Source organism: Amycolatopsis sp. VC5-11, assembly GCF_037034185.1.
Taxonomy (GTDB): Bacteria; Actinomycetota; Actinomycetes; order Mycobacteriales; family Pseudonocardiaceae; genus Amycolatopsis; species Amycolatopsis nivea.
In genome coordinates this window covers 1-56,065 of record NZ_JBAGKF010000021.1, presented here as the reverse complement: position 1 = coordinate 56,065, position 56,065 = coordinate 1, and the positions used below count along the sequence as shown (strand labels likewise).

At 71.3% G+C, this 56,065-nt stretch carries 59 protein-coding genes (1 of these 59 cut by a window edge); 23 read left to right on the top strand and 36 right to left on the bottom strand.

Annotation, left to right across the window (positions count from 1 at the left end):
• The 5 genes from dapA to thyX all read right to left on the bottom strand — a co-directional run.
• Positions 1-593, bottom strand: partial view of a 4-hydroxy-tetrahydrodipicolinate synthase gene (dapA, locus tag WA670_RS38735; RefSeq protein WP_051728913.1) — the 5' portion only. It extends 421 nt beyond the left edge of the window; the window shows 593 of its 1,014 coding nt (coding positions 1-593); it begins with the start codon at positions 591-593; the stop codon falls past the left edge of the window.
• Positions 594-705: 112 nt separating this feature from the next.
• Entirely contained in the window at positions 706-2,208 is a 1,503-nt protein-coding gene (locus WA670_RS38730) for a serine/threonine-protein kinase (RefSeq protein WP_134728551.1), read from the bottom strand.
• A gap of 84 nt (positions 2,209-2,292) precedes the next feature.
• Positions 2,293-3,534, bottom strand: a complete 1,242-nt coding sequence (locus WA670_RS38725; protein ID WP_051728914.1) for an Nramp family divalent metal transporter — start codon at positions 3,532-3,534, stop codon at positions 2,293-2,295.
• Positions 3,535-3,728: 194 nt separating this feature from the next.
• Positions 3,729-4,127: an ACT domain-containing protein gene (locus WA670_RS38720; RefSeq protein WP_336161104.1), complete on the bottom strand. Its 399-nt coding sequence runs from the start codon at positions 4,125-4,127 to the stop codon at positions 3,729-3,731.
• Positions 4,128-4,137: 10 nt separating this feature from the next.
• Positions 4,138-4,896, bottom strand: a complete 759-nt coding sequence (gene thyX, locus WA670_RS38715) for an FAD-dependent thymidylate synthase (protein ID WP_037812497.1) — start codon at positions 4,894-4,896, stop codon at positions 4,138-4,140.
• Positions 4,897-4,980: 84 nt separating this feature from the next.
• Here thyX and WA670_RS38710 point away from each other — a divergent pair, with 84 nt between their 5' ends.
• Complete coding sequence (locus tag WA670_RS38710; RefSeq protein ID WP_043827030.1) at positions 4,981-5,508, top strand: toxin-antitoxin system HicB family antitoxin; 528 nt, start codon at positions 4,981-4,983, stop codon at positions 5,506-5,508.
• 377 nt (positions 5,509-5,885) lie between these two features.
• Positions 5,886-6,761 carry a DUF4097 family beta strand repeat-containing protein gene (locus WA670_RS38705; protein ID WP_238608298.1) on the top strand — a complete coding sequence of 292 codons (876 nt, stop codon included), beginning with the start codon at positions 5,886-5,888 and terminating at the stop codon, positions 6,759-6,761.
• Between the two features lie 488 nt (positions 6,762-7,249).
• Here the strand turns inward: WA670_RS38705 and WA670_RS38700 are convergent, their stop codons facing one another.
• Positions 7,250-8,464, bottom strand: coding sequence for a winged helix-turn-helix domain-containing protein (locus tag WA670_RS38700; RefSeq protein ID WP_336161103.1), 1,215 nt, complete (start codon positions 8,462-8,464; stop codon positions 7,250-7,252).
• Positions 8,465-8,514: 50 nt separating this feature from the next.
• Here WA670_RS38700 and WA670_RS38695 point away from each other — a divergent pair, with 50 nt between their 5' ends.
• Positions 8,515-9,069 (top strand): GNAT family N-acetyltransferase, encoded by a 555-nt coding sequence (locus WA670_RS38695; protein ID WP_043827028.1) that lies wholly within the window; start codon positions 8,515-8,517, stop codon positions 9,067-9,069.
• Here WA670_RS38695 and WA670_RS38690 read toward each other — a convergent pair.
• Positions 9,059-9,535, bottom strand: coding sequence for a GtrA family protein (locus WA670_RS38690; protein ID WP_078870439.1), 477 nt, complete (start codon positions 9,533-9,535; stop codon positions 9,059-9,061). The genes WA670_RS38695 and WA670_RS38690 overlap by 11 nt on opposite strands.
• Positions 9,536-9,687: 152 nt before the next feature.
• Between WA670_RS38690 and WA670_RS38685 the strand changes: the two genes are divergently transcribed.
• The gene (locus WA670_RS38685; protein ID WP_037812507.1) at positions 9,688-10,203 is read left to right on the top strand and encodes a membrane protein; all 516 of its coding nucleotides are present in this window, start codon (positions 9,688-9,690) and stop codon (positions 10,201-10,203) included.
• 89 nt (positions 10,204-10,292) lie between these two features.
• Here the strand turns inward: WA670_RS38685 and WA670_RS38680 are convergent, their stop codons facing one another.
• From WA670_RS38680 to WA670_RS38625, 12 genes are all read right to left on the bottom strand, one after another.
• Positions 10,293-10,742 (bottom strand): tetratricopeptide repeat protein, encoded by a 450-nt coding sequence (locus tag WA670_RS38680; protein ID WP_167756728.1) that lies wholly within the window; start codon positions 10,740-10,742, stop codon positions 10,293-10,295.
• Positions 10,739-11,488: a 4-hydroxy-tetrahydrodipicolinate reductase gene (gene dapB / locus WA670_RS38675; protein WP_037812509.1), complete on the bottom strand. Its 750-nt coding sequence runs from the start codon at positions 11,486-11,488 to the stop codon at positions 10,739-10,741. The genes WA670_RS38680 and dapB overlap by 4 nt, the downstream gene beginning before the upstream one ends.
• Positions 11,485-12,849 (bottom strand): M16 family metallopeptidase, encoded by a 1,365-nt coding sequence (locus WA670_RS38670; RefSeq protein ID WP_134734476.1) that lies wholly within the window; start codon positions 12,847-12,849, stop codon positions 11,485-11,487. The genes dapB and WA670_RS38670 overlap by 4 nt, the downstream gene beginning before the upstream one ends.
• An 86-nt stretch (positions 12,850-12,935) precedes the next feature.
• Positions 12,936-15,182, bottom strand: a complete 2,247-nt coding sequence (locus WA670_RS38665) for a polyribonucleotide nucleotidyltransferase (RefSeq protein WP_134734477.1) — start codon at positions 15,180-15,182, stop codon at positions 12,936-12,938.
• 238 nt (positions 15,183-15,420) lie between these two features.
• Positions 15,421-15,690: a 30S ribosomal protein S15 gene (gene rpsO / locus WA670_RS38660; RefSeq protein WP_037812514.1), complete on the bottom strand. Its 270-nt coding sequence runs from the start codon at positions 15,688-15,690 to the stop codon at positions 15,421-15,423.
• Positions 15,691-15,834: 144 nt separating this feature from the next.
• Positions 15,835-16,347: an RNA 2',3'-cyclic phosphodiesterase gene (gene thpR / locus WA670_RS38655; protein WP_238605434.1), complete on the bottom strand. Its 513-nt coding sequence runs from the start codon at positions 16,345-16,347 to the stop codon at positions 15,835-15,837.
• 3 nt (positions 16,348-16,350) lie between these two features.
• Positions 16,351-16,827 carry a helix-turn-helix domain-containing protein gene (locus WA670_RS38650; RefSeq protein ID WP_037812516.1) on the bottom strand — a complete coding sequence of 159 codons (477 nt, stop codon included), beginning with the start codon at positions 16,825-16,827 and terminating at the stop codon, positions 16,351-16,353.
• Between the two features lie 164 nt (positions 16,828-16,991).
• On the bottom strand, positions 16,992-17,957 hold the full coding sequence (locus WA670_RS38645; protein WP_078870440.1) for a bifunctional riboflavin kinase/FAD synthetase: 966 nt from the start codon (positions 17,955-17,957) through the stop codon (positions 16,992-16,994).
• A 42-nt stretch (positions 17,958-17,999) separates the two neighbouring features.
• Positions 18,000-18,917: a tRNA pseudouridine(55) synthase TruB gene (truB, locus tag WA670_RS38640; protein ID WP_336161102.1), complete on the bottom strand. Its 918-nt coding sequence runs from the start codon at positions 18,915-18,917 to the stop codon at positions 18,000-18,002.
• Between the two features lie 601 nt (positions 18,918-19,518).
• Positions 19,519-20,838 (bottom strand): MFS transporter, encoded by a 1,320-nt coding sequence (locus WA670_RS38635; RefSeq protein ID WP_134670175.1) that lies wholly within the window; start codon positions 20,836-20,838, stop codon positions 19,519-19,521.
• 111 nt (positions 20,839-20,949) lie between these two features.
• A complete protein-coding gene (locus WA670_RS38630; RefSeq protein WP_134670173.1) occupies positions 20,950-21,771 on the bottom strand; it encodes a PhzF family phenazine biosynthesis protein in 822 nt (273 codons plus the stop codon).
• Positions 21,772-21,828: 57 nt separating this feature from the next.
• Complete coding sequence (locus WA670_RS38625; RefSeq protein WP_037812524.1) at positions 21,829-23,166, bottom strand: MATE family efflux transporter; 1,338 nt, start codon at positions 23,164-23,166, stop codon at positions 21,829-21,831.
• A gap of 251 nt (positions 23,167-23,417) precedes the next feature.
• On the opposite strand from WA670_RS38625, the gene WA670_RS38620 reads away from it, so the two are divergent.
• Complete coding sequence (locus WA670_RS38620) at positions 23,418-23,987, top strand: TetR/AcrR family transcriptional regulator (RefSeq protein WP_336161101.1); 570 nt, start codon at positions 23,418-23,420, stop codon at positions 23,985-23,987.
• 112 nt (positions 23,988-24,099) lie between these two features.
• Here the strand turns inward: WA670_RS38620 and WA670_RS38615 are convergent, their stop codons facing one another.
• A complete protein-coding gene (locus WA670_RS38615) occupies positions 24,100-25,110 on the bottom strand; it encodes a DHH family phosphoesterase (protein ID WP_275294334.1) in 1,011 nt (336 codons plus the stop codon).
• Positions 25,111-25,135: 25 nt separating this feature from the next.
• Between WA670_RS38615 and WA670_RS38610 the strand changes: the two genes are divergently transcribed.
• Positions 25,136-26,170, top strand: a complete 1,035-nt coding sequence (locus tag WA670_RS38610) for a TRM11 family SAM-dependent methyltransferase (RefSeq protein ID WP_336161100.1) — start codon at positions 25,136-25,138, stop codon at positions 26,168-26,170.
• A gap of 26 nt (positions 26,171-26,196) precedes the next feature.
• On the opposite strand, the gene WA670_RS38605 is transcribed toward WA670_RS38610, so the two are convergent.
• The 7 genes from WA670_RS38605 to rimP all read right to left on the bottom strand — a co-directional run bounded on the left by WA670_RS38605 (position 26,197) and on the right by rimP (position 33,011).
• Complete coding sequence (locus WA670_RS38605; RefSeq protein ID WP_336161099.1) at positions 26,197-27,030, bottom strand: alpha/beta hydrolase; 834 nt, start codon at positions 27,028-27,030, stop codon at positions 26,197-26,199.
• A 4-nt stretch (positions 27,031-27,034) separates the two neighbouring features.
• The gene (rbfA, locus tag WA670_RS38600; protein WP_037812532.1) at positions 27,035-27,508 is read right to left on the bottom strand and encodes a 30S ribosome-binding factor RbfA; all 474 of its coding nucleotides are present in this window, start codon (positions 27,506-27,508) and stop codon (positions 27,035-27,037) included.
• Between the two features lie 34 nt (positions 27,509-27,542).
• Positions 27,543-27,836, bottom strand: a complete 294-nt coding sequence (locus WA670_RS38595) for a DUF503 domain-containing protein (RefSeq protein ID WP_037812533.1) — start codon at positions 27,834-27,836, stop codon at positions 27,543-27,545.
• Between the two features lie 166 nt (positions 27,837-28,002).
• Positions 28,003-30,957 carry a translation initiation factor IF-2 gene (infB, locus tag WA670_RS38590; RefSeq protein WP_238608297.1) on the bottom strand — a complete coding sequence of 985 codons (2,955 nt, stop codon included), beginning with the start codon at positions 30,955-30,957 and terminating at the stop codon, positions 28,003-28,005.
• Positions 30,958-31,045: 88 nt separating this feature from the next.
• Positions 31,046-31,348 carry a YlxR family protein gene (locus WA670_RS38585; protein ID WP_238605427.1) on the bottom strand — a complete coding sequence of 101 codons (303 nt, stop codon included), beginning with the start codon at positions 31,346-31,348 and terminating at the stop codon, positions 31,046-31,048.
• Between the two features lie 89 nt (positions 31,349-31,437).
• Complete coding sequence (gene nusA, locus WA670_RS38580; RefSeq protein WP_037812537.1) at positions 31,438-32,496, bottom strand: transcription termination factor NusA; 1,059 nt, start codon at positions 32,494-32,496, stop codon at positions 31,438-31,440.
• The gene (gene rimP, locus WA670_RS38575; protein ID WP_037812539.1) at positions 32,493-33,011 is read right to left on the bottom strand and encodes a ribosome maturation factor RimP; all 519 of its coding nucleotides are present in this window, start codon (positions 33,009-33,011) and stop codon (positions 32,493-32,495) included. The genes nusA and rimP overlap by 4 nt, the downstream gene beginning before the upstream one ends.
• A gap of 111 nt (positions 33,012-33,122) precedes the next feature.
• Between rimP and WA670_RS38570 the strand changes: the two genes are divergently transcribed.
• Complete coding sequence (locus WA670_RS38570) at positions 33,123-34,043, top strand: ferritin-like domain-containing protein (RefSeq protein WP_043830290.1); 921 nt, start codon at positions 33,123-33,125, stop codon at positions 34,041-34,043.
• A gap of 51 nt (positions 34,044-34,094) precedes the next feature.
• Here the strand turns inward: WA670_RS38570 and WA670_RS38565 are convergent, their stop codons facing one another.
• The 5 genes from WA670_RS38565 to WA670_RS38545 are packed head-to-tail and all read right to left on the bottom strand — an operon-like array spanning position 34,095 to position 38,704.
• Entirely contained in the window at positions 34,095-34,760 is a 666-nt protein-coding gene (locus WA670_RS38565) for a hypothetical protein (RefSeq protein ID WP_107051038.1), read from the bottom strand.
• 32 nt (positions 34,761-34,792) lie between these two features.
• The gene (locus tag WA670_RS38560) at positions 34,793-35,815 is read right to left on the bottom strand and encodes an aminotransferase class V-fold PLP-dependent enzyme (RefSeq protein WP_275294337.1); all 1,023 of its coding nucleotides are present in this window, start codon (positions 35,813-35,815) and stop codon (positions 34,793-34,795) included.
• Positions 35,816-35,825: 10 nt separating this feature from the next.
• Positions 35,826-36,590, bottom strand: a complete 765-nt coding sequence (locus tag WA670_RS38555) for an isocitrate lyase/PEP mutase family protein (protein WP_336161098.1) — start codon at positions 36,588-36,590, stop codon at positions 35,826-35,828.
• 48 nt (positions 36,591-36,638) lie between these two features.
• On the bottom strand, positions 36,639-37,268 hold the full coding sequence (locus WA670_RS38550; RefSeq protein ID WP_336161097.1) for a GPP34 family phosphoprotein: 630 nt from the start codon (positions 37,266-37,268) through the stop codon (positions 36,639-36,641).
• The gene (locus WA670_RS38545; RefSeq protein WP_336161096.1) at positions 37,265-38,704 is read right to left on the bottom strand and encodes an ArnT family glycosyltransferase; all 1,440 of its coding nucleotides are present in this window, start codon (positions 38,702-38,704) and stop codon (positions 37,265-37,267) included. The genes WA670_RS38550 and WA670_RS38545 overlap by 4 nt, the downstream gene beginning before the upstream one ends.
• A 168-nt stretch (positions 38,705-38,872) precedes the next feature.
• On the opposite strand from WA670_RS38545, the gene WA670_RS38540 reads away from it, so the two are divergent.
• Together WA670_RS38540 and WA670_RS38535 are read left to right on the top strand one after the other, a co-directional pair.
• Positions 38,873-40,084, top strand: a complete 1,212-nt coding sequence (locus WA670_RS38540; protein ID WP_134666705.1) for a sensor histidine kinase — start codon at positions 38,873-38,875, stop codon at positions 40,082-40,084.
• Positions 40,081-40,731 carry a response regulator gene (locus WA670_RS38535; protein WP_134666707.1) on the top strand — a complete coding sequence of 217 codons (651 nt, stop codon included), beginning with the start codon at positions 40,081-40,083 and terminating at the stop codon, positions 40,729-40,731. The genes WA670_RS38540 and WA670_RS38535 overlap by 4 nt, the downstream gene beginning before the upstream one ends.
• Here WA670_RS38535 and WA670_RS38530 read toward each other — a convergent pair whose 3' ends face one another.
• Positions 40,732-41,409, bottom strand: coding sequence for an IclR family transcriptional regulator (locus WA670_RS38530; protein WP_037812547.1), 678 nt, complete (start codon positions 41,407-41,409; stop codon positions 40,732-40,734).
• Between the two features lie 117 nt (positions 41,410-41,526).
• Here WA670_RS38530 and WA670_RS38525 point away from each other — a divergent pair, with 117 nt between their 5' ends.
• From WA670_RS38525 to fahA, 9 genes are all read left to right on the top strand, one after another.
• Positions 41,527-41,946: a nuclear transport factor 2 family protein gene (locus WA670_RS38525; protein WP_336161095.1), complete on the top strand. Its 420-nt coding sequence runs from the start codon at positions 41,527-41,529 to the stop codon at positions 41,944-41,946.
• A gap of 23 nt (positions 41,947-41,969) precedes the next feature.
• Positions 41,970-42,803 carry an SDR family NAD(P)-dependent oxidoreductase gene (locus WA670_RS38520; protein ID WP_037812551.1) on the top strand — a complete coding sequence of 278 codons (834 nt, stop codon included), beginning with the start codon at positions 41,970-41,972 and terminating at the stop codon, positions 42,801-42,803.
• Entirely contained in the window at positions 42,796-43,590 is a 795-nt protein-coding gene (locus WA670_RS38515; protein WP_336161094.1) for an SDR family NAD(P)-dependent oxidoreductase, read from the top strand. Before WA670_RS38520 ends, WA670_RS38515 begins: the two co-directional genes overlap by 8 nt.
• Positions 43,587-44,990 (top strand): FAD-dependent oxidoreductase, encoded by a 1,404-nt coding sequence (locus WA670_RS38510; protein WP_336161093.1) that lies wholly within the window; start codon positions 43,587-43,589, stop codon positions 44,988-44,990. The genes WA670_RS38515 and WA670_RS38510 overlap by 4 nt, the downstream gene beginning before the upstream one ends.
• 37 nt (positions 44,991-45,027) lie before the next feature.
• Positions 45,028-46,362, top strand: coding sequence for an MFS transporter (locus WA670_RS38505; protein WP_037812558.1), 1,335 nt, complete (start codon positions 45,028-45,030; stop codon positions 46,360-46,362).
• Positions 46,363-46,405: 43 nt separating this feature from the next.
• On the top strand, positions 46,406-46,945 hold the full coding sequence (locus WA670_RS38500; protein WP_037812827.1) for a MarR family winged helix-turn-helix transcriptional regulator: 540 nt from the start codon (positions 46,406-46,408) through the stop codon (positions 46,943-46,945).
• 82 nt (positions 46,946-47,027) lie between these two features.
• The gene (locus WA670_RS38495; RefSeq protein WP_043830279.1) at positions 47,028-48,227 is read left to right on the top strand and encodes a homogentisate 1,2-dioxygenase; all 1,200 of its coding nucleotides are present in this window, start codon (positions 47,028-47,030) and stop codon (positions 48,225-48,227) included.
• Entirely contained in the window at positions 48,194-49,051 is an 858-nt protein-coding gene (locus WA670_RS38490; RefSeq protein WP_336161129.1) for a hypothetical protein, read from the top strand. The genes WA670_RS38495 and WA670_RS38490 overlap by 34 nt, the downstream gene beginning before the upstream one ends.
• Positions 49,048-50,217, top strand: a complete 1,170-nt coding sequence (gene fahA, locus WA670_RS38485; RefSeq protein ID WP_336161092.1) for a fumarylacetoacetase — start codon at positions 49,048-49,050, stop codon at positions 50,215-50,217. Before WA670_RS38490 ends, fahA begins: the two co-directional genes overlap by 4 nt.
• A gap of 323 nt (positions 50,218-50,540) precedes the next feature.
• Here fahA and WA670_RS38480 read toward each other — a convergent pair whose 3' ends face one another.
• Together WA670_RS38480 and WA670_RS38475 are read right to left on the bottom strand one after the other, a co-directional pair.
• Complete coding sequence (locus WA670_RS38480; protein WP_134730614.1) at positions 50,541-51,170, bottom strand: CoA transferase subunit B; 630 nt, start codon at positions 51,168-51,170, stop codon at positions 50,541-50,543.
• Positions 51,167-51,877, bottom strand: coding sequence for a CoA transferase subunit A (locus WA670_RS38475; protein WP_037812574.1), 711 nt, complete (start codon positions 51,875-51,877; stop codon positions 51,167-51,169). The genes WA670_RS38480 and WA670_RS38475 overlap by 4 nt, the downstream gene beginning before the upstream one ends.
• A 157-nt stretch (positions 51,878-52,034) precedes the next feature.
• Here WA670_RS38475 and WA670_RS38470 point away from each other — a divergent pair, with 157 nt between their 5' ends.
• A complete protein-coding gene (locus tag WA670_RS38470; RefSeq protein WP_336161091.1) occupies positions 52,035-52,802 on the top strand; it encodes an IclR family transcriptional regulator in 768 nt (255 codons plus the stop codon).
• Positions 52,803-52,814: 12 nt separating this feature from the next.
• Here the strand turns inward: WA670_RS38470 and WA670_RS38465 are convergent, their stop codons facing one another.
• Positions 52,815-53,186 (bottom strand): winged helix-turn-helix transcriptional regulator, encoded by a 372-nt coding sequence (locus WA670_RS38465; RefSeq protein WP_037812581.1) that lies wholly within the window; start codon positions 53,184-53,186, stop codon positions 52,815-52,817.
• Between the two features lie 141 nt (positions 53,187-53,327).
• Between WA670_RS38465 and WA670_RS38460 the strand changes: the two genes are divergently transcribed.
• Genes WA670_RS38460 through WA670_RS38445 form a run of 4 tightly spaced genes read left to right on the top strand, consistent with a single transcriptional unit; the run spans position 53,328 to position 55,973 of the window.
• Entirely contained in the window at positions 53,328-53,723 is a 396-nt protein-coding gene (locus WA670_RS38460; protein ID WP_037812583.1) for a hypothetical protein, read from the top strand.
• Positions 53,720-53,893, top strand: coding sequence for a hypothetical protein (locus WA670_RS38455; protein ID WP_167754226.1), 174 nt, complete (start codon positions 53,720-53,722; stop codon positions 53,891-53,893). Before WA670_RS38460 ends, WA670_RS38455 begins: the two co-directional genes overlap by 4 nt.
• A gap of 50 nt (positions 53,894-53,943) precedes the next feature.
• The gene (locus tag WA670_RS38450; RefSeq protein WP_037812584.1) at positions 53,944-54,624 is read left to right on the top strand and encodes a response regulator transcription factor; all 681 of its coding nucleotides are present in this window, start codon (positions 53,944-53,946) and stop codon (positions 54,622-54,624) included.
• Positions 54,621-55,973, top strand: coding sequence for a sensor histidine kinase (locus WA670_RS38445; RefSeq protein ID WP_037812586.1), 1,353 nt, complete (start codon positions 54,621-54,623; stop codon positions 55,971-55,973). Before WA670_RS38450 ends, WA670_RS38445 begins: the two co-directional genes overlap by 4 nt.
• The last annotated feature ends 92 nt before the right edge of the window (positions 55,974-56,065 follow it).

The window sequence follows — 56,065 nt, the reverse complement described above, 5'->3', positions numbered from 1 at the left end:
CCGTCGTCGCCGGAGTAGTAGGCGAGGTGGGTGTTCGCGATGACCTCGGAGCCGGCGATCAGGTCGCCCTTGGCGTCCTTGACCGCGACGATCCGCGGGTGCTCGGCCAGCCGCTGCAGCGTGTCGACCTCGATCGGCACGATCGAGCGCGGCGGGATGTCGTAGAGCATGACCGGCAGCTCGGTCGAGTCGGCGACCGTCGTGAAGTGCGCGTACAGCCCGGCCTGGCTCGGCCGCGAGTAGTAGGGCGTGACGACGAGCAGGCCGTGCGCGCCCGCCTCGGCGGCGGCTTGCGCCTGCTCGATGCTGTGCGCGGTGTTGTTGGTGCCCGCCCCCGCGACGACGGTCGCGCGGTCGCCGACCGCCTCGACGACGGCGCGGACCAGGGCGGCCTTCTCCTCGTCGGAGGTGGTCGGGCTCTCGCCGGTGGTGCCGTTGACGACGAGGCCGTCGTTGCCGAGGTCCACGAGGTACTCGGCCAGTTCCTGGGCCCGCTTCACGTCCAGCGCCCCGGCTCGGTCGAAGGGGGTCGCCATCGCGGTGAGCACGCGGCCGAACGGACGTCCGGGCGCGGCGGCAGGTGAGGTGGACATGGCCACGACGGTACCTCGTCGGAGCGCCGAACCCGGCCTCGACCTGGTGTGCCACCGGCAACTTCGGAGATTTTCCGCCGCCGCGCCGCTCCCGGCGGAACTTCTCGCGCGGCTACTTGACCTTGGCGGTGATCTGCGCCGGGATCTGGTCGTTGTTGGCCCGCGAGAGGACGCAGTAGATCTTGCGATTGGGGCCGCTGCTGCTGTCGCTGTCCGGCTGCACCTGCCACCCCTGCTGGGTCGGCACGATCGCTCGGTACGACAGCCCGGCGCGCTGCTGCTGCGGCACCACCGAGGAGTGGAACGTCGCCGCGCAGCGGGCCTCGGCGGCCCGGCTGATGTCCTCCAGGCCGGGATACGGGGCGACCGCCGCGTCGTCGTTGCTCCAGTTCTCCAGCGGCAGCGGGTCGGCCGCGTCGTAGACCTCGAGCGTGTGGTTCTTCTTGCAGTCGACGTTGTTGTCCGAGCTGATCACCACGCCCGGCTGGACGACCGCGTTGTAGCAGATCTCGTACGAGGAGAACTTGGCTTTGAGGTAGCCGTCCGGACCGTAGGTGACCGTCTCGGCCTGCTGCTCGTCCTTCTTCGGCGACCACACCGGTTTGCCGAGGAAGAACCCGCCGACCAGCGCGGCGATCACCAGCACCGCAACAGCGCCCGCCCACAGGCCGCGCCTGCTCTTGCCGTCCGGCTTCGCCGCCAGCCGGGTCGGCTGCCCGCCGACGCGGGTCTCCTGCTGCGGCATCACCGCGGTGGCCGGACGCTGCTGCGGACCGGTGGCGTGGGCGAGCTGCGCCCGCGCCTGCGCCGCGGTGAGCCGGGCTTCCGGGTTCGCCACCAGCAGGCCGAGGATGACCGCGCCGAGCGGCCCCTGCACACGGGTCAGGTACGGCACCTCGGTCATGATCGCGTGCAGCGTGGCGGCCGTGGTGGGCCGTTCGAACGCGACGATCCCCTCGACCGCGAAGTACAGCGTCGCGCCGAGCGACCACAGGTCCGATTCCGGCATCGCTTCGCGGCCCTCGACCCGCTCCGGGGCCATGAACGCGGGCGAGCCGACGATCATCCCGCTCGTGGTGAGCCGCGGGTCGTCGATGGCGTGCGCGATGCCGAAGTCGGTGAGCTTCACCCGGCCGTCCGGCGCGACCATGATGTTGGCCGGTTTGACGTCGCGGTGCACGATCCCGGCGGCGTGCGCGGCCTGCAGCGCCGACAGCACCCGCTCCCCGATCACCGCGGCCTGTTGCTCGGGCATCGGGCCGTGCGTGCGCACCAGGTCGGCGAGCGTGGGCGCCTCGACCAGTTCCATCACGATCCACGTGGTGCCCTGGTCGGTGACCACGTCGTAGACCGTGACGACGGCCGGGTCGTTGAGCCGCCCGCCCGCGCGCACTTCGCGCAGGATCCGCTCCGAGAACACCGCGGCGCCTTCAGCTTCGGGCAGCCGCAGCTCCTTGATCGCGACCTGCCGCCCGATCACCTGGTCCTGCGCGCGCCACACGATGCCCATGCCGCCGCGGCCCAGTTCGCCGAGCAGCAGGTAGCGGCCGGCCACCACGCGGCCGGCGGGGGCCGTGCGGTTCGGGTCGTGCGGGCGGGTCTGTTCGTCGGTCACGGGGTCGGGCTCCTCGGTCGGCTTCGCGCAGATGCTAGTCCGACCGTCCGGCAGCCTTGCCGGTTCCGTCCGGTTAGGACAGCGTCAGCCGGTGAAGGTGAGCACGATCAGCACGACGTTGAGCAGGATGATCACCGCCGCGATGACGGCGGCGAGCACCGTGGTGGTCCGGCGGTTGACGTCCGTGCCCATGAGCCCGCGGTCGGCGGTGAGCCGGATGAGCGGGACGAGCGCGAACGGGATGCCGAACGACAGCACCACCTGCGAAACCACCAGCGCGGCACTCGGATCGGCGCCCAGCGCCAGCACGACGATCGCCGGAGTGAGCGTGACGAGCCGCCGCACCACGATCGGAATCCTCTTGCGCAGCAAGCCTTGCATGATCATCGCGCCCGCGTACGCGCCGACCGAGGTCGACGCCAGCCCGGACGCGAGCAGCCCGATCGCGAACAGCAGCGCGACTCCCGGCCCGAGCGCGGCGGCGACCGCGCCGTGTGCGCCTTCGATGGTGTCGACGCCTTGCTGGCCTTGGAGATTCGTCGCGGCCACGAGCAGCATGCCGAGGTTCACCGCACCGGCGAGCAGCATCGCGAACCCGACGTCGTACCGGGTCGCCCGCAGCAGCCGCCTGCGCCGTTCGGGTTCGGGTTTGCCGTGCCGGTCGCGGACCAGTCCGGAGTGGAGGTACACCGCGTGCGGCATCACCGTCGCGCCGAGCATCGCGGCCGCGATCAGCACGCTGTCGCCGCCGCTGAAACGAGGGATCAGGCCGTTCGCGATCCCGGCTGCCGACGGCGATTCGACGAACAGGCTCGCCAGGAACCCGACCGCGATCACCACCAGCAGGCCGGTCACGACGCGTTCGAACGGGCGCTGTCCGCCGCGGTCCTGCACCGCGAGCAGCACCAGCGACACGAGTCCGGTGATGAGCCCGCCCGCGACCAGCGGGAGCCCGAAGAGGAGGTTGAGCGCGATCGCGCCGCCGACGACCTCGGCCAGGTCGGTGGCGATCGCGACGATCTCCGCCTGCGCCCAGTACGCGAGCCGCGCCCGGCCGGACAGCCGGTCGCGCAGTGCCTCGGGCAGCGACTGGCCGGTGACGAGACCGAGCTTCGCCGACAGGTACTGCACCAGCACGGCCATCAGGTTCGCCGCGACGATCACCCACACCAGCAGGTAGCCGTAGCGCGCCCCGGCGCTGACGTTGGCCGCCACGTTGCCCGGGTCGACGTAGGCGATCGCGGCGACGAACGCCGGTCCGAGCAGCGCCCAGCCCGCGCGCAGCCGGGCCACGCCGCGCGGACGTGCCGCTTCCGCCACCGCCATGTGCGCCACTCCCTGGTATCGGCCGCCCCAACTCGAAGTTTAGGCATGCCGAACTTTGCGGGGCAAGGGTGTGCTGCGCCACGCCGCGCCCGCCCTCGCAGACGTCGGCATCGCGCGTCGGGCGCGGCGGGACGGTCCGTGAAGGGCTCCTTGAGGGAATCTGATTCCGGCAAGGAGCCCTTCACGGACTTTCGTCAGGCAGGCAGGAGCACTTCGTGCCCGGCCTCGCGGAACGCCGCCACGGCGCGGTCGAGGTCGTCCGAGCGCACGAGGATGTGATCGGTGTCGAAGGTGGACAGCGAGAACAGCGCGACACCCGCCGCCGCCAGCTCCGAGGCGAGCGCGGAGATGATGCCGGTAAGGGTGAATTCCAGCGGCCCGCGCACGGTGAACAGCCGCCAGCCGTCCTCGACGGTGCCGCCTTCGGGTTCGCGGCCGGTCGGGCAGATCACCGACAGCTCGTCGGGCGTGCGCGTGACCGACACGAGCGCGGGCTCGCCGGGTTCGAGCAGTTCGGCGGGAACGGCGGCGTCGGCGGGCAGCCGCACGACCGAATAGGGGCCGGGGCGGAGGTCGATCGTCAGGTGTTTCATCAGTGCGTTGTCAGCCTTCCAGCACTTTCGGGCTCGAGGCGATCTCGGTGCCGTCGGGCAGGGTCGAAATCGTGAAGTCGGCGAACACGTTGGCCGCCGCCTTGTGCAGCTGCCGCAGGCATTCGATGGCCAGCGAACGGATCTCGACGTCCGCGTGCTCGGTGGCGCGCATCGCGATGAAATGCCGCCAGGCTCGGTAGTTTCCGGTGACGACGATGCGGGTTTCGGTCGCGTTCGGCAACACGGCGCGGGCCGCCTGGCGCGCTTGCTTGCGGCGCAGGGTGGCGCTGGGCGTGTCCGCGAACTTCTCCTCCAGCCCGGCGAGCAGCTCGTCGTACGCGGCCGCGCTGGCCTGCGTGGCCTTGACGAACTTCTCGTGCAGCACCGGGTCTTCGGCGATGACGTCCGGCTCGACGAACTCGGCGTCGCGCTCGGGAACGTAGCGCCGGGAGAGCTGGGAGTAGGAGAAATGCCGGTGCCGGATCAGCTCGTGGGTGAGCGAGCGGGAGATCCCGGACAGGTAGAAGGTGACCGAGCCGTGCTCCAGCACGGCCAGGTGGCCGACGTCGATGACGTGCTCGAGGTACCCGGCGTTGGTCGCGGTCGCGGGATTCGGCTTCTCCCAGGACTGGTAGCAGGCGCGCCCGGCGAACTCGGCGAGCGCTTCGCCTCCGTCGGCGTCGGTGGACCAGGGCACGTCCTCGGGCGGGAAGAACTCGGTTTTCGCGATCAGCTGCACCTTGGGCGGCACCGGTCTCGCTCCCCTCATATCGGCTCCGCCAGCCTAACCCGGCGGCACGGGTGACATCACCGCGCCTTGACGTGACGTCACTCGTGACGCCATAGTGGTGTCATGGACTTGACGCCGTATATCGCGAACCTTCGCGAAGACCTCGCGAACACGGCCTCCGCCGGGGACGAGCAGACCCGGCGGGCGGCCGCACTGCTGTCGTCTGCTCTGGAACCGGCGGTCCGGCTGACGCTGATGAACGCGCTGGCCGACCTGGCGGCCGAGGTGACCGCCGCGCTGCCCGGCCAGGTCGTGGACGTCCGGCTCGACGGCCGGGACGTGCGCGTGGTGGTGACCGGCGGCGAGGATCGTTCTTCGTCCGCGCCTCCCCCGCCGCCGCCACCGCCCGCCCCGCCGATCGACGGCGGCGACATCTCGCGGATCACGCTGCGGCTGGTCGAGCAGATCAAGGGCCAGGCCGAACAGGCGGCCGCCGCGCAGGGGGTTTCGCTGAACACGTTCGTGGCGCAGGCCGTGCAGGGGGCGCTCGGCCAGGCGCAGCAGCACCAGCAACGGCACCAGCGCTGGCACGACAGCAGCAGCGGCGGGGGCCGCACCGAGACCAAGCTGCACGGCTGGGTCGAAGGCTAGAAGGGGGCACCACCATGGGCGAAAACCGGGAAGACCAGGGGAAGAACTCCGAAGACCGGGCTGGGGAACCTGGCTTCGGGACGGAGGAAGCGGCCAGCGCCGACGCTGCTTCGACGACATCCGCCGAATCTGCTGTTCCGGCGGGCGAGGCTGCGTCCGCTTCGGACAGCTCGGCGGACGACGGCGCTTCGGAGGCGGCCAGCGAATCTGCCGCTCCGACAGGTGAAGCTGCGTCCACTTCGGACAGTCCAGCGGGCGACGGCGCTGCGGAGGCCACGAGCGAATCTGCCGCCCCCACGGGCGAAGCGGCGTCCACTTCGGACAGTTCCGCGGACGACGCTTCGGCGGGTTCCGACAGCGCGGAACCGGGTCCGTACGTGCGGCTGCAGGACTTCGAGGCGGACGGTCCGGTCGAACTGGACCTGGGCGTCACGATCGGACGGGTCGAGGTCGTGCTCGGGCGGGAGTCCGGGGTGACGGTGCGGTTGCAGCACGACGCGGGCGATCAGCCGTCGTGGGTGAACGGGGTCAGCAGCCTGCTGTCGTGGGTCGGCGAGAAGTTCGGCGACCAGTTCGGCGGCGTGCCGGAGTTCTCGGTCGCCGACGCGGTGCGCCAGGCGCGGATCGAGAAGACGGGCAACCGGGTCGTCGTGCGGGCGGCGAAGGCGTGGCAACTGCGGAACGTCCCGGTGGCGGTGACGGTGCACGCCCCGGCCGGGTCGCACCTCGAAGTGCGCGCGGGTTCGGCGGACGTCACGGTGACCGGCGCCGCGGGCCGCGCGGACATCCTCACCGGGTCCGGCGAAGTGTCGCTGGAACGCGCGGACGGCGCGGCCACCATCCGGACCGGAACGGGAGCCGTGAAACTCGGCCCGACCCTGGCCGGACTGCAGTTGCGCAGCGGAAGCGGCTCGGTCGAAGCGGCGTCGATCGCCGGACCGGCAACGCTTGGCACCGGCACCGGAAACGTCTGGCTGGGCGCGGTCGAGGGCGACGTCATGGCCCGCACCGGAAGCGGCGACCTCTCGGTGGCCGACGCGGCGTCCGGCTCGCTCGAACTGATCACCGGCTCGGGAGAGGTGCGAGTCGGCATCCGGAGCGGAGTGCGAGCGGAAGTGGAACTGGCGTCGGCGGCCGGGCGGGTTTCGAGCGAATTGGAAGTCTCGGAAACGCCGCCGGAGGGCGCGGTCGCGCTGAAAGTCCGCGCCCGCACCGGAACCGGCAACGCAGTGGTGACCCGCGCGGCGGGCTGACATCCCGTCTGCTTTGGCCTGCACACTCCACTACCCCGAGTGCGCCGAGCAGACGGATGCAAGGGGGAGGCGGCGGGCCGCACCGGAGGCATCCCGGGCGGCCCGCCGCTTCGTGCTGCACGGGGTTTTCCTGGCGGGGCAAAGCGTTTCTGGCGGTGATGGGCTGGATGCGGGGTGCCGCAATGGGTTCGGGACGGGTCAGGGTTGTCCTGCGGGCGCGAGGCCTGCTTCATTCAGCCGGGTCGAAGCTCGGCGGCCGTTTTGGCCTGCGAGTCCTCCGCAGCCGAGCACGCTTTCTCACGCCCGGCAGCTGCCGCAAACTTCCGCGCGCCACGCCATAACCACCGGGAACTTCCGCGAGCCGCCGGGAACCTCCCGCATGCCAAGCAAGGACCTCCGCGCCCGCCAACCTCACCCGCCGCGGCAAAGACTTCCGCGGCCGTCGTGAGTGGCAATTCCGGTAAGCACCAACACCCACTAGCCCCTGCTTACTTCACCGCTCGTCGCAATGCCCGGGCCAGGTCACCCCGCTCCCCCACCGCCACGCCGTCGAGGCCTTGCCATTCCGCCATCGTCCGCAGTTCTCCGGCCAGTTCCGCTGCCACTCGCGGCTGGTCGGCGCCGGGTTCGGCGAACGCGCCCTGCACTCGCAGCACCCCGGCCGCCCGGTCGGATTTCAGGTCCACTCGTGCGGACAGCGCGCCGTCCAGCAGGAACGGGAATACGTAATACCCGTACTCCCGCTTCGGTTCCGGCACGTAAATCTCGATGCGGTACCGGAATCCGAACAACCGCTCCGTCCGCGCGCGTTCCCAGATCAGCGGGTCGAACGGGCACAGCAAAGCCCGCCCGGACACTGCCCGCGGCGTCCGCGCGTCGGCGTGCCGGTACGCGACCGCGCGCCAATCGGCCACCTGGACCGGCTCCAGGACGCCTTCCTCGACCAGCTCCTGGACAGCTTGCCGAGAGACGTCCGGGCCAAGGCGGTAGTAGTCGCGCAGATCGGTTTCCGTCGCCACGCCCAGTGCCCGCGCCGAACGGTCGATCAGGCCGCGCGCGCCCTCCTCCGCGGACACCTTGCGGGACAGGATCTCCGGCGGCACGACTCGCTCCGTCAGGTCGTACAGCCGCTCGAAGGACCGCCGCGTTCCGGTGCTCAGCTGGCCGACGCCGAACAGGTACTCGCACGCCTTCTTCACCACCGAGCGTTCCCACCACGCCCCCGGCCCGCGCCGGACCGCCTCGGTCTCCAGTTCCTTCTCGATCGCTCCGGCGCCGATCGGGCCGTGCTCTTTGATGACCGCCAGCACGTCGTCGAGCAGGCCGGGCATCGTGTCGACCACCTTGGTGTAGTTCCGCCACCAGCCGTCCCGCTTCGCGCCGGACCGCAGCAGCGGCCAGTCTTCGATCGGCAGCAGGCTCGCCTCGTGCGCCCACGACTCGACCAGCAGCCGCGGCTGTCGTGCGCGGTGGCTCCACGCGGCGTCGTCGACCAGCGCCGGGTCGTACGCGCCCAGTCGCGAGAACAGCGGCATGTAGTGCGCGCGCACGGCGACGTTGACCGAGTCCAGCTGCAGCAACTGGACCCGCGACAGCACCTTGGCGAGGTGCCGCCGGGTCGGGTCGGAGGCGGGCCGCGGGTCGGCGAACCCCTGCGCGGCCAGAGCGGTGCGGCGGGCGGCGGAAAGGCTGATCGTCTGCATGATTCCGCCATGGTGCCAGCCACCCCCGACAGTTTCGGTACATTGCCCGCGTGAGTGCCGCCGAAGTCCGTCCCGCGAACCCGTCCGACGCCGCGGAGATCGCCCGCATCCAGCGGCTGACCTGGCGGGCCGCCTACGCCGGCCTGCTGGGCGACGAAGCCATCGACGAACTCGACAAGGCCGACCTCGAAGGCACCTGGGCGGAGACGATCGAGTACCCCGGCTCCCGCGTCTACCTGGCCACCGAGGGCTCGTTCACGGTCGGCTACTGCGTCGCGGGCCCGGCCCCGCAGGACGAAGCCGCCGCGGCCGACGGGTCAGCGCCCGAGGACGCGCCCGGCCTGATCGCGTCGCTGGTGGTCGAGCCGCGCTGGGGCCGTCGCGGGCACGCCGGGCGGCTGCTCGCGACCGCCGCCGCCGACCTGCGCGCGAACGGGCTCAGCCGCGGCATCACCTGGGTCGCGCAGTCCGACCACGCGACGCTCGGCTTCTACCGCCGCGCCGGCTGGTCTCCCGACGGCACCGTCCGCACCCTCGACACCGGCCGCGGCACGCTGCGCGAGGTCCGGCTCACCGGCACCCTGGAACTGGAACTCACACACTGACCGGCTCTTCGCGCTTCGCGAAGACCACCCAGCGCATCACCGAGTACATGAACACGCCCTCGCACGCCCCGGCGATCAGCCGCGACAGGTGGTATTCGACGCCCAGCGCGGCCAATCCGGCGCCCAGCCCGAGCAAAAACGCCAGGTAGTTCACGGCGATCGCCGCCACGTACAGCACCGCCTGGCGGCCCACCGGCGCGTGCGAGCGGAAGTTGAGCGCGCGGTTCAGCACGAAACTCAGCCCGAACGCGACCACGTACGCGACGCTGATCGACAGCCACACCGGCCACTTCAGCCCGCCGTGAAACAGCGTCAGCAGCAGAAGATCGACACCGAAGGTGAAGCCGTTGATCACCGCGAAACCGAGGAAACTCGGCGCGACGATCCGCGGCAACCCGAACGGCAGCACGCGCACGACGGCGGCGCACAACCCGGCGAAACGGTCGGCGATCGGCACCTCAGGCACGGGTTCGAGAGTGGCAGCAGAAGGTGTCCGAGACCGGTCGGCCAGGTGATCTTCTGGGGTTGGCTCCCCGGGAAAGAGTGGGGTTAACCCCCGTGATCTTTTCGTGATGGCTGATAGCTTGGAGTGAGCACGGACACGGAGGGGGTGGCGCGATGGGATGGGTGCTCATCACCCTCGGCGTCGCCTTCGGCTCGGCGATCGTGCCGCTGATCAACGCCGAGCTCTTCGTCATCGGCCTCTGCGCGAGCCAGCCCGGCGTGCCCTGGCTGTGGCTGGGCGGCGCGGTAGCGGTCGGGCAGATCGCCGGGAAACTGATGTACTACCTGGCCGCACGCGGCTCGATCCGGCTCCCGAAATTCCTTCACGACCGGCTGCACCGCGAACGCCCGATGACGCCGCGACGGGTCCGCTGGCAGCTGCGCACCAAGGTGATCCGCGGCAAGATCGAGGCGCTGCGCGAACGCTGCCAGCGCCATCCGCACTGGATGACCGGCACCTACGGAGTCAGCTCGCTCGTCGGGCTGCCCCCGTTCATGGCGACGAGCGTGCTCGCCGGGATGGTCCGGATGCGGCTGACGACGTTCCTCGCCGCGGGCCTCGCCGGGCGGTGGGTGCGGTTCAGCCTGCTGGCGGCTTCGCCCGCGATGTTCGCCGGCTGGCTGCAGTAAGCGACTAGACGTACGTGAGGGGCACCCTGAGGGAATCTGATTCCCTCAGGGTGCCCCTCACGAACATCAGCGGGAGTGCGGTGCCGGCGCTACTTCCGTTCCGCCGCTTCCAGTTCGATCGCCTTGCGCATGGTCGCCCGCGCTCGCCGCCGGTCGCCCGCGATGTCGTACGCGTACGCCAGCCGGTACCAGGGCCGCCAGTTTTCCTGGTCCGCCTCGACCTCCGCGCGGCGTTCGTCGAACCACGCGTCCGCGGCGTCGCGGTCCACGCGGCCGGACGGGCGGCGCGGCAGGTCCGACACGTCCGGCAGGCCGCCCTCGGCGTCCAATCGCCGCGACAGCCGCTGGATCTGCATGCCGGAGCGCCACGTCACCACGACGATCCACACGCCCAGCAGCGGCAGCAGGAACACGCCGATGCCCAGCGCGATCCCGGCGGGCGTCCCGGTCTGCAGCAGCGCCACGGCCCGGTCCGCCAGCAGGACGAGGTACACCACGAGCGCCGCCGTCATCAGCAGCGCGAAATTGCGAGCTTTCACAGGTCGAGCACGTTCTCCAGGCCGACCGTCAGGCCGGGACGCGACACCACCGAGCGCACGCCGAGCAGGACGCCGGGCATGAACGACGTCCGGTCCAGCGAATCGTGCCGGATGGTCAGGGTTTCGCCCTCGCCGCCGAACAGGATCTCCTCGTGCGCCACCAGGCCCGGCAGCCGCACCGAGTGCACGTGGACGTCCTCGACGGACGCGCCGCGGGCACCGTCCAATTCGGACGTAGTGGCGTCCGAGCCCGGAGTGACCCCGGCCTCGGCCCGCGCGGCGGCGATCATCCGCGCGGTGTGCGCGGCGGTGCCGGACGGGGCGTCGGCCTTGCGGTTGTGGTGCAGTTCGATGATCTCGGCCGAGGCGTAGAACTTCGCCGCCTGCGCCGCGAACCGCATCGCCAGCACCGCGCCCAGCGCGAAGTTCGGGGCGATCAGCACGCCCACCGACGGCTTGTCCGCCAGCAGCCCGCGCAGTTCGGCCAGCCGCTCCTCGCTGAAGCCAGTAGTCCCCACGACCGCGTGCAGGTCGTGCGCGATCAGCCAGCGCAGGTTGTCCATCACCGCGTCCGGATGCGTGAAGTCCACGACCACCTGGGCGTTCTCGAGCGCGGCGAAATCGTCGCCCGCGTCCAGCGCGGCCACCAGTTCCTGGTCCGCGGCGCCTTCCACGGCTTTCACCACGGTGGCGCCCATGCGGCCGCGTGCGCCCAGCACGCCGACGCGGATCGGGGACTCGGTCATGACGCGATCACCTCGTGCAGATCGTCCGGCAGGTCGTCGGCGTGAGCGTACGGCCCCACCACCGCCGCGGACGACACCCCGCCGGGGCGCCGCAGCAGAGTGCGAGCGAGCGCACACACGTCTTCGGTCGTGACCGCGTCGATCCGCGCGATCGTGTCGTCCACGCCCAGGTACCGGGCGTAGTTCAGCTCGTTCTTGCCGATCCGGGACATCCGCGACGACGTGTCCTCCAAGCCCAGCACGAGCCCGCCGCGCAGCTGGCCCTTGGCGCGCGCGACCTCGGCGTCGGACAGCCCGTCCGCGGCGACCGAATCGAGCACCTCGCGGATCACCCCGGCGACCTGGCCGAGTCGCTCCGGCTGGCAGCCCGCGTACACCGACATGTGCCCGAGGTCGGCGTAGCTCGCCACCGACGAATACACCTGGTACGCCAGGCCTCGCCGCTCGCGGATCTCCTGGAACAGCCGCGAACTCATGCCGCCGCCGAGCGCCGCGTTGAGCACCGACAGGGTGAACCGGCGCTCGTCGTGCCGCGGCAGTGCGCGGAAGCCGAGCATCACGTGGGCCTGCTCGGTGTCGTCCGGGTGCAGCGCCAGCTTCGGCACCGTCTTGAGCCGCGCACGGCCGGACCGCGGCGCGACTGGCGTCGCCGTGCCGCCCAGGCGATCGTTCAGTGCGCGCTTGACCAGCCGCAGCACCTGGGCGTGTTCGACGTTCCCGGCGACCGCGAGCACCATCCGCGGCAGGGTGTAGCGACGGCGGTAGAAGCCGCGCAGCGCGACCGGCGACATCTCGGTGATGGACTTTTCCGTGCCCAGCACCGGACGGCCCAGCGGGTGGTCGCCGAGGATCGCGCTGACGAACTCCTCGTGCAGCAGGTCTTCCGGGTCGTCGTCGCGCATCGCGATCTCTTCGAGGACGACGCTGCGCTCCATGTCCATGTCGCGATCGGTGCACTGCGCTTCGAAGACCACGTCGGTGACGAGGTCGAGCGCCAGCGGCAGATCCGCGTCCAGGACCTGGGCGTAGTAGCAGGTGTGCTCTTTCGCGGTGAAGGCGTTGAATTCGCCGCCGACCGCGTCGATCTCCTCCGCGATCTGGGTGGCGTCGCGGTGGGCGGTTCCCTTGAACAGCAAGTGTTCCAGGTAGTGCGCCGCGCCCGCGACCGGCGACGGCTCGTCCCGCGAACCGACCCCGACCCACAGCCCGACCGTCGCCGACCGGGACGCCGGGACGTGCTCGGTGATCACCCGCAGGCCGCCGGGAAGGACGCTCCGCTTGACGACCGCACCGTCCGAAGTGGACTCGAGCGTACGGGTGGTGCCGACGGGCTGCTCGTGCCCGGAAACCTGCCGTGCCAATGGATTCCTTTGCTCACATGCGGTGAAGGCCCCCTCCCCGGCCGGAGAGGGGGCCTTCACGGACCAAGCTGTGCGGGGCGCGAGCCTTACTTGGCTTCGGCCTTCTCCGCCTCCGCGTCGCCCTCGGCGGGCTTCGCCGCGTCTTCTTCCTTGACGACGATCAGGCTGATCTTGCCGCGGTTGTCGATGTCGGCGATCTCGACGCGGATCTTGTCGCCGACGTTCACCACGTCCTCGACCTTCGCGATCCGCTTGCCGTTGCCCAGCTTCGAGATGTGCACGAGGCCGTCCTTGCCCGGCAGCAGCGAGACGAACGCGCCGAACGCGGCCGTCTTCACCACGGTGCCCAGGAAGCGCTCGCCGACCTTCGGCAGCTGCGGGTTGGCGATGGCGTTGATCTTGCCGATCGCCGCCTCCGCCGACGGGCCGTCGGCCGCGCCCACGTAGATCGTGCCGTCGTCCTCGATCGAGATGTCGGCGCCGGTCTCCTCGGTGATCGAATTGATCATCTTGCCCTTCGGCCCGATGACCTCGCCGATCTTGTCGACCGGGATCTTCACCGACGTGACGCGCGGGGCGTACGGGCTCATCTCGTCCGGGCCGTCGATCGCCTCGGCGATGACTTCCAGGATGGTGAGGCGAGCGTCCTTCGCCTGCTTCAGCGCGGCCGCGAGCACCTCGGACGGGATGCCGTCCAGCTTGGTGTCCAGCTGCAGCGCGGTGATGATGTCCTTCGTGCCGGCGACCTTGAAGTCCATGTCGCCCAGCGCGTCCTCGGCGCCGAGGATGTCGGTGAGCGCGACGTAACGCGTCTCGCCGTCGACCTCGTCGGACACCAGGCCCATGGCGATGCCCGCGACCGGAGCCTTCAGCGGCACGCCGGCGTTGAACAGGCCCATGGTGGACGCGCAGACCGAGCCCATCGAGGTGGAGCCGTTGGAGCCCAGCGCCTCGGAGACCTGGCGGATCGCGTACGGGAACTCGTCCCGCTTCGGCAGCACCGGGACCAGGGCGCGCTCGGCGAGCATGCCGTGGCCGATCTCGCGCCGCTTCGGCGAACCGACGCGGCCGGTCTCGCCGGTGGAGAACGGCGGGAAGTTGTAGTGGTGCAGGTAGCGCTTCGTCGTCTCCGGGGACAGCGAGTCGATCTGCTGCTCCATGCGGAGCATGTTCAGCGTGGTGACGCCCAGGATCTGGGTCTCGCCGCGCTCGAACAGCGCCGAACCGTGCGCCCGCGGGATCACGGCGACCTCGGCCGAGAGCTGGCGGATGTCGGTCAGGCCGCGGCCGTCCATCCGGATCTTCTCGGTGAGGACGCGGGTGCGCATGATCTTCTTGGTCAGCGCCTTGAACGCACCGCCGACCTCCTTGTCGCGGCCCTCGAAGGCCTCGCCCTCGCCGAGGCCGAGCTTCTCCAGGACGGCGGCCTTGACCTCGTCGGTCGCGGCGTCGCGCTCCTGCTTGCCGGCGATCTGCAGCGCCTTGGCGAGCTCGTCGGACGCGATCGCGGCGACGGCCTCGTAGATGTCCGGCTGGTAGGCCGGGTACAGCGGGAACTCGCCGGTCGGCTTCGCGGCGTCGGCGGCCAGGCGCTGCTGCGCCTCGCACAGCACGCGGATGAACGGCTTCGCGGCCTCGAGGCCCTGCGCGACGGTGGTCTCGTCGGGCGCGGTGCCGCCGTCGGCGATCAGGTCGAGCGTGTGCTCGGTGCCCTCGGCCTCGACCATCATGATCGCGACGTCGTCGCCCACGATGCGGCCCGCGACCACCATGTTGAAGGTGGCCTTCTCGAGCTGCGGCCAGGTCGGGAACGCGACCCACTGGCCCTCGATCAGCGCGACGCGCACGCCGCCGACCGGGCCGGAGAACGGCAGGCCGGCGATCTGGGTGGAGGCCGACGCGGCGTTGATCGCCAGCACGTCGTACGGGTCGTCCGGGTTGAGGCTCTGGACGGTGATGACGACCTGGATCTCGTTGCGGAGGCCGTCGGCGAAGGACGGGCGCAGCGGGCGGTCGATCAGGCGGGCGGTGAGGATGGCGTCGGTCGACGGGCGGCCCTCGCGGCGGAAGAACGCGCCCGGGATGCGGCCGGCGGCGTACATCCGCTCCTCGACGTCCACGGTCAGCGGGAAGAAGTCGAAGTGCTCCTTCGGGTGCTTCGACGCCGTGGTCGCCGACAGCAGCATGGTCTCTTCGTCCAGGTACGCGACGACGGCGCCGGCGGCCTGCTTGGCGAGCCGGCCGGTCTCGAACCGGACGGTGCGGGTGCCGAACCGGCCGTTGTCCAGAACGGCTTCGGTCTCGAACACGGTGACTCCGGTGGAGTCGGTCATATGGTCAATCTCCTCTTTGGTTCCTTCGTACGGCGAGAGTCTCCCACTGTGGGACCCGGTTCGCCCGAGGACGCTCGAGGAGGTGTGAGGCCGGTCTTCGATCGAAGCCCCCGGGTCCGTTGCCCGGGAACCACTACCGAGGACCGGCGAGATCGTTCCTCCAGCGCGCTCGCGCCGTGTGGGGGGGTGTGCTTGCGGCGAGGGGGAGCGGCCGAAGCCGCTCCCCCTCGTCAGCACGCTATCGGCGCAGGCCGAGACGCTTGATCAGGTCCCGGTACCGCGCCACGTCCACCTTTTCCGTGTAGTTCAGCAGCCGGCGGCGACGGCCGACCAGCAGCAGGAGACCGCGACGGGAGTGGTGGTCGTGCTTGTGGGTCTTCAGGTGTTCGGTGAGGCCGATGATCCGCTTGGTGAGCAGCGCGACCTGGGCCTCGGGGGATCCGGTGTCCGAGTCGTGCAGCCCGTACTCGGCGAGGATCGTCTTCTTCTCATCGGTGGACAGCGCCACTGGTGGTGCTCCTTGTGCATCTAGTGCCGTGAGGCCCGCACCGCGCCACGCGGCCGGGTGAGACGGTCACGGCCGCCACGGACTGCAGCCGGACCCGATTGCGAGGTTACCAGCCGGTTGAACTGCGGCTTCAGCCGCGTGCGGCTAGCTGGGCAGCGTCGGCTCGCGGCCGGCTCCCGCGCGGCGCAGCGGCCAGGACCGCAGCGTGCGGTACGGGCTGCCGCCGCCCATCAGCTCGACCCGGTCCGCGGTCCAGGCCCGGCCGCGGAAGCCGGCGAGGTGTTCCGTCCACGCCGTCGGCGGCCGCGTGCGGGAGCATCGCGCCAGCGTCAGGTGCGGCCGGTACGGGCGTTGTTCGCCGGAGCCCATGGTGGCGGCCGCGGCGAGGTCGGCGAGGTCCTCCCCCGCCACTCCCAACCACAGCACTCCCGGGAATGTTCCCGAACCGGAGAGCCGGACGTCAACGGATTTTCGGCCGTCCAGTGCCCGGTCGAGGAAGGCGGCGCATCCGGCAGGGTCCGCCTCGCCGTAGAAGGCCAGCGTGATGTGCCAGCCAGCCGGATCGGACCAGCGCAGCAGCCGGTCCCGTTCGCCGAGCGCGTCGGCGATTTCCGCCGCGACGTCGGCGGGCGGGCGCAGTGCGGCGAACAGCTGCATCGGCTACTGGCCCGCGGCTCCCGCGCGGCGGAGCAGGTCGGCGATCGCCGGGAAGTCCTCGTCGAGCAGCTTCGCCGCCTCGGCCAGGTTCTCGTCCTCGGCGACGTCCCGGATGCCCGCGAGCACGATCTTCTCGTCCGAGTTGACCGGGATGTTGTCGCGGCCGACGGTGGGCCGCGAATCGCGCACGTCCTCGAGCGCGGCCTGCATCGCGTCGCGGTCGCCCGCGGCGACCTCGGGCACCAGGATCTTGCGCTCGAGCATGATCATCCTGGCCAGCACGACCGGATTGCCGATCTTCGCCCGCCGCCCGCTCATCACCTGGCTCAGCATCGGCGCGCTGATCCCCAGCACCTCGGCCAGGAACGCCTGCGACACGTCGAAGGCCACGACCAGCCTGCGCACCCGATCGCCCAGCGGCTCCCCGTACCACTCCCGCTGCAGCGCGATGTTCCGCTGGACGATCTTGTGGTCCTCCACCTAGCTCCGCTCCCCTAGCGCTGTCGTCCCCGCGGCCCGGTGCTGCCGGCCCACTTCGCTTCCCCGGCCCGGCGCCGCCGGCCCATCTTGCCACTCCGGGCGTCCCCCGCGGGCCGGAACGCCCGATTCGCCCCGCGCCCGGCCTGTCCCGGGACCGGGTCCGCTCAGCTGTCCGAGCCGAGCGCTTCCCTGGTCCGGGCCACGTCCTCGTCGATCTTCCGCACGAGATCGGCCGGCGCGCCGAACCGCGCCTGATCCCGCAACCGGGTGACGAAGTCCAGCGCGACGTGCTGGCCGTAGAAGTCCTCGTCGACGTCCAGCACGAACGCCTCGACGGTGCGCTCGCGCCCGGAGAACGTCGGGTTCGTGCCGACCGACACCGCCGCGCGCAGGCGCCGGTCCGGATCGGACAGCCGGGTGAACCAGGCCGTGTACACGCCGTCCGCGGGCACGGCGGCGAACCGCGCGGTGGACAGGTTGGCCGTCGGGTAGCCGAGGTCGTGGCCCCGTCCGTCGCCGCGCACGACGATGCCTTCCAGCCGGTGCGGGCGGCCGAGCGCGTCGGCCGCGGCCACCACGTCGCCCGCGTCGATGCACGAGCGCACGTACGTCGAGGAGAAGGTGATGTCGTTGGCGCCGCGGTCGTCGTCGAGCGAACGGCCCTGCAGCTCCGCGCCGTAGGCGACGAACCCGAAGCGGCGGCCGAGTTCGCGCAGCAGCGCGACGTTGCCCGCGGCCTTGGCCCCGAAGGTGAAGTTGTCGCCGACCAGCACCGCGGCCGCGTGCAGCCGGTCGACCAGCACCTCGTGCACGAACTCGTGCGGGCTGAGCCGGGACAGCTCCAGGGTGAAGGGCAGCACGCAGAACACGTCCACGCCGAGCCCCTCGACCAGCTGGGCCTTGCGCCGCAGAGTCGTCAGCTGCGCGGGATGGCTGCCCGGCCGCAGCACCTCGGACGGATGCGGGTCGAAGGTGAGCACCACGCTGGGCACGCCGCGTTCGGCGGCCGTCGCGACGGTGCGCTTGATCAGTTCCTGGTGCCCGCGGTGCACGCCGTCGAACACGCCGATGGTGACCACGCACCGTCCCCAGCCGCCCGGGAGGTCCCCGAGCCCACGCCACCGCTGCACTGTTGTCAACTCTCCCCGAGCGAGGTGCCTTTGCCTCCCACCCTATGCGGGCAGGAGGACCACCACCGAACGGGTCACTCCCTCGGTGTCGGAGGCCAGCGCGAGCACGTGGCCGTCCGGCGCGAAAAGGCCGTACGTGCCGGTGATCCCGGCGGCCGGGATGCGCCTGCCGTACTGGACCGCCTTGGCGGTGGCGGCGTCGAGATCCCGGCGCGGGAACGCGGCGGCGACGGCGGCGTCGAGGTCCAGCGACAGTTCTGGCTTTTCCTCGAGCTGGTCGAGCGTGCGCGCGCGGGCGAGCGTGAACGGCCCGACCGTGGTGCGGCGCAAGGCTTTCAGGTGCCCGCCGACGCCGAGCCCGGCGCCGAGGTCGCGAGCGAGCGCGCGGACGTAGGTGCCGGACGAGCATTCGACGATCGCGTCGAGCTCGATCCGGTCGTCCTCGCGGCGGAGACCGAGAACGTCGAACCGGTGCACGGTCACCGGCCGCGGCGGGAGGACGACGTCCTCGCCCGCGCGCACCCGGGCGTAAGCGCGCTTGCCGTCGATCTTGACCGCGGAGACGGCGCTGGGCACCTGCTGGATGTCCCCGGTCAGCGCGGTGATCCCGTCGCCGATCTGCTCGTCGGTGACAGCGGCCAGGGTTTCCGGCGCGGCCTCGGAGCCGAGCGGTTCGCCTTCGGCGTCGTCGGTGGTGGTGGACCGGCCGAGCGACAGGGTGGCGAGATAGGTCTTGCGGTCGAGCGCGAGGTGGCCGAGCAGTTTGGTGGCGCGCTCGATGCCGAGCACCAACACCCCGGTCGCCATCGGGTCGAGCGTGCCGGCGTGGCCGACCTTGCGGGTGCCCATGATCCGCCGCGCCCGCGCGACCACGTCGTGCGACGTCATGCCCGCCGGTTTGTCGACGATGAGCAGTCCGGGAGGAGGGGCGGGACGACGCGGTTCTTTCGGGCGAGACACGGCGGAAACCCTACCTAGACCGGATTCCGCGGCTGGCGCCCGGTTCTGGGCGGGGGGTGCGGGGTGGTGGGGGGCTGGAGAGGGGTTGGGTTCGGGGCTGGTCCGGGTGGTTGGTCGGCTGGGCGGGCGGTTCGGGCGGGTGGTCCGGGCAAGTGCCCTGGGCGGTCGACCGGCTCGGGCGGATGAGCCGGACGATCGCGCTGGGAGCCAAACCGACCGGGCTACAACGTGCCCGAGCAACCGGCTCGGACGAGTGCCCTGGGCAGCCGACCGGCTCGGGCGGACGATCCGGGCGAGCGCCTTGGGCAGGCTCGGGCGAATGAGCCCGCCAAGCGCCCTGGGCGGTCGACCGGCTCGGGCAAGTGCCCTGGGCAGTCGACCTGGTCTGGGAACCGACCGGGCGAGCGCTCCAGGCTGCCGATCGGCGCAACCGACCAGGGTGAATGCCCCGGCCGACCGCCCTGGGCGACCGAAGCCTGGGGCGGTCGCCGCAGATGGACTCCCCCAGTGAGTGGCCTGGCCACCTGAGCAGGGCGACTGGCTCGGGGCGGCCGCCCCGGACGCATGCCCGGGGCGGTCGAACCGGGTCGGCGCGGGTGGCTCAGGCGGCGGCCACGGCCTCTTCCGGGGCGCGGTCCCAGCGGTGCCGCCGGATGCGGACCGGGACCTCTTCGCCTCGGGCTTCCGCGGCGAATACGTGGGCGCGGGCCCGGCGCCACCACACGAGCATTCGCGAAGCGCCCAGTGCCAGCATGGCCACGACGACCAGCAGCGCGATCCGGAAGTTGCCGCCGGTGGCCTGGAGGAGGATGCCGATCAGCAGGGCGGTCACGGTGGTCGCCAGGAAGCCGCCGACGTTCACCACTCCGGTCGCGGTTCCGACGCGGGACAGCGGGTTGTAGTCGCGGGCGATGGCGAAGCCGATCATCGACGCCGGGCCGCCCAGGGTGAGGAAGGCGAATGCGGGGACGAGGACGCCTACCGGGATGTGGCCGTTCCAGCCGAGCAGCACCGCCCACACGATCGCCGCTCCGGCGAGGTAGCCGATGACCAGCGGCACCCGCAGCACTGGGGCGCGGCCGATCACCGCGCCCAGGAGCGGGCCGCCTGCCATGGAGCCGAATACGAAGACGGTGAGCAGCGCGCTGGCGGTCGCCGCGGGCAAACCTTCGCCCTGCACCAGGAAAGGCACGCCCCACAACAGGGTCAGCACGTTCGGCGCGAACATCGTCGAGAAGTGCACCCAGAAACCCAGCCGGGTGCCGGGAGTCCGCCAGGCCAGTTTGACCTGCCTGCCAAGTTCCGCCGGGCGCACGGGTTCGCGCTTGCGTTCCGGTACGCCTTCGGGGGTGTCGCGGACGCGCAGCGCGACCGGCACCGCATAAAGCACCGTCACCGCGCCGACGGCGAGGAAGGTGACTGTCCATCCTGGACCGTCGAGGAGCAGGGTGAGCGGGACGGTCGCGGCGAGGTTTCCGATGTAGCCCACACAGGAGGTGAACGACGCGAGCAGTGCGTACCGGTGCGCCGGGAAGTGCGCCGCGACGAGGCGCAGGACGCTGACGAAGGTGAGCGCGTCACCGAGGCCGAGGACGCCGCGGGCCACCAGGCCGAGTGCGTAGGTGTCGGCGACGCCGAGCAGCAGCTGCCCGGAGCCGAGGATCAGGACGGCGGCGGTGAGCACGCGGCGCGGGCCGTAGCGGTCGACCAGCACGCCGGTCGGGATCTGCATGGCCGCGTACACGCCGACCTGCAGGACGGTGAAGATGCCGAGCGCGGCGGACCCGACGCCGAAGCGTTCGGCCGCCTTCAGCCCGGCGACGCCGAACGAAGTGCGGTGGAAAACGGCGAGCAGGTACACCGTGACCGCGGTGAGCCAGATGAGCCAGGACCGGACAGGGGCGCGGCCGGCGGGCGTCAAGAGTTCCTCCAGTAAGCAGGCGAGCGTCGGGCTAGGAGGACGACGACGCTGCCGCCTCGATAGTTGTATCGCCTCAGCAACCTCGAGACATAGCCGTGACCGGGGTGTGCTTCACCACAGATCCGCTTCGCCCCGGATGCCGACGACTGTTTCGCCGCCGACCCACACGTCGTCGCCGTCTCGTTCGACGTGCACCCGCCCGCGCCTGCCGAGCCGCGTTCCCTGCGCCGCGACGTACGACTCGGGCGCGATGCCGTCGCCGATCAGCCACTGGCCGAGCGCCGCGTTGAGGCTGCCGGTGACCGGGTCCTCGACGGTGTCGCTGAACGCGCGGACCTCGAAGGCCGTGTCGGATCCGGCCGGCTGCGCACCGGCGACGCCCACCTTGAACTCGCCGAGCGCGGCGAAGTCCGGCTCGATGGCGAGGACGGTCGCCGCGTCGCGCAGCAGCAGCGCGACCCAGCCGGGGCCGTTGTCCGCCCAGCGCCCGTCGAGGACGTCGGCGTCGCCGAGGTGCAGACCGCGCTTCACCGCGACGAGGTCAGCCTCGTCCACCGGACCGCCGCGGCGCAGCGGAGGCGCGGCGAACGCCAGCCGGTCGCCGTCGCGGCGCACCCGGACCAGCCCGGCCCCGCATTCCTGCACGAGGTGCCCGGCTTTCGGCTCTCCCCCGGCGGCCAGCCACGCCCGCGCCGACCCGAGCGTCGGATGCCCGGCGAAGGGCAGCTCGCCGTGCGGCGTGAAGATCCGCACACGGTAGTCGGCGGCCGGGTCGGAAGGCTCCAGCAGGAACGTGGTCTCGCTGAGGTTCGTCCAGCGGGCGAACGCCGCCATCCGCTCGTCGGACAGCCCGTCCGCGTCGTGCACGACAGCGAGCGCGTTGCCTCGGGTGAGCTCGTCGGTGAAGACGTCGACCTGGGTGAACTTCGGCATGCGCCCACCCTCGCATCCGCCGGGCGCCGGCGGCGAGCGGGTTTCGCCGTTATGCCATCACGCCTCCCGCACCGCGCCGACCACGGCCCACCGCCCGGACCGCCATCGCGCCACCACGGCCGCCAGCCGGAACACCATGAACAGCGACAACCCGCTCCAGATCCCGCTCAGCCCCCAGCCCAGCGCCAGCGACAGCCAGATCAGCGGCAGGAACCCGAGCCCGGCGCTGACGAGCGTGGCGGTGCGGAGGAAGGCGGCGTCACCCGCGCCGAGGAGGACCCCGTCGAGCGCGAACACCACGCCCGCGATCGGTTGCAGCGCCACGAAGAACCACCAGGCGTGCGGGATTTCGCCGAGCACTCCCGGATCGGACGTGAACGCGTGCGGCAGGACACTCCACAACGCCGCGAACAGCACGCCGAGGAAACAGCCGAAAATCAAGCCGTATCCGGTGATCTGCGTGGCCACCCCGCGCGCCTGCCGCGCCGCTCCCGCACCGAGCGCCGCGCCGACGAGCGATTGCGCGGCGATCGCGACCGAATCGAGCACCAGGGACAGGAACGTCCAGAGCTGCAGGACCACCTGGTGCGCCCCGACCGCCTCGGTCGAGGTGCGCGCGGCCACCGCGGCAGCGGACACAAAGCACGCCTGGAACGCGAAACTGCGCAGCACCAGGTCCCGGCCGAGACCCAGTTGTGCCCGCATCACCGGGAAATCCGGCCGCAGCGGCACCTTTTCCCGCACCAGCGCGGCGACGAACATCGATGCGGACACGACCTGCGCGACGACGTTCGCGATCGCCGACCCCTCCAGCCCGAGATCGGCGACATACACCAGGACCGGACACAGAACGGCGGAGATTCCGTTGCCCGCCAGCACATAACGCAGCGGACGGGTGGCGTCCTGCACGCCGCGCATCCAGCCGTTGCCCGCCATCGTGACGAGGATCAGCGGCGCGCCGAACAACGCGATCCGCAGCCACGACACGGCCGCCGCGGCGATCTCGTCGCTGCCCGACAGCGCGCGGGCGATCGGCCCGGCCAGCAGTTGCCCCGCCACCAGCAGCACCAGCCCGACCAGCACGCCCAGCCACGTGGCCTGCACGCCTTCGCGGACCGCGTCGGCGCGCCTGCCCGCGCCGTGCAGCCGCGCGGTGCGCGACGTGGTGCCGTAGGACAGGAAGGTGAGCTGCGTGGAGACCTGCGACAACACCACGCCGCCCAGCGCGAGGCCGGCGAGCGGCAACGCCCCGAGATGGCCGACGACGGCGGTGTCGACCAGCACGTAGAGCGGCTCGGCGGCGAGCACGCCGAGCGCGGGCACGGCGAGGCCGAACACTCGGCGGGGCGGGATGCGGTCACCGCTTACGGCGGTGGTCGTGGCGTTTTCGGACACGGGAGGAGAGTAACTACCGGCACCGACAATTCCGGCGACCCGGACCGCGAGGACACTCCTAGGCGGGCAAGCAAGACGCGGGATTCGCTTATCAGGCAAGGGGATCGCCGAGAGACGGGAGTCCTCTGTGGCGTGCTCCGGCACGGGCGGCGGGCTGTCTCAGCTGCGGCCGGACAGCAGGGTTTTCGCGCCACCTCGTGCGGTACGCTCGATTTGGAGACGATCTCCGCTTGCCGACGGGAGGGCAGCGCATGACTGCGGGCAAGCCGCTGCGGGCCGACGCCCAGCGCAACCGCGATCTCCTGGTCGCCAAAGCGCGCGAGATCTTCGACGCGGGCGAGTTCTTCGACCTGCGCTTCGACGACTTCGCCAGCCTGGCCGGAGTGGGCACCGGCACGCTGTACCGCCACTTCCCCACCCGGGAGGCGCTGGCCGAGGCGGTCTACCACGGGGAAGTCGCCGCACTGTGCGACCGCGCCCGCGAGTTGCAAGCCACGCTGCCCGCAGCGGAGGCGCTGGCGACATTCCTGCGCGGCATGGTCGACCACATCGACGCCCACGCGGGCCTGGCCCGGACGCTGGCCACGCTCATGGCCGACCGCTCGAACGCGCTGGCCGGGGGCAGCCAGGCGCTGGAGGAGGCCGTCACCGACCTGGTGGCCGCTGCCGCGCAAGACGGTGCCGTGCGCGACGACGTGGATGCCGGTGCCGTGATGATGGCTCTGCACGGCATCGGCGCGGCCCACGACCGTCCCCGGTGGCGGGCCGAGGCCGACGACGTCATCACCCTCGTGCTGGACGGACTGCGCCGACCGGGCTGACCAGGCGCGAACAGCCGCGAGCGCCGGACCCGGGTCAGCAGTACGACACGGGTCCAACGAACCTTCCGGACGCGGCTGCGCTGATGCTGCCGTCGAACGCGCCCAGCCCGGTTCAGGAAGCCCGCAACAGCGGTGCCCGTCCCAACGCCTTCCGCAGCCGGTCCAGCACCTCCTCCGCCGGACCTTCCGCCGTGCACCCCGCCGCCATCCGGTGCCCTCCCCCGCCGAACTCCGCAGCAGCCGCGGACACGTCGATGTCTCCGGCCGAGCGCAGCGAGACCGTCCACACTGGACCCGGCCCGGCCTCCTTCAGCACCGCCGCGACACCGGCCTCCCGGGTCGCGCGTACCACGTCGATCACCGACTCCACCTCTTCGAGCCGCACCGTCGCCGCGGCGGCCGCGCGCACCACCGTGTGGACGAAGCCGAATCCTTGCGCCCCTTCGGGTTCCAGCCGGGCCTCGGACAGGACCGTCGACAGCATCGGCAGCCACGCGAACGGGTGATCATCGACGATGCGGCGGGCCACCTCGCCCGGGTCGGCCCCGGCTTCCAGGAGGCGGGCGGCGATCCGGTGCGTTTCGGGGCTCGCCCGTCGGAAGCCGCTCGTATCGGTGACCACCCCGGCGTACAGGCAGCGCGCGGCCGCCGCGTCCAGTTCGACCCCCATCGCCTCGACGATCCGCGTGACCAGGATCGCCGTCGCTTCGGCGGTGTCGTCCACGACGTGATGGGTGCCGTAGCGGGCGTTGGTCGCGTGGTGGTCGACGACCAGGACCGAACCGCCCGCGTCGCGGACCGCGGCGACCCGCGGGGCGAGCCTGCCCAGGCGGGCCAGGGTCGGGGTGTCCAACGCGACCAGCAGACCGTCCGTCGAAGGGAGGGCATCGACGGGAGTGATCAGGCCGTCGACGTCCAGCCACGCCAGTGTTTCCGGGGCCTCGTCCGGCTCGCCGAAGGCGACTCGCACGTTCGCGCCGCGGCGATGCAGCACGTGGCCGAGGGCCAGCGCGCTGCCGAGGGCGTCCGCGTCGGGGCGCACGTGGCCGAGCAGCGTCACGTCGGTGGCCCCGGCCAGCAGTGCGGCGGCGGCCTCGATGTCCTGTACCAGGGAAGCTGTCACGAAGTGTCACGCTACGCTCTGTGGGATGCCTGAGTACGTGATCCTCGTTCTGCCTTCCGCCAACCGCGTGTACGCCGCCTCGTCGCCGGCGCTGCTGCGCGCCGAACTGGCGGCCTTCGGCGCCGGTCTGTCCGCCGAGGTGTCGGCGATCGAAGAGATCGAACTCGGCGGGGTGGGGTACGTGAAATTCGCCTGCGCCGCCCCGCTCGGCGAGCGCGACCTGGCGCTGCTGTCGAACCTGTCCTCGCTGTACGCCCTGTTCGAACTGGGCGACGGCGTGCTGCGGCCGGTCGCCGTGCACCCGCTGGCGAAAGCGGACTCCGACCTGCTGACCATCCAGAAGTACCCGGGCAAGACCAACGAGCAGTTCACGAAACTGCTGCTCAACCTCACCCTGCTGGCGACCTCGCGGCCCGCGGACTGGCCGGACCGCGAACTGCACGTCCTCGACCCGCTGTGCGGGCGCGGGACGACGCTGAACCAGGCCGTGATGTACGGCTTCGACGCGACCGGCCTCGACGTCGACGCGCGCGATTTCGAGGCGTACGAACAGTTCGTGAAGACGTGGCTGCGCACGAAGCGCGTGAAGCACACCGCGGAATCCGGGCAGCTGCGCCGCAACAAGGTCCGCCTCGGCCGCCGGCTGGACATCGAGTACGCGTTCGACAAGGACGACTACAAGTCCGGCCGCACCCGCCGGCTCAGCTACCTGAACGCGGACACGCTGACCACGGACGAGGTCCTCCGCCCGGCGTCAGTGGACTTGATCGTGACCGACGCGCCGTACGGCGTGCAGCACGGCAGCCACCGCGAGACCGGTCTGGCCCGCAGCCCGCGCGACCTCCTCGCGGCGGCGATCCCGGTGTGGAACCGCGTGCTGCGGCCGGGCGGCGCCATCGGGATCTCGTGGAACACGCATGTGCTGCCGCGCGAGGAACTGGTGGAGATCCTGGAACGGGCGGGGCTGGCGGTGCGGTCCGGCGGGCCGTACGAGGAGCTGGCGCACCGGGTGGACCAGGCGATCGTGCGGGACCTTGTGGTGGCGGGAAAGCCGGTCTGAATTCGCGCCGGACTGGCAGATCCCCGCTACGCCAGCCGTGGCCCGAGGAATCGCAGGACTTCCGGCAGGACTCCCTGCCAGTACTCCGCCGTGTGCTTGCCCGCCGTGATCCGCGAGACCTCCGGCTTGGCACTGGTGATCAGCTTCCGGTTGGCCGCCAGGAACGGATCGCCGTCGCCGCACCACACGCCGAGGCCTCGCTTCGGGAGTTCGTCGACGTGCCGCAGCGGTTCGGCGGCGGTCCAGTCGTCCTCGGACGCGAAGATGTGCCGGGACCGGGCTTCTGGCCACGTGCGGAACAGGGCCGCGCTGCAGGTGGCCACGGTAGTCACGTCGCGGCGGTGGAGGGCAAGGTTCAGGGCGCCGAAGCCGCCCATGGAGATGCCGAGGAGGCCGGTCATCGGGCGGAGTCCCGCCTCCGACAGCCAGCCGGGGAGTTCGTCGGTGAGCATGCGGTGCGGGTCGTCGTCGCCGTCGGGCATCCAGTAGTGGCTGCCGTCGACCGCGACGACCGCGAACGGCGGGGTGCCCGAGCGGACCGCGGCGGTGAGGGCCGCGGGCACGCCCAGGTCCAGGAACGTGCGGGCGTTCGACCCGCGGCCGTGCAGTGCCACGCAGACCGGCAGGCCGGTGCTGGGGACGTCGTCCGGCGTCATGAGCACGACGTCGACGTCCCGGCCGCGGGCCGCGGAGTGCCTGCGGTGGATCGTGACGGACGCCTTCAGGGGCGACGGGCTGGAGGCCGGGGCAGCCGAGGTCGGCGCAACCACCGGGGCGGAGCGCCCGGTGCAGGCGGAGACGAGCGCCGCGGCACTGCCGAACAGCAGGCCGCGTCGCGTGACACCGGGCTTTGACCGCATCGCTTCAGCCGCGCGTCTCCTCTTCTGCTTGCTCCTCGTCCTCGTCGGCCCGAGGAGCTTTGTAAGGGTCCGCTTCGCCCGCGGGCTGGGCTCCGGTCGCCCGGCGGGCCACCTCGGCGTCCGATTCGCGGGCTTTCGCGAGCAGTTCTTCGATGCGGCGGGCGTCGTCCGGGACGCTGTCCGCGACGAAGGTGAGCGTCGGGGTGTAGCGGACGCCGGTGCCCTGTCCCACCTTCGTGCGCAGGACGCCGCGCGCGGCTTCCAGGGCGGCCGCGGCGCTCGCGAAGTCCGGCTCCGCGTCGAGGCTTTCGCCGAGCACCGTGTAGTACACCGTGGCGTCGTGCAGGTCCGCAGTGACGCGGGCGTCGGTGATGGTCACCGAACCCAGTCGCGGGTCCTTGACGTCGTGTTCGATCGCCGAGGCCACGATCTGCGAGATCCGCTTGGCGAGCTTGCGTGCCCGAGCGGGATCGGCCATGGCTGAGGTCTCCTTCTCCGGATTTCCGGGTGTTCTAGTCGTCCGGGCCGAGCAGCCGGCGGCGCGCGGACAGCAGTTCGAACTCGGGGCGGCCGGCCGCGAACCGCTCGCACGCGTCGAGCACGTCCCGGATGTGCTCGCCGTCGGGGGCGACCGCGGCGACGCCGATGAGCGCGCGCCGGTGCAGGTCCAGATGTCCCGCCTCGGCGACCGAGACGGAAAAGCGTTTCCGCAGTTCGGCCACCACCGGCCGCACCACGGATCGTTTCTGCTTCAACGAATGCACGTCGTCGAGCAGCAAGTCGAGCTCGAGGGCTCCGACAAACAAGCTAGTCACCTCAAAACTCGACGGAACAGCCCGACTGGACCCCACGCGGGGGTCCAGGGGGCTTGCCCCCTGGCGGGGGCGCGGGGGTTCGACCCCCGCACAACACGCTGACGGCGGGGAGGGGCGAGCGCAGCCTGCGAGCACGCCCCTCCCCCAGCGGAAGCCGTCAGCTACGGGGCTTCTCCCGCTGTTCGTAGGTCTCGATCACGTCGTCGACCTTGATGTCGCTGTACGAGCCCAGCGTGAGACCGCACTCGTACCCTTCCCGGACCTCGACCACGTCGTCCTTGAAGCGGCGCAGCGAGTTGATCGGCAGGTTCTGCGCGACCACGTTGCCGTCGCGCAGGAGGCGGGCCTTGGCGTTGCGCCGGATCTCGCCGGACATGACCAGGCAACCCGCGATCGTGCCGATCTTGGAGGACTTGAAGACGTCCCGGACCTCGGCGCGGCCCAGTTCGACCTCTTCGTACTCCGGCTTGAGCATGCCCTTCAGAGCCTGCTCGATCTCCTCGATCGCCTGGTAGATGACCGTGTAGTAGCGCACGTCGACGCCCTCGCGGGTGGCCCGCTCGGTCGCCTTGCCCTGTGCCCGGACGTTGAACCCGAGAACGATCGCGTCGGACGCGGTCGCCAGGTCGATGTCCGATTCGGTCACGCCGCCGACGCCGCGGTGCACGACGTGCAGTTCGACGTCTTCGCCGACGTCCAGCTGCAGCAGCGCCGCTTCGAGCGCCTCGACGGTACCCGAGTTGTCGCCCTTGATGATCAGGTTGAGGCTGCTCGTCTCCTTCAAGGCGGAGTCGAGGTCCTCGAGGCTGACCCGCTTGCGGCGCGACGCGTTGAGCGCGTTGCGGGTGCGAGCGGAGCGGCGCTCGGCGATCTGCCGGGCGACGCGGTCCTCGTCGACCACCAGGAAGGTGTCGCCCGCTCCCGGCACCGAGGTGAACCCGATGACCTGGACCGGACGCGAGGGCAGCGCCTCGGTGACGTCCTCGTTGTGCTCGTCGACCATCCGGCGGACGCGGCCGTAGGCGTCGCCCGCCACGACCGAGTCGCCGACGCGCAGCGTGCCGCGCTGGACCAGGACGGTGGCCACCGGGCCGCGGCCGCGGTCGAGGTGCGCCTCGATCGCGACGCCCTGCGCCTCCATGTCCGGGTTGGCCCGCAGGTCCAGAGCCGCGTCCGCGGTCAGCAGGATCGCCTCGAGAAGCCCGTCGATGTTGATGTTCTCCCGTGCGGAGATCTCGACGAACATCGTGTCGCCGCCGTATTCCTCGGCGATGAGGTTGTACTCGGTGAGCTGCTGCCGGATCTTGTCCGGGTTCGCGCCCTCCTTGTCGATCTTGTTGATCGCGACCACGATCGGGGCCTTCGCGGCCTGCGCGTGGTTGATCGCCTCCACCGTCTGCGGCATGACGCCGTCGTCGGCCGCCACCACGATCACCGCGATGTCGGTCGAGTTCGCGCCTCGGGCACGCATGGCGGTGAACGCCTCGTGACCCGGGGTGTCGATGAAGGTGATGAGCCGCGGCACGCCTTCGAGCTCGGTCTCGATCTGGTAGGCACCGATGTGCTGGGTGATCCCGCCGGCCTCGCTCTCGCGGACCTTCGTCTTGCGGATCGTGTCCAGCAGCCGGGTCTTGCCGTGGTCGACGTGACCCATGATGGTGACGACCGGCGGACGGACCTGCAGGTCCTCCTCGCCGCCCTCGTCCTCGCCATAGGTGATGTCGAAGGTCTCCAGCAGCTCGCGGTCCTCCTCCTCGGGGGACACGACCTGGACGACGTAGTTCATCTCGCCGCCGAGCAGCTCGAGGATGTCGTCCGACACGGACTGCGTCGCGGTGACCATCTCGCCGAGGTGGAAGAGCACCTGCACCAGCGAAGCCGGGTTGGCGTCGATCTTCTCGGCGAAGTCGGTCAGCGAAGCGCCGCGCGGCAGCCGGATCGTCTCGCCGCTGCCCTTGGGCAGGCGGACGCCGCCGACGCTGGGCGCCTGCATGTTGTCCATGTACTCCTGGCGCTTCTGCCGCTTCGACTTGCGGCCCTTGCGCGAGGGCCCGCCGGGACGGCCGAAGGCGCCGGCCGTGCCGCCGCGACCGCCGGGGCCGCCGCGACCGCCGCCGCCGCCGCGGAAACCGCCGCCGCCGGCCGGGGCGCCACCGCCGCCGCCCGGACGGAAGCCGCCACCGCCGCCGCCACCGGGACGGAAACCGCCGCCACCGCCGCCGCCACCGGGGCCGCCGCGGAAGCCGCCGCCACCGCCGCCGCCGGGACGACCGCCGCCGCCACCGGGACGACCGCCGCCGCCGGGACCGCCTCGGCCGCCTGCCGGTCCGGCCGGACGGGCGCGGCCCGGCATCATGCCGGGGTTCGGGCGCGGGGGCATGTTGCCCGGGCTCGGCCGGTTGCCGCCGCCCTGCCCGCCGGGACGCGGCGGACGCTCTCCGCCGCCCTGGCCGCCGCCCGGACGCGGAGGACGGTTGTCGCCGCCCTGGCCGGGGCCGGGACGCGAGGCGGGCGGGCGCGGGGCCGGGGAACCGGAACCGACGCCGAACGGGTTGTTGCCGACCCGCGGGGTGCGCGGACCGGGCTTCGGGCCGCCGGGCTTGGGGCCCTGCGGCTTGGGCGGCACGACCGAACCGGCGGACGACGAGTCCTGCTGCTTCGGGGCCGGCTTGGGCGCGGCGGGCTCGGCCTTGGCGGCCGGGACCTCCTGCGCCGGGGCCGGCTGGGCCGGGGCGGGCGGACGCGGGCCGGGGCGGGGGCCGCCGGGCTTCGGGCCCGGGGACGCCGCCGGCTTGGCGGCCTGCGGTCCCGGCTTCACGGCCGGGGCCTGCTGCGGCGCGGGGGCCGGAGCGGACGGGGCCTGCGAAGCGGCGCTCTGCTGCTGCGGAGCGGGCGGCTTCGGGGCCGGAGCGGGCCGCGGTCCCGGAGTGGGGCCGGGCTTCTTCCCGCCCTTGGCGGGGTACGCGTCGCGGAGCCGGCGGGCGACGGGCGCCTCGACGGTGGACGACGCGGACTTCACGAACTCGCCCTGCTCCTTCAGCTTGGCGAGAACTTCTTTGCTGGTGATGCCGAGCTCCTTAGCGAGCTCGTGTACACGGGCCTTGCCTGGCACAGCTCTCCTCATCTAGGGGAGGCCAGGCGGGGACCCGCTGACCTCGTCCTTATCGTCGCGCGTTCATGGCTTCAGCTTCACGGCTGACTCATGACGGGTCGACCTGCTTCCTTGTTTCCCGCGACCCCGGGAGCGTCCCGGCGTCGTTGTCCTCGGCGAACGCCGCGTGGCGGTGCAGTCCCGCGGCCTCGAGCGCGCCCTGGGCCCGGAGAGCCCGGGGGAACGCCCGCTTCCGCTCGGCTTTGGCCAGGCAGCCCGGTCCCGGGTGCAGCCACGCACCCCGTCCCGGCAGCCGCCGACGTTCGTCGACGACCAGCCGCCCGTCCGCCGCGACCACGCGCAGCAGTTCGCCGGTCAAGTCCCGTTTCCGGCAGCCGACACACGTGCGCACCGGCGAGTGCCGGTGACGCGGGAGGTCGGGGGTGTCCCCAGTGGCCCTTCGCGGGACTTGAACCGTTGTCGAGTCTAGCGCCTGCACCTTCAGTCGGCCGAACCGGTCGCCGCGGCGGGCCGCGCCTGGCCGGCGTGGTCTTGCTCACCCTGCGCCGGACCGGCCGGCTCGGCGGGGGCCGCGTCGCTGCGGATGTCGATCCGCCAGCCGGTGAGCCGGGCGGCGAGGCGGGCGTTCTGGCCCTCCTTGCCGATCGCCAGCGACAGCTGGAAGTCCGGCACGACGACCCTCGCCGTCTTGGCGCGCTCGTCCACGACACGTACCGAAACAACCTTCGCCGGCGACAATGCATTCCCGACGAACCTGGCCGGGTCGTCGGACCAGTCGATGATGTCGATCTTCTCGCCGGCCAGCTCGCTCATCACGTTGCGCACGCGCGCGCCCATCGGGCCGATGCAGGCGCCCTTGGCGTTGACGCCCGGGATGGTGGAGCGCACCGCGATCTTCGACCGGTGCCCCGGTTCGCGGGCGACCGCGGCGATCTCGACGGTGCCGTCGGCGATCTCCGGGACCTCCAGCGCGAACAGCTTGCGCACCAGGTTCGGGTGCGAGCGCGACAGCATGATCTGCGGGCCGCGGTTGCTGCGCGACACCCCGAACACGAACGCCTTGATCCGGGTGCCGTGCTCGTAGGACTCCCCCGCGACCTGTTCGGCCTGCGGCAGCACGCCCTCGGTGTCGCCGACCTGGATCACGACCATGCCGCGGGCGTTGGCGCGCGCGTCGCGCTGCACCACCCCGGCCACGATCTCGCCCTCCTTGGCGGAGAACTCGCCGTAGGTCTTCTCGTGCTCGGCGTCGCGCAGCCGCTGCAGGATGACCTGGCGCGCGGTGGTGGCGGCGATCCGGCCGAAGCCCTCGGGCGTGTCGTCCCATTCCTCGTCGACCTCGCCCTCGGACGTGAGGGTGTGCGCGAGGACGCGGACGAGGCCGGTCTTGCGGTCGATGTCGATGCGGGCGTGCGGCTGGTGGCCCTCGGTGTGCTTGTACGCGGTGAGCAGCGCGGTCTCGATGGCCTCGATGACCGTGTCGAAGGGGATGTCCTTGTCCCGTTCGATCGCCCGCAGCGCGGCGATGTCCACGTTCACTTCGACTCCTCCTTCTTCTCGTTCTCGTCCGCGGTCAGGGTTTTCAGGTCTTCGGCGGGCGGTTGCTTGAATTCGACTTCCACCACGGCCTTCGCGACGGACTGGTAGTGCACGTCCTTGATCCGGCCGTCGGCGAGCACGCGCACGCTCTTCTCGCCCGCGTGGCCGACGCGGCCGAGGTAGGCCGAACCCTCGACGGGCGTGATCTTGACGAGGCGGAACCGGGCGCGCCGCCAGTGCCGGCGCTGGGTGAGCGGCCGGTCGAGGCCGGGCGAGGTGACCTCGAGCGTGTAGGCGCTCGCCAGCACGTGCTCGTTCTCGTCGAGTGCGGCCGAGACGGTGCGGCTGACCTCGGCGACCTCGTCCAGGCCGACGCCGTCGTCGGAGTCGACGACCACCTTCACCAGCTGTCGCCTTCCGGCTTGCTGCACCTCGAGCGAGTCGAGGTCGAAACCCGCGGTCGTGACGGCTTCGGCCACGATCGGCTCCAGCCGGCTGGCGAGTTCGTTGGGCACGTGGAGCACTCCTGTTCGGCCTGTTGGTCGGTGAAGGTCAAGCTTATCCTGCGCCCCCGCGAAGACGCGCGAGCGGCGGCGCACCCGGGCGGCCTGGCAGGATGGGCCGACGTGACCGCAGACCTTTCCCGGCGCGCCGTGCTGCGTCTGGGCGCGCTGAGCGCCACTGTCGCCGCGGCTGTGCCGCTCGCCGCCTGCTCCGGCGGCTACGACGACGCCCCCGATCCCCTGGCCCCGCTGCTGGCGACGGCCGAGGCGGACGCCGCCGCGGCCAGGAAGCTGCCCGCGGGCGGCGACGCGGCCGGACAGGTCGCCGACGCCAGAGCCGCGCAGGCGGCCGCGCTGAAGACCGAGGTGGACCGGCTGAACCGGCCGAAGAAGGCGGCGGACGTCCCCGCCGCGCCGGCTGATCTCGCCGGGTTCAAGGACCGGCTCGCCGCCGCGCGCAAGCAGGCGGAGGACCTGGTGCCCGCGCTGCCTGCGTACCGGGCCGGGCTCGTCGCGTCGGTGGCCGCCGGCTGCGCCGGGCTGCAGCGGGTCGCGCCGGAACTCGGACCGGGGGCCGACGCGAAGGCCGCGGCCGCGCCGTCGTCGGTGCCGAAGGAAGCGGTGGATCCGCTGCAGAAGGCGCTGGCGGCCGAGCACGCGTCGCTGTGGGTGTACGGGTTGGTGACGGCGTTCCTGCCGGGTGATTTCGGGGAAGCGGTGAAGGCCGGGCGCGCGGAACACACCGCGCGGCGGGACGTGGTCACGCAGATGATCACGTCGGTGTCGGCGACGCCGGTGGCTCCTGAAGCGGCGTACGTGCCGCCTAAGCCGGTTACCGACACCGCTTCGGCGGCTGCGCTGGTGGCGAGCGCGGAGGCGGACACGGCGGCGGCTTGGCTTGCCGTGCTTACGCATACCGACGATTCGGGGCTGCGCGGGATGGCTTTGCAGGCGGTGATCGCGGCGGCTCGGCGTGGGATGCCCTGGCGGCAGGAGGCGGGCCTGAAGCCTGCTGCCGTTGCCCTCCCCGGGCAGCCCTCCTAGCACAAGCGCGCAGGCCGGGCCGAACCCGAGCCTGCGCGCTTCACGGGAAGCTCAGCGGAGCTTCCCGGACAGCTTCAACGCGTTCTTCGCGATCCGGTTGAGCAGCTGCTTGTCGTGGTGGCCGTAGTAGAAGTCGGTCAGCACGATCGTCACCTCGGCTCCGGTGGCCTTCGACTCGTACTCCGCCTCGTTGCCGCTCAGTTTCGGGGCGTCGGTGTCGTGGAAGGTGCCGTCGCGGACCAGGTCGCTCACGTTGCCGGTGCCGTCGCGGTCGGTGAGCTGTTTCAGCTCGGTCGCCTTCGCCGCGTCCGGCATCGTCACCAGCACCACCGACACCAGCGCCTTCGCGTCCCCGGACTGCACCGTGTACAGCGCCCGCGCCAAGGACTTGCACTGGTTGTCCTGGAAGAACTTCTTCGCGCCCGAGTACGCGTTGGCGGCGCAGTCGGTCGCCTTGACCGGGCCTTCGGCCAGTTTGTAGTCGAACGCGGGCTTCGCCGTGGTCGCCGGGGGTTCGGCGACCGGCTCGTCCGGCGTGCTGTCGTGCCGGATCAGGTACCAGACGAGCCCGGCCACGACGGCGATCGCCACGAGCCCGGCGCCGCGCAGCAGGAGGGCGCGGTTGCGCGACGGCCCGGGCGGCGGACCCGGCTGCGCGGGCACGGCCGGGATCGGGGCCGTGTCCGAGGGTCCGGGGGTGAAGTGCGGATGGGACACGCGAACACCGTAGTTCACCGCCCGTACGGCCTTCAGCCAGACGCTGCGCCCAGGGCGTCCAGCACGCGTTCGACGTCGTCAGGGCCGTTGTAGAGGTGGAAACCGACCCGTACCCGCCCGTTGCGGACGCTCGCGACGATTCCGGCTTCGGCGATCCGCGCGGGATCGGCTTCCAGCGCCACGATCGCGCTCCCCTGCGGCTCCAGCCCGGCCGCGGTGCGCAGGGAATCGGCCAGTCCGGCGTTGTGGTCGCGCACCGCGGCGAGGTCCAGTGACGCGAAGTAGTCGAACGCTTCCGCGGCGCCGACGTGCGACAGCCACACCGGCGAAAGGTCGAATCCGCGCGCGTTTCCGGCCAGGCGCAGTGGCATTCCGTATACCGAGGACCACGGATCGTCGCCGGCGTACCAGTTCGCGGCGACCGGGCGGGTCCGTTCGTGCGCCCGCGGGTGCACCGCGAGCCAGGCGCACCCGCGTGGCGAGAACAGCCATTTGTAGCCCGCGCAGACGATCCAGTCCGCCCACGCGACGTCCAGCGGCAGCCAGCCCGCGGCTTGCGTGACGTCGATCATGACCGGCACGCCCGCGGCTTCGGAGGCGGCCCGCAGCGCGGCGGTGTCGAGGAGCGCGCCGTCGGCGGACTGCGCGAGGCTGACCGCGACGAGGTCGTGGCCTTCGACGTGCTGCGCCAGCTTGGCGAGCGGCGCTTCGGTGACGTTCGCCCGCTGCGCGAACGGGAACGTCACGCTGGTGAACTCGCCCTCGGCGACCAGGACGCGGGCGTCCGGGGCCAGTCCGCCCGCGACGTTCGCCGCCAGCTGCGACACCGACGCGCCGATCGCCACCCGGTCCGCCGGGACCCCGGCGAGCCGCGCGAATCCGGCGCGGGAGCGGGAGACCGCCTCGTCGAAGTCCGACGGGGTGTCCTTGCCGGTGCGCCACCGGCTGACCGCGGCCTCGACCGCGTCGGCGACCGGGGTCGGCGGGATTCCGATGCTGGGGGTGTTGAGGTATCCGGCGGGGACAGCGAAGTCGGTGTTTCCTCCGAAGATCATGTCCCCCAGATTACGGGAGCAATGCGGTGATTTCGCCGTACGAAGGCGGCTTCATCGGCAGTTCGGTCCCTTCCCACGCTGCGTCTACTGTGGACAGTGCGGCGGAAAGTGCTACCCGGTAGGGAGTTGAGCCGAGACTGACCCGCGCCACGCCGAGGGAGGCCAATTCGGAGAAAGTGGCTTTCCCGGGCAGGTGCAGGAGGTTCACCGGCACCTCGACCGCTTCGACGAGCTCCGCCACGTCCGCTGGCTCGTGCAGGCCGGGGACGAAGACGCAGTCCGCACCGGCGTCGGCGTACGCGCGGACCCGGGTGATGGCGTCCGCGACCGGGCCGACGTCGAGCCAATGCGTGTCGGTGCGGGCGTTGAGGAACATGCCCGGGACGCGTTCGCGCACCTTGGCCAGCAGCGCGGCCTGGACGACGATCGGAGCGAGCGCGTCGGCTCGGCCGTCTTCCAGGTTGATGCCGACTACTCCCGCGTCGGCGAGTTCCGCGACGAGGTCCGCTACTTCCTCGGGATCGGTGCTGAAGCCGTCGGCGAGGTCGACGCTGACCAGGATGTCCAGCGGTGCCAGCGATTTCGCCAGCGCGACGGTCGCTGCGCGGGATTCCGGGGCCCCGTCGGCGAGCCCGGCGGCGGCCGAGACGCCGAGGCTGGTGGTGCCGACCGCCGGGTGTCCCGCGGCGGCGAGGGCGGCGGCGAAGCCGAACTCCCAGACGTTCGGCAGCAACAGCGGACGGCCCGGGACGTGCAACGCGGCGAAGGAGGTCATGTCCGCCACGGTACGACGTCCACGCTTCGGCGGCGGCCGAACTGTCGGTCAGCCGCCGGAACCGCCGGAGAACGCCGCGATCCGGGCCGCCCGGCGACCCGCGACCGCCTTTCGCAATGCCGGAAGCACTGGTCCCGCGAGCTTCTCCAACTCCTTCAGCCGGTCCGCGTGGCGACGCGCGTCCGAGCGGGACATCCCGGCTCCGGACGCAGCGGCGAGGGACGCCAGCGCCGCGGCGGAAGCGTCCACTTCGGACAGCGGCGCGGTCAAAGCGTGGTCGAGCTGTGCGTGCGCGTCGCGTACCCGCGCCGGGTCGGCGGACACCAAGACCTTGCGATGCAGGATCGAACTGCTGCCCTCTTCGAGCAGACCCGCCGCGGAGAGTTGCGTTTCCAGCGACTGCAACGTGTCGTTCCTGCCGCGGCGCAGCAATGCGCGCCACGACGCGGGGCTGTGCGTGCGGAGGTCGGCGAGCAGGTCGTCGAGCAGGAGGTCGCCGGTCGGGGCGGCGGCGGTCGGTTCGGCGTGGCCGCGCTGATCACGGAGGTTGCCGCGCAGCACCAGGTCGGTCACCGCGGCCGCGCGGACCAGCAGGGCCGCGTTGGAGCGGCGGGAGACCGGGCCGCCGTCCGGGTCGCAGGCGAGGAAATACGCTCGCGCGGGCAAGGAGTCGCTCATTGTTTCTTCACCTCTGGCCAGATCGTTTCCCAGGATTGCTTTCGCCCGGTGTACAGCCACATCAGCCCGGGCACCACTTCAGTCACCGAAGAGAAGTACGGCCGCAGCAACGCCGGGTCGAAGCCCGCGAAAAGCACGTTGCGCGCGGAATCCGGCGGCCGGTCGAAGTACCAGTATCCTCGGTGTCCACTGTAGACATTCTTGATTCCGTACCGCGGGCCGTAGTACTCCACGGCCGCGGCGAAGGGGTAGATTTCCCCATATACGGCGGTTTCCCGGCGCACCGGCTCGGGCAGGGATCGATACGCCTGCCCGACCCCGTCCGCCAACTGCTGCTGCGCGGTCTCCCCGGCCGCGAATACAGTGCCGAGCGGAAACGGGCCAAACGAGGTGGCTTTCATCGAAGCTGGCCATACCGGCAGCCCGGCAATGGTGACCGCGGCCGAAAGCGTGAACACGATTCCGACCGGGATCTTCCACCAGCGCACCAGATTTCGCCGCGAAAGCTCCGTCGCGGCCGCGGCGAACGGCAGCGAATACAGGCTCATCAAGTAATACGAGCGGCCGTGCGTTCCGATGATCACCGCCACGACCAGCAGCAACGCCACCGCGAGGTACCGGTACGGCACCAGGTCCGGCGAACGGAACAGCCGCCACGTCCCGTACAGCAGAGCCAGCACGCCGATTCCCATTCCGGCCCCGAGCAAGCCGTCGCGCGCGAAGGTGAGGTAGCCGGGGAATTCGGCCGCGACGACCTCGCCCATCCGGGCGTAGGCCCAGCCGTGCGTGGCTTGCCAGAGGAACGTCGGCAGGGTCGCCACGACGGCGATCAGCGCGCCCAGCCACAGTTTCGGCCGGGACACCAGGTTGCGCGGCCCGAAGACGAGCGCGGACACCAGCACCGCGCCCCACAGCGCGGGGATCAGGAATTTCGTCTGCAGCGACACCGCGGTGACCACTCCGGCCCACACGAGCAGGCCGTCGCGCCGGGTCCGGGTCCAGCGCACCAGGAGGAACACCACGAGCGTCCAGAAGAACGGGTCCAAGGCGTAGGTGGCGACCCAGTGGCTGATGATGATCAGCCCCGAAGTCGCGTACGCCCCGGCCGCCATCGCCTGCGCTCCGCGACCGCCGCCGAGTTCGCGAGCAGTCAGCGCGGTCACGATCACCCCGGCGCCGGCCGCGAGCGCCATCGGCAGCCGCAGCGCGACCAGCGAACCGGGGAACCACTGGTCGAGCGTGCCGGCCAGCAGCGGGACGAGCGGCGGCTGGTCGAAATACCCCCAGGCCAGATGATCTCGACCGGCCACGAGGAAGTACAGCTCGTCGAAGCCGTGCGCGTACCGGGTGCTCGTCGCCGCCAGCAGCGCGACGGCACCCGCCGCGACCGCCAGCACCGGCAGCCGGGCGAACCGCGGGATTCCTTCGCTCGTCATGGCGTCGAGTCCACCGCGCCGGGCGGGTGCGGCGTAAGCGTGCTCGGTAGCTGCCCGCAGCGACGAAAGTGGATCGCTTCCGATCGAGCCGCAACTTTCGGCGGTAACCCGCCACCCGGGCGATGCGGATCCGGCGCGGCCGGGCAGGCGACCGGATACCGTGGCCGGGTGACCAGCACGTGCCGTCCCTGGCCGCGGTCGACCGACTGGTTCTGGCTGGCCGGCACCGCGCTGGTGTTCGCCTGCCTCGACTTCGGGCTTTTCCTCGCCGCCGGGCCTGCCACCGGCTTTCTCGGGCCGTACGCGACGCTCGTGCTGGAACTCGTCTGCGACGCGTCCCTGCTGCTCCTGGCGCGCTTCCCGAACGGCGTCGCCGGCCTGCTGATCGTGGCCTCGCTGGCGATGCTGGCGTCCGACCTCTTCTCCCCCGGCCTGCTCGTGCCCGTCCGCCAGCCGACGCTGATGACCGTCCCCACGATCACGCCGATCGTGCTGGCGCAGCTCGTGCGGCAACTGGACCGGCGGCGGCTGCTGTGGATCGCCGGGTTCCTGGCCCTGCTGGCGACGCGACCGTGGAATCCGGCTTGGAACACCACGCCGTTCGGACTGCTGAGCACCGCGCTGCCGGTGGCGATCTCGCTGTATTTCGAGGCGCGGCGGCAGCTGCTGAGTTCCTTGCGCGACCGGGCTGAGCGCGCGGAACGCGAGCAGCATCTGCTCGCCGAACAGGCGCTGGCGGCGGAGCGGCGACGGCTGGCGAGCGAGATGCACGACGTCGTCACGCACCGGTTGAGCCTGATGGTGCTGCACGCGGGCGCGCTCGGCGTGACGTCGCCGGATCCGTCGGTGAAGTCGGCCGCCGAGGACATCCGCCGCGAGGGGGCGCACGCGCTCGACGAACTGCGCGACCTGGTCGGCGTGCTGCGCAACGGCACCGGAATCGAACCGCCGGTGCCGAATCCGCCGCTGCCGGGCGAGGTGGCGGATCTGGTGGCCGAATCGGTGGCGGTCGGGATCGCGACCGAGCTTTCCGTGACCGGCGACCGGACCTCGGTGTCGCCGACCGTCGCGCGCACCGCGTACCGGGTGGTGCAGGAGGCGCTGACCAACATCCGCAAGCACGCGCCGGGCTGCTCGGCGACGGTTTCGCTGCGCTATCACCCGGGCGGGCTGGACGTGGCCGTCGCCAACACCCGCGCGACCCGGCCGCCGGACGCGGCGCTCGCGGGGAGCGGCTCCGGCGCGGGGCTGAGCGGGCTGCGCCAGCGGGTCGAACTCGTCGGCGGGACTTTCGAGGCGGGCCCGGTGCCCGGCGGCGGGTTCAAGATCGGTGCGATACTGCCCGCCTACGTCCCGACCACGGAAGGTGCTGCCCGGTGATCACGGTCGTGGTGGCCGACGACGAGCCGATGGTGTGCGCGCACCTGCGCACGATCCTCGGTTCGGCCGGCGACATCGAGGTAGTCGCACAGGCGCGGGACGGCGCCGAGGCGGTCGAGGAAGTGGTCCGGCACCGGCCCGCGGTGGTGCTGATGGACCTGCGGATGCCCGGCGTGGACGGGCTCGCCGCGATCGAGCGGATCTGCGCGCTGCCGGATCCGCCCGCGGTCGTCGCGCTGACGACGTTCGACGCGGACACCTACGTCATCCGGGCGCTCCGCGCGGGCGCGGCCGGGTTCCTGGTGAAGTCGACGCCGCCGGAGGACCTGATCGGCCTCGTTCGCGTCGCGGCGGACGGGCACACCGTGCTGTCGCCATCAGCCGCACGCCGGTTGGTCGCGCTGTCGTCGGACGGCCATCGTCGGGATGACGAAGCCCGCCGCCGCACTGCCGGGTTGACGGAGCGGGAGCGGGATGTGTTGGCATGCCTGGGAGAAGGACTGTCCAATGCGGACATCGCCGGGCGGCTGCACCTGGCGGAGGCGACGGTGAAGAGCTACGTGTCACGAATGCTCGTGAAACTCGGCTGCACCAACCGGACCCAGGCCGGGCTGCTCGCCCACGAAGCCGGGCTCGTCGGTCGTTAATTACTTCAGCATCGAGCCCAGCCGCTGCGCTGAAGCCACCACCAACCGGCCCAGTTCGTCCGGGTCCGGAGCTTCGAACAGAGACAGCCCGATGCTCGTGCCCGGTGCGTCCCGGCCGGTCGGCACCACCGCCGAGATCCCGGTGATCCCCGGCGCGATCTCCCCCACCGACACCGCGTAACCGCGTGACCGGGCGCGGGTGATCTCCTCGCGTTCGCCCTCGACCGGCGGTTCCGCCGCGAGCAGTGCGAGCCCGGCCGAGCCGCGGCCGATCGGGTCCAGCTGGCCGCTGCGGAACGACACGTGCATCCGCGCCTGCCGCGGTTCCACGATCATCAGCATCCGCACCTGCTCGGCGTTCTCGCGGACCACCAGGTGCGCCGACGCGCGGCCGGCGTCCGAAAGCTCCTCCAGCACCGGGCGCGCGAGCGTGCGCAGGTCCTGTTCCACCGGCTCGGCCAGGCGCACGAGGCCGGTGCCGAGCGAGATCCGCTTGAACCGGTCGCGCCGGCAGAGGTGGTGCGCCTCCAGCGTGCGGACCAGCCGGTGCGCGACCGTGCGGTGCACGCCGATCCCGTCGGCGATCTCGGTCATCGTGAGCCCCTGCGGGTGCTCCACCAGCAGCTCCAGCACCTGAAGCCCGTGGCTCAGCGTCTTCGACGTCCCCGATTCGGACACACGACTCCCTTGACGACAGCTTGTCCGGCGACCTACTGTTCCTACATATCGCACGGTGCGTGCGAATATAGCACGTTTGCCGTTCGAGGCAACCACCCCGCGGATCGAGGTTCGGACATGAGTGAAGTCCCCGTCGAGGACGTGCTGGCGGTGCATCAGCTCTACGGCCGCCAGAGCCACGCCATCGACTCCGGGCAGGCCGCGCGCTGGGCCGCCACGTTCACCCCGGACGGGGAGTTCGTCTCGCCCAGCTACCCGGAACCCGCCGCGGGCACGGCCGCGCTGACCGCGTTCGCCGAGCGGTTCCACACCGGGTGCGTCGAATCCGGCGAACGGCTGCGGCACGTGGTGTCCACCGTGGAGGTCCAGTTAGGACAGTCCGAGGACGCCCTGCGAGCGCTCGCCTATCTGCAGATCGTCGGGACCCCGGAAGGCGGTTCCCCGCGACTGCACCGGCTCACCGTGCTGGAGGACGAACTCGTGCGCACCGCGGAAGGCTGGCGCGTGCGCCGCCGCACCGTGCACCGCGAGCCCTGAGAAACAACGAGGAGAAAACCCAGATGACCACTCTCGAGCCCACCGGCCCCGGCCGGGTGCTGCACCAGCCCGCGACCGCGCGCTACCCGGAGATGCCGGGCAAGGTCGCCGTGGTCACTGGCGCGGCCCGCGGCATGGGCGCGCGCTTCGCCGCCGGTCTCGCCACGCGCGGGGTGCACGTGGTGGGCGGCGATCTCGACGCCGCCGCGATGACCGCCACCGCCGACGACCTCACCGTCGCGCTCGCTGCCGAGTCCATTGAGGACAAGCCGGGCCGGATCGTCGCGTCCGCTGTGGACGTCACCCGCGCCGAGGACCACGTCGCGCTCGCCCAGCGCGCGATCGACGAGTTCGGCCGCATCGACTTCTGGGTCAACAACGCCGGGATCTTCCCGTACGCCGAGGTTCCGGACATCACCCCGGAGCAGATCCGCTCGACGCTTTCGGTGAACGTCGAGGGCGTGCTGTTCGGCGCGCAGGCCGCGGCCGCGCGGATGGAACCGGGCAGCGCGATCGTCAACATGGCGTCGGTGTCCGCGGTCCGCGTGCGCAAGGGCCGCGCGGCGTACTGCAGCTCGAAGGCCGCGGTCGCGCACCTCACCGAATCGCTCGCGGTGGAACTCGGCGACCAGGGCATCCGGGTCAATGCCATCGCCCCGGGCTACATCGACACCGAAATGACCCGCTGGATCCAGGACGACGCGCCCGCGCTGGCGAAGGCGCTCGACGCGGTGCCGCTGCACCGGATCGGCTCGCCCGAAGAGGTGTGCGGCGTGCTGCTGTTCCTGCTTTCGGACAGCTCGCGGTACGTCACCGGGCACAGCCTCGCGGTCGACGGCGGCTCCCGGCATGTCTGACGCCACCGAAGCCGTGCGCTACCCGGACGTCGTGCTCGTGACGGGCGCGGCGAACGGGATGGGCGCGCAGCACGCCCGTGCGCTCGGCGAACGCGGCGTGCACGTCTGCGTCGCGGATTTCGCTGGTGCGGACGAAATCGCGGACGAGATCCGCGCGGCCGGCGGTGCGGCGACTCCGTACACCATGGACGTCGTCGAGCCGGCACAGTGGACTCGCATGCTCGACCGGATCCGCGCCGAGCACGGTTCGCTCGGCGGGCTCGTGAACAACGCCGGGATCTCGCGGCGGCTGGAATTCCAGGACACCACCGCCGAGGTGTGGGACCGGGTGCTGGCGGTGAACCTGTCCGGGCCGTTCCACGGGATGCGCGCGGCCGCCCCGCTGATGCGCGATTCGGGCGGCGGTTCGATCGTGAACATCTCGTCGGTCTCCGGCCAGATCGGCTACTTCTCCCCCGCCTACTCGGCGAGCAAATGGGGGTTGACCGGACTGTCGAAGTCCGCCGCGGGCAATTTCGCGAAGTGGCGGATCCGGGTCAACTCCGTCCACCCGGGACTGGTCGACACCGGGCTGCTGGCGGGCGCGGACGCGTTCGTCAAGTCCGCTGTGGACAGTGTGCCCGCCGGAAGGATGGCCGACCCCCGGGAAATCACCGACACGGTGCTGTTCCTGCTCTCGGACCGGTCCACCTACTTGACCGGAAGCGAGGTCACCGTGGACGGCGGTCTCGTCTCCAACGGTCTCTACCATCGCATTCTCGCCGAAACCGGAGGTGATCTCGGATGAGCGTCGACGCTGACGTCGTAGTGATCGGCGGTGGCGGCGCGGGCCTCGCCGCGGCGGTGTCCGCTGCCGAGCACGGGGCCTCGGTGATGCTGTTCGAGTCGGAGAAGGAACTCGGCGGCTCGACCCAGCTGTCCGCGGGCATGCTCACCGCCGCGGGCACGAGTGTCCAAAGTGCACTGGGCATCGAGGACACGCCGGAACGGTTCTTCCAGCACTACCTCGACCTCAACCAGTGGCAGCTGAAACCCGGACTGCTCAAGACTTTCTGCCGCGAGGCCGGTCCCGCGGTCGAGTGGCTGATCGGGCTCGGCGCGGAAATCCCGGCGAAGGTGTCGCACGACGCGCACACCCCGGGATTGACGCGCGCGGGCGTCGAGGACGTCTGGCGCGGGCATGTGCCGAAGGACCAGGGTTACGGCCTCGTCCAGGTGCTCGACCGCGCGCGTCGCAAGGCCGGTGCTGAAGCGGTGTTGAACACCCGGGTCGAACGACTGCTCGTGGAGGACGGCCGGGTCGCCGGTGTAGTCGCCGACGGCATCGAGGTCCGCGCGAACTCGGTGATCGTGACCAGCGGCGGGTTCGCCCAGGACCCCGCCCTGCGCTCGCGGTATTACCCGGACGCCGACGCGGCAGGCGAGGATCTGTTCGTCGTCGCCGCGCCCGGCTCCCGAGGCGACCACTTCGCGTTCGGCGAGCAGGTGTCCGCCTCGATCACCGGCGAAGGCTGGGGGCTGCTGCTGCCGACCGCGTACTTCCAGCGCCTGCACCACTGGCAGTCCGGTTTCCCGCCGCGCTCGCGCGTGCTGGTGAACGCGCACGGCCGCCGGTTCATGGACGAGGACGCGTCGTACGCGGTGTCCAGCGGCATCATCTCCGCGCAGGACGGTCCAGTGTGGATGGTCTTCGACGACCGAGCGCGCCGCGACCTCCCGCCGGGCTACGCGCATTGGAACGCCGACTACGTACTGTCCGAAGCGGACGCTGGCCGCACCCTGCGCGCCGACACGCTGGAGGAATTGGCGGGCAAGATGAACGTGCCCGCCGACGCTCTCCGGGCCACTGTGGACAGATGGAACGTCCAGCTCCCCACCGGCGAGGACCCGGAGTTCCTGCGGCACGAAACGCTGTCCGCCAAGGGCGCGGCCGAACCGCCCGCGAAAATCGCCACCGGACCGTTCTTCGCCGCGCGCACCCTGCCCGCCGAACTGGTCTGCACGCACGCCGGGCTGGAGATCGACTCCAGTGCCGCGGTACTCGATGTCCGCGGCGACCGCGTGCCCGGGCTGTTCGCCGCGGGCGAGGCCGGGGCCGGAGTGCTCGGCTTCCGCTACGTCGGCGGCGGCAACGCGGTCGCCAACGCCGTCACCATGGGCCGCATCGCCGGCCGCTCCGCCGCCTGATCCTTCAGAGTTACTGCTCACCGTCGAGGAGAACCCCATGTCCGTCCCCGCCGCAGCCGCCACCACGGCGGACTCCCCGCTGGCCAGACGAACCGTCCGCAAGGTCGGCGTCCGCGTCATGCCGATCGTCCTGCTGCTCTACATCTTCAACTACATGGACCGGGCGAACATCGGCTACGCCCAGCTCGGCATGGCCAAAGAGCTCACCATCACGGCCGCGACCTTCGGCGTCGCGTCGGCGATCTTCTTCCTCGCCTACGTGGTGTTCGAGGTGCCCAGCAACATGATCATGAAGAAGGTCGGGGCCCGGCTGTGGCTCAGCCGGATCGCGGTCAGCTGGGGCATCGTGACCGTGCTGACCGGGTTCGTCGCGAGCGTGACGCACCTGATGATCGCGCGGATCCTGCTCGGCATCGCCGAGGCGGGCCTGTTCCCCGGGCTGCTGCTGTACTTGACCTTCTGGTTCCGCGGCAAGGAACGCGGCCGGGCCATCGCGACGCTCGCGCTCGCGCAGCCGATCGCGCTGATCCTCGGCAGCCTGTTCGGCGGCTGGATCCTCGACCACGTGCACTGGTTCGGGATGAGCAGCTGGCAGTGGGTGTTCATCCTGCAGGGCGCGCCCGCGGTGCTGATCGGCCTGCTGACCTTCTTCTACCTGCCGAACAAGCCCGCCGACGCCAAGTTCCTGACCGCCGAGGAAAGCTCCTGGCTGCAGGCCGAGATCGACCGCGAGTACGTGCCGGAGGAGAAGGAGACGTTCCTCGGCCAGCTGCGCGCGGTGCGCGACGGCAAGGTCCTGCTGCTGGCGATTTCCAACCTCTTCATCGCCTGCGGCCTGTACGGGCTCACGTTCTTCCTGCCGCTGATCGTGAAGCAGCTCGACCCGAAGTACTCCTCCACCAACATCGGCCTGCTCGGCGCGATCCCGTACGTCGTCGGCGCGGTCGGCATGCTGCTGCTCGCCCGCAACTCCGACCGCACCGGCGAGCGCAAGGGCCACGTGATCGCCACCGTGCTGGTCGCGGCGATCGGGTTCTTCGGCGCGATCCAGTTCAAGACCGTGCCGGCGTTGTCGCTGATCAGCCTCTCGCTGGCGGCGATCGGCGTGCTCGGCTACCTCGCGCCGTACTGGGCGATGGCCGCGCGCGTGCTGTCGAAGGAGCACACGGCGGTCGGCCTGGCCGCGATCAACTCGATCGCCGCGCTCGGCGGGTTCTTCGGGCCGTACGCGATCGGGCTCGCGGCGACCGAGAGCGACGTGACGATCGGGCTGTACTTCCCGATCGGCTGCCTGGTCGTCGCCGCGGCGATGCTGGCGTTCCTGAAAGTGCCGCGCGACGCGGGCGCCCGCCTGGCTCGTCCGGTGAAGTAGTTTCGAGTTTGATTATCCCGGCGGCGCGGTTACAGTGCTGTCCATGCAGGACCCCGCCGCGCCGCCGGACCCGGACTCGCTCGACTTCTGGTCGTTCATCGCGCTGGCCAACCGCAGGCTGGCCGACGAGTTCGGGTTCCGCCACCAGCTGGCGACTGAGGTGCTGCTGACGTTGAACCGGGCATCCAACCTGGTCACCTACGACCTCGAATCCGCCGTGCACCGGCCGCGCGGGCGGTCGTGGTCGGCGTTCCGGGTGCTGTTCGTCGTGTGGCTCGCCGGGCCGCTCGAACCGTCGGCCGCCGCGCGGCTCACCGGCATGAGCCGGGCGGCGGTCTCGAATCTCGCGAAAACCCTGGTCAGCGAGGGTTTGCTGACCCGGACGCCCGGCGAGACGGACGGCCGTTCGGTGCGGCTTTCGCTCACCGAGGCCGGGCACGCCGAGATGCTCGAGGTGTTCGAGGCGCAGAACGAACGCGAGGCCGGGTGGGTCGAGGTGCTCACCGAGGCCGAGCAGCGCGTGCTGGTGATGCTGCTCGACAAGCTCATCTCCGGCCGGGCGGGCTTCGCGACCCGCCGCTAGCCCTTCCCCTGGTCCAACTCGGGGACTAGGCTGGTCGGAAAGTAGTACATACTTTGATTACTTCGCGCCGAGGAGGCGACCCATGGCCTACTACCGCAGCGCGGGCAGCATCCCGCCTAAGCGGCACACCCAGCACCGCACGCCCGAAGGCGGGCTCTACTCCGAGGAGCTGATGGGCGAGGAGGGCTTCTCGTCGGACTCGTCGCTGCTGTACCACCGCGGCATCCCGTCCGCGATCGTCGACGCGACGCCGTGGGAACTGCCGGACCAGACGCTCACCGAGAACCGGCCGCTCAAGCCGCTGCACCTCAAGCTGCACACGCTGTTCCCCGGCCAGGAGTGGAAGAGCGCGGACGTCGTGAACAACCGGCGGCTCGTGCTCGGCAACGGCGACGTGCGGATCTCCTACGTCGCCGCCGGCGAGGCTTCTCCGTTGTACCGCAACGCGATCGGCGACGAATGCGTGTACGTCGAGTCCGGCGAAGCGGTCGTCGAGACGGTGTTCGGCGCGCTGCCCGCCCGCACCGGCGACTACGTGATCCTCCCCCGCGCCACCACGCACCGCTGGGTGCCGAAGGGGCCGGAACCGTTGCGCGCCTATGTGATCGAGGCGAACTCGCACATCGCGCCACCGAAGCGCTACCTGTCGCGCTACGGCCAGTTGCTGGAGCACGCGCCCTACTGCGAGCGCGACCTGCACGGCCCGGCCGAACCGCTGGTCGTCGAAGGCACCGACGTCGAGGTGCTGGTGAAGCACCGCGGCTCGCGCGGCGTCGTCGGCACCCGTTACGTGTACCCGACGCACCCGTTCGACGTGGTCGGCTGGGACGGCTGCCTCTACCCGTACACGTTCAACGTCTCCGACTTCGAGCCCATCACCGGCCGCGTGCACCAGCCGCCGCCCGTGCACCAGGTGTTCGAGGGCAACAACTTCGTCATCTGCAACTTCGTCCCGCGCAAGGTCGACTACCACCCGCTCTCGATCCCGGTGCCGTACTACCACTCCAATGTGGACTCCGACGAGGTGATGTTCTACTGCGGCGGGAACTACGAGGCGCGCAAGGGATCCGGCATCGGCCAGGGCTCGATCAGCCTGCACCCCGGCGGCCACAGCCACGGCCCGCAGCCGGGCGCGGTGGAACGCTCGCTCGGCGCGGAGTTCTTCGACGAGCTGGCGGTCATGGTCGACACGTTCCGCCCGCTGGAGATCGGCGAGGGCGGCCACGCGAGCGACGACCCCGGCTACGCCTGGACCTGGGCAGGACGGGGACCGCAGTCGTGACCGACGCACTGACCCGCGGCCTCCTGGACGACGCGGCGGTCTTCCCGCCCGGCCTCGCGCCGCTGCCGGACGCCGTCGCCGCCCACGACCGGCACACCGCTTCGCCGTACGCCGCGATGGTCGGCCCGCTGGTCGTCGCCGCGTCCGGCTTGGCGGAACTGGCTGAAGTCGTCGCAGGCCGCGAAACCCCGTTGCCGCTCACCGTGACGCTGCCCGCCGGGCCGGGCGGGATCGCCGACGTGCTCAAGGCGGTCGACGGGCTCCCGGTGTCGGTCGAATCGCTGGAAATCGCGGTGCCGCAAGGAATGGCTGTCGATGAGTTTCTGTCCGCAGTGGACGGTTGCCCGGTGCCGGTCGCCGTGGAGATCCCGCGCGACGAACGCCGGGTTCCGTTGCTGCGGGCGCTTTCCGGCACTCCGCACAAGGCGAAGTTCCGCACCGGCGGGACGTCGGCCGAGTACTACCCGGACGAAGCCGAGCTCGCCGCCGCGATCCGCGCGACCGCCGAGGCGGGCGTGCCGTTCAAGGCGACCGCGGGCCTGCACCATGCGATCCGCAACACCGACCCGACCACCGGTTTCGAACAGCACGGTTTCCTGAACCTCTTGCTCGCCGCCGATGCGGTCGACCGCGGCACCGACGACGCGGAAGTCGTTGCCCTGCTTGCCGAACGCGACGGTGCCGCGGTCGCCGACCGGATCCGCGCGCTGGCCCCGGAACGCCTGGCGGCGGCGCGCGCTAAGTTCACCTCGTTCGGGACCTGCAGCATCACCGACCCGCTCACCGAACTGACAGACCTAGGCCTGATCGGAGCCCCCGCATGACCGTGCTCGACATTCCCGCCGGCTCCCCCTTCGGCGTCGAAAACCTGCCGTACGGCGTCTTCTCGGCAGGCGGCGGCAGTCCCCGGGTGGGCGTGCGCGTGGGCGAGCACGTGCTGGACCTGTCGATCGCCCTCGGCGACGAGGTGTTCGCCGAGCCGACGCTGAACGCCTTCATGGCACAGGGTTACGACCGCTGGGTCGAGGTCCGCACGCGGCTGCAGACGCTCGTGACCGGCGAGGTGCCCGCCGAAGCCGTGCACGCGGTCGCCGACGTCAAGCTGCACCTGCCCATCGACGTCGCCGATTACGTGGACTTCTACGCCTCGGAACACCACGCGTCGAACGTCGGCCGGCTGTTCCGTCCGGACGCGGAACCGTTGCTGCCCAACTGGAAACACCTCCCGGTCGGCTACCACGGCCGCTCCGGAACGGTCTACGTGTCCGGCACCGACGTGGTCCGCCCGAGCGGCCAGCGCAAGGGCGAGGACGGCCCGGTCTTCGGCCCGAGCACCCGCCTGGACATCGAAGCGGAACTGGGCTTCATCGTCGGCGCGGGCACTCCGGCCAACACCCCGATCTCGCCGGACGACTTCCCTCGCCACGTTTTCGGCGCGGTCCTGCTGAACGACTGGTCGGCCCGCGACATCCAGGCCTGGGAGTACGTGCCGCTGGGCCCGAATCTGGGCAAGAGCTTCGCGACGTCGATCTCGCCGTGGGTGGTCCCGGTGCTGGCGCTGGCCGAGGCCCGGGTGCCGCTGCCCGGGCAGACCTCGCCGGAACCCCTGCCCTACCTGCGGGAATCGTCGCCGTGGGGCTTGGACATCACGCTCGCCGTGGAGTGGAACGGCCAGGAGGTGGCGCGCCCGCCGTACCGCGAGATGTACTGGTCCCCGGCCCAGATGCTGGCCCACCTGACCGTCAACGGCGCCTCGGCCCGCACCGGCGACCTCTACGGCTCGGGCACGATCTCCGGCGCGGACCCGGCGGAACGCGGCTCGTTCCTGGAACTCTCCTGGGGCGGCCGGGATCCGCTGACCGTCAAGGGCGAATCCCGCACCTTCCTCCAGGACGGGGACGAGGTCGCGATCACCGGCGCCGCCACCACGGGCAGCGGCGCGAAACTGGGCTTCGGCGAGGTCCGGGGGCGCATCCTTCCCGCTCAGTAACCAGCGCAACGTACGTGAGGGGCCCCTGAGGGAATCAGATTCCGTCAGGGGCCCCTCACGTACGTCCCCAATGCCACATTGGGTGCATCTGACGCACCCAATGTGGCATTCGGTGCGTCTCACGCACCCAATGCCACATTGGGGCGCTAGCCCCGCCCCCCAACCGCGGCCAGTGCACCCAACCCACCAACGCACCCACCCTCCCCCGCGCCCCGATACGAAGCCGAAACGCGGCGCGGGGGTGCTGGTCAAGGCATCTTTCCCGCCTTGACCAGCACCCCCGCGCCGTCGTCACAATCAAGCTTCGGGGTGCCCAACCGCAGCTACTCCGCGATCGGAGCCCCAGTCTTCTCCCGCACCTCGTCAAGAGAAACCCCCGGCGCCAGCTCCACCAGCTTCAGCCCGTCGTCGGTAACGTCCAGCACCGCCAGATTGGTGATGATCCGGTTCACCACTCCGGCCCCGGTCAACGGCAGCGTGCACTTCTCGACGATCTTCGGCGTCCCGTCCTTGGCGGTGTGATCGGTGATGATCACCACCCGGCGAGCCCCGGCGACGAGATCCATCGCCCCGCCCATCCCCTTGACCAGCGCGCCGGGCACCGTCCAGTTGGCCAGGTCGCCGTTGGCGCCGACCTGCAGCGCCCCGAGCAGCGCCAGGTCGATGTGCCCGCCGCGGATCATCGCGAACGACTCCGCGGAGTCGAACAGGCTGGCCCCGGGCTGCAACGTGACCGTCTGCTTGCCCGCGTTCACCAGGTCGGGGTCTTCCTCGCCTTCCCAGGGGAACGGCCCCAGTCCGAGAATCCCGTTCTCGCTGTGCAACGTCACCTGCACGCCGTCCGGAATGTGGTTCGCCACCTGGGTCGGAATCCCGATCCCGAGGTTCACGTAATCGCCGTCCCGCAGTTCGCGAGCCCCGATCGTGGCCATGTCGTCCCGAGTCCAGCTCACGCCGACGCCTCCTCACGCACGCGCACGGTCCGCTTTTCGATCTGCTTTTCCCGCGCAGTCGCCTGAATCAGCCGCTGCACGTAAATTCCCGGCGTCGTGATCCGCTCCGGATCCAGGTACTCGTCCGAAACCTGCTCGGCCTCGGCGACGGTCACCTTGCCGCAGGTCGCGACGAGCGGGTTGAAGTTCCGCGAGGCGTACCGGTAGATCAGGTTCCCGGCCGGGTCCGCGACGTACGCGTGCACCAGCGAAAGGTCCGCGACGATGCCGCGCTCCTGCACGTAGGTGACGCCGTCGAACTCGGCGTGCGGCTTGCCCTCGGCGATCGGCGTGCCGACGCCGGACTTGGTGTAGAACGCCGGGATCCCCGCGCCGCCTGCCCGCATCCGCTCGGCGAGCGTCCCCTGCGGGGTGAACTCGACCTCGACGGTCCCGTCGAGGTACTGCTGCGCGAACAGCTTGTTCTCGCCCACGTACGACGCGATCACCCGGCGCACCTGCCGGTTGTCGAGCAGAATGCCGAGCCCGGCCCCGTCGACTCCCATGTTGTTCGAGACGATCGTCAGATCGCGCACGCCCGAGTCCCGGACCGCCTCGATGAGGTCGTTCGGGTTCCCGGTGAGGCCGAAGCCCCCGACCGCGATCGTCAGCCCGTCCTCGAGCAGCCCGTCGAGGGCCTCCGCGGCGCTGCGGTACTTCGTCGGCACGGCATCCTCTCCACTTCGTTCGGTGAGTGGTCAGTCCCCGCATTCCACCCAGCGCAGGGGAAACGGGTCAACCGACACGCCGGGATCCCCGGCAAACCTCTCGCGCACCGAACACCCGCGCCCGATGCGTCCACTGAGCGGACGTACCCTCGTTCCCGTGCCCCCCTCGCCTCCCGACCACGTCGTAGGACGGGTGTCCGCGGTCCTGCGCGCATTGTCCGCCTTCCGCGACGGAGCGTCGACCTCGCAGTTGGCGCGCCAGTGCGGCCTCGCCCGGCCGACGGTGCACCGGCTGCTCGCGTCGCTGGCCGCCGAGGGCTACGTCGACCGCGACCGGCAATCCGGCCGCTGGTACCTGGGCCCGGAGTTGTACCTGCTGGGCGAGGCGGCCGCCCCGCGCTACGACGTGACGCAGCAGGCGCGCGCGAGCGTCCACCGGCTGGCCGCGGCGACCGGGGAGAGCGCGTTCTTCTCCGCGCGCCGCGGCAACGAGACGGTCTGCCTGCTGCGCGAGGACGGCGACTTCCCGATCCGGTCGTTCGTCCTGTACGAGGGCGCCCGGTTCCCGCTGGGCGTGGTGTCGGCGGGGCTGGTGGTGCTGTCGATGCTGCCGGACCGGGAGGTCGAGGAGTATCTGTCCACAGTGGACCTGACGGCCGAATGGGGCCCGGCGCACCGGGCGGAGGACGTGCGGGCCCGGGTCGCGCGGACGCGGGAGGACGGGTACTCGACCAACCCCGGACTGGTGGTCGAAGGAAGCTGGGGGATGGCCGCGGCGGTGTTCACGCCCACCGGGGAGCCCGCGTGGGCGTTGACGCTGACCGGGGTGGAGTCGCGGTTCCGGGCGGAACGGCGGGGCGAACTGGGGGCGTTGCTGCTCAAGGAAGCGCATGCGTTGACGAACTTGCTTCGGCAGCCCTCGTGAGCGGCCAGCCGCTCACGAAGCAGTAGCGGCGTTCTCCGCGTCGTAAGCCGCTCGCGCGGCCGTCACCTGGTCCATGTTCTGGCGGGCCCAGCGGTCCAGCAGGTCCAGCGGTTCGGCGAGGTTGCGGCCCAGCTGGGTGAGCTCGTACTCGACCTTCGGCGGGATCACCGGGTACGCGGTGCGGATCAGGATGCCGTCGCGGACCAGGCTGCGCAGGGTCTGAGTGAGGACCTTCTGCGAGATCCCGTCGACGCGCTTGCCGATCTCGGTGAACCGCAGCGGGCCGTCGGTCAGGGCGCCGACGATCAGCACCGTCCACTGGTCGCCGATGCGGTCGAGCAGCTGGCGCGTCGGGCAGTCGCGGTCGTACGGGTTTCCGAGCACGGCGGCCTCCTCACTCTCCGCAAGAGAGTAACACTCCCCCGGGCCGGCAGGCTTTACCGAACCCGAACATTCGTCCCACACCCCTCGTACACCCGCGCGCGACGGTGGTCTCCAGAACACCGACGCAGGAGGACGAGAACGATGCGAGGAACGAAGCGGCTGGCACTGGCGGGCTGCGGGATCGCGGCCGGACTGCTCGTGGCCGCGCCGATCGCCAGCGCCGACACGCAGGCGCCGGCCCCGGCTCCGGTCACGCTGAGCCCGCAGGAGGTGCAGCAGATGTGCACGGCCTGGGTGCCGAAACTGCACAAACAGGCCCAGAACCTGACCAACCGGATCAACGGCGGGCCGGAGGTTTCCGGGTCGGTCGCGAATCTCAAGGCACGCGCGAACGACGCCCGCACGAAGGGGCACACCGCGCAGGCCGACCGGCTGCAGAAGCGGGCGGACAAGCGGCAGAGCCGGATCGGGGAGCTGGCGAACGCGACGAAGCAGCTCGACGCGTTCACCGCGGCGCACTGCCAGGCGCCGAAGTGAAACGGCTGATCGCGATCGCCGCCGCGGCCGCTGTCGTCGGGCTCGGCTGCGTTGCGTGCGACGACAGTTCGGCGCCGTCGTCGGGGGCGGCGCCGGACGGCGACCTGAGCAGCATCCAGTCCACGCTGGACTCGATCCAGTCCGACATGGCGGGCGACGGGCAGCGGTGACCCGCGTACCGTTTCCCCCGACGTAGCCGGCCGGAGGAACGGGAGCCCGCATGGGGTCAGCTGGCCGCGGTCTCGTCCTCGTCGTGGAGGACGAGACCGCGATCGCCGAGCTCGCCGCGCTGTACCTGCGGCGCGACGGGTTCGGGGTGGAGGTCGAGCCGGACGGCGCGAAGGCGCTCGAGGCGATCCGCCGGCTGCGGCCGGTCGCCGTGGTGCTCGACATTGGACTGTCCGGAATGGACGGCATCGAGATCTGCCGGGCGCTGCGCGCGGCGGGCGACTGGACGCCGGTGCTGTTCGTGACCGCCCGCGACGACGAGCTGGATCGCTTGCTGGGCCTCGAAATCGGCGCGGACGACTATCTCACCAAACCGTTCAGCCCTCGCGAACTCGCCGCCCGCGTGCGGACTGTGCTGCGCCGCGCGTCCGGCGGTCCGGCCACGACACTGGCTTGCGGCGGCGTGCGCATCGACGTTCCCGGCCGTCGCGCTTGGGCAGGCGAGGCGGAGGTCACGCTCACCTCCACGGAGTTCGATCTGCTCGCTTACCTGCTGCGCCACCCCGGTCAGGTGTTGTCGCGCGATCAGCTGCTGAGCGCGGTCTGGGGCTACGCCGCGGCGGCCGGGACCCGCACGGTCGACGTGCATGTCGCGCAGCTGCGGGCAAAACTCGGCGACGACAGTCCGATTCGGACAGTCCGGGGCATCGGCTACGCGGCGGACGCCGGATGAAAACCACGCTCGCGCTCCGGATCACCGTGGTATGCCTGGCAGTTGCCGGGATCGCGGTGCTCGTGGCCGGGCTGGTCGCGTCCCGGCTGGTCCGCAGCACCGCCGATTCGGTGCTGCAGCAGTCGTTGCGGGATCAGGCGGACGTCGTCGCCGGGCAGCTCGACGGCACCAGCATCGGCAACCGGCTCGCGATCGGCAAAGTGGCGGCGGTCGTGCGGGGGCAGGGCATCGAGGTCGTCGTGCACCGGGTCAGCGGCCAGAATTCCGGGCAGGCGACGGCGGTGCGCGCGGCGGAACGGGCCGGCCTCACGTCCGGAAAGGACCGTTCGACGCGGGTCACGATCGGCAGTGTCGACTACCTCGTGGAAGTGCGCCCGGTCGGCCCGGAAGTCGCGTTCGCGCTCGTGCAGCCGGTGCGCAGCGCCGAATCCACGCAACATGCGTTGCTGCGCAACATCCTTCTGGCACTGGGCATCGGGCTTTTGGTCGCCGCCGTCGCCGGCTACGTCTCCGGTCGCTTGCTCGGCCGACCCCTGCGCCGCGCGGCCGCCGCCGCGGGCAGCATGAGCGCGGGCCGGCGCGACGTCCGGGTTCCGGTCGAAGGCCCAGCGGAGGTCGCGCAGGTCGCGGGCTCGCTGAACGAACTCGCCGACGCGCTGGCCCGCAGCGAATCCCGGCAACGGGAGTTCTTGCTGTCGGTGTCGCACGAACTTCGCACCCCGTTGACCGCGGTGACCGGTTTCGCCGAGGCGATCGCCGACGGAGTCGCGGAAGGCCCGGACGCCCGCCGCGCCGGCGAGACGATCCACCGCGAGGCCCAACGCCTGGAGCGGCTTGTGTCCGACCTGCTGGAACTCGCCCGCCTCGGGGCCGACGAATTCCAGCTCGACCTGGACGTTTTCGACTTCGCCGCGCTGGTCCGGGACTGCGCGGAGGTGTGGCAGCTGCGGTGCGCGCGCTCGGACGTCCCGCTGACCGTCCAGACGCCCCCGGGAGCCGCGATGGTCACCGCCGACGCCCGGCGGCTGCACCAGGTCGTGGACGGGCTGGCGGAGAACGCCCTGCGCGTCACGCCTGCGGGTGCGCCGATGGTGTTCGCCCTGGCGGTCGCGGACGGCCACGCCCACCTGTCGGTCCGCGACGGCGGGCCAGGGCTGGCGCCGGAGGACTACCCGGTGGCTTTCGAGCGCGGCGTGCTCAATGCGCGGTACCGCGACAGCCGCCCGGTCGGATCCGGCATCGGGCTCGCGCTGGCGCACGGACTGGTGACGCGGATGGGCGGGACGCTCACGGCCGGACCGGCGCCCGAAGGTGGGGCCGCATTTACGATCACGCTGCCGTTGGCCTAGTTCACGCACGCGCTGGCAGGGTCATCTTCGGCTGCGCAGCCGTTCACCATCACCCTGCCGCTGGCCTAATTCACGCACCAGCAGGCCGTCGT

Excerpts from the sequence above, each read along its gene's own strand:
- WA670_RS38515 (WP_336161094.1), top strand. The coding sequence starts at position 42,796 with ATGTCTGACGCCACCGAAGCCGTGCGCTACCCGGACGTCGTGCTCGTG.
- WA670_RS38620 (WP_336161101.1), top strand. The coding sequence starts at position 23,418 with ATGACTGCGGGCAAGCCGCTGCGGGCCGACGCCCAGCGCAACCGCGAT.
- WA670_RS38725 (WP_051728914.1), bottom strand. The coding sequence starts at position 3,534 with ATGGCGGTGGCGGAAGCGGCACGTCCGCGCGGCGTGGCCCGGCTGCGC.
- WA670_RS38545 (WP_336161096.1), bottom strand. The coding sequence starts at position 38,704 with ATGACGAGCGAAGGAATCCCGCGGTTCGCCCGGCTGCCGGTGCTGGCG.
- WA670_RS38445 (WP_037812586.1), top strand. The coding sequence starts at position 54,621 with ATGAAAACCACGCTCGCGCTCCGGATCACCGTGGTATGCCTGGCAGTT.
- WA670_RS38555 (WP_336161098.1), bottom strand. The coding sequence starts at position 36,590 with ATGACCTCCTTCGCCGCGTTGCACGTCCCGGGCCGTCCGCTGTTGCTG.
- WA670_RS38720 (WP_336161104.1), bottom strand. The coding sequence starts at position 4,127 with ATGAAACACCTGACGATCGACCTCCGCCCCGGCCCCTATTCGGTCGTG.
- WA670_RS38685 (WP_037812507.1), top strand. The coding sequence starts at position 9,688 with ATGGGATGGGTGCTCATCACCCTCGGCGTCGCCTTCGGCTCGGCGATC.
- WA670_RS38605 (WP_336161099.1), bottom strand. The coding sequence starts at position 27,030 with ATGCGGTCAAAGCCCGGTGTCACGCGACGCGGCCTGCTGTTCGGCAGT.
- WA670_RS38710 (WP_043827030.1), top strand. The coding sequence starts at position 4,981 with ATGGACTTGACGCCGTATATCGCGAACCTTCGCGAAGACCTCGCGAAC.
- fahA (WP_336161092.1), top strand. The coding sequence starts at position 49,048 with ATGACCGTGCTCGACATTCCCGCCGGCTCCCCCTTCGGCGTCGAAAAC.
- WA670_RS38520 (WP_037812551.1), top strand. The coding sequence starts at position 41,970 with ATGACCACTCTCGAGCCCACCGGCCCCGGCCGGGTGCTGCACCAGCCC.
- WA670_RS38550 (WP_336161097.1), bottom strand. The coding sequence starts at position 37,268 with ATGAGCGACTCCTTGCCCGCGCGAGCGTATTTCCTCGCCTGCGACCCG.
- WA670_RS38510 (WP_336161093.1), top strand. The coding sequence starts at position 43,587 with ATGAGCGTCGACGCTGACGTCGTAGTGATCGGCGGTGGCGGCGCGGGC.
- rbfA (WP_037812532.1), bottom strand. The coding sequence starts at position 27,508 with ATGGCCGATCCCGCTCGGGCACGCAAGCTCGCCAAGCGGATCTCGCAG.
- dapB (WP_037812509.1), bottom strand. The coding sequence starts at position 11,488 with ATGACCGAGTCCCCGATCCGCGTCGGCGTGCTGGGCGCACGCGGCCGC.
- WA670_RS38665 (WP_134734477.1), bottom strand. The coding sequence starts at position 15,182 with ATGACCGACTCCACCGGAGTCACCGTGTTCGAGACCGAAGCCGTTCTG.
- WA670_RS38460 (WP_037812583.1), top strand. The coding sequence starts at position 53,328 with ATGCGAGGAACGAAGCGGCTGGCACTGGCGGGCTGCGGGATCGCGGCC.
- WA670_RS38500 (WP_037812827.1), top strand. The coding sequence starts at position 46,406 with ATGCAGGACCCCGCCGCGCCGCCGGACCCGGACTCGCTCGACTTCTGG.
- WA670_RS38560 (WP_275294337.1), bottom strand. The coding sequence starts at position 35,815 with ATGATCTTCGGAGGAAACACCGACTTCGCTGTCCCCGCCGGATACCTC.
- WA670_RS38525 (WP_336161095.1), top strand. The coding sequence starts at position 41,527 with ATGAGTGAAGTCCCCGTCGAGGACGTGCTGGCGGTGCATCAGCTCTAC.
- thyX (WP_037812497.1), bottom strand. The coding sequence starts at position 4,896 with ATGAGGGGAGCGAGACCGGTGCCGCCCAAGGTGCAGCTGATCGCGAAA.
- WA670_RS38505 (WP_037812558.1), top strand. The coding sequence starts at position 45,028 with ATGTCCGTCCCCGCCGCAGCCGCCACCACGGCGGACTCCCCGCTGGCC.
- WA670_RS38495 (WP_043830279.1), top strand. The coding sequence starts at position 47,028 with ATGGCCTACTACCGCAGCGCGGGCAGCATCCCGCCTAAGCGGCACACC.
- WA670_RS38700 (WP_336161103.1), bottom strand. The coding sequence starts at position 8,464 with ATGCAGACGATCAGCCTTTCCGCCGCCCGCCGCACCGCTCTGGCCGCG.
- WA670_RS38610 (WP_336161100.1), top strand. The coding sequence starts at position 25,136 with ATGCCTGAGTACGTGATCCTCGTTCTGCCTTCCGCCAACCGCGTGTAC.
- thpR (WP_238605434.1), bottom strand. The coding sequence starts at position 16,347 with ATGCAGCTGTTCGCCGCACTGCGCCCGCCCGCCGACGTCGCGGCGGAA.
- WA670_RS38630 (WP_134670173.1), bottom strand. The coding sequence starts at position 21,771 with ATGCCGAAGTTCACCCAGGTCGACGTCTTCACCGACGAGCTCACCCGA.
- WA670_RS38450 (WP_037812584.1), top strand. The coding sequence starts at position 53,944 with ATGGGGTCAGCTGGCCGCGGTCTCGTCCTCGTCGTGGAGGACGAGACC.